Annotated in this window: 54 protein-coding genes and 1 pseudogene (1 of these 55 cut by a window edge); 28 read left to right on the plus strand and 27 right to left on the minus strand. The window is 41.1% G+C overall.

Annotated elements, in window-relative coordinates; translation table 11 throughout:
- Window positions 1–94 precede the first annotated feature (94 nt).
- Both TI10_RS06460 and TI10_RS06465 read left to right on the plus strand, forming a co-directional pair.
- Window positions 95–1,027, plus strand: a complete 933-nt coding sequence (locus TI10_RS06460; RefSeq protein ID WP_049582503.1) for a YopT-type cysteine protease domain-containing protein — start codon at window positions 95–97, stop codon at window positions 1,025–1,027.
- Window positions 1,027–1,419 carry a CesT family type III secretion system chaperone gene (locus tag TI10_RS06465; protein ID WP_049582504.1) on the plus strand — a complete coding sequence of 131 codons (393 nt, stop codon included), beginning with the start codon at window positions 1,027–1,029 and terminating at the stop codon, window positions 1,417–1,419. The genes TI10_RS06460 and TI10_RS06465 overlap by 1 nt, the downstream gene beginning before the upstream one ends.
- Before the next feature lie 165 nt (window positions 1,420–1,584).
- Here TI10_RS06465 and cspE read toward each other — a convergent pair whose 3' ends face one another.
- Together cspE and TI10_RS06475 are read right to left on the minus strand one after the other, a co-directional pair.
- On the minus strand, window positions 1,585–1,800 hold the full coding sequence (gene cspE / locus TI10_RS06470; RefSeq protein WP_021323801.1) for a transcription antiterminator/RNA stability regulator CspE: 216 nt from the start codon (window positions 1,798–1,800) through the stop codon (window positions 1,585–1,587).
- Window positions 1,801–2,236: 436 nt separating this feature from the next.
- Window positions 2,237–2,539 (minus strand): hypothetical protein, encoded by a 303-nt coding sequence (locus tag TI10_RS06475; RefSeq protein ID WP_074524827.1) that lies wholly within the window; start codon window positions 2,537–2,539, stop codon window positions 2,237–2,239.
- A 662-nt stretch (window positions 2,540–3,201) separates the two neighbouring features.
- On the opposite strand from TI10_RS06475, the gene TI10_RS06480 reads away from it, so the two are divergent.
- On the plus strand, window positions 3,202–4,251 hold the full coding sequence (locus TI10_RS06480) for a hypothetical protein (RefSeq protein ID WP_049582506.1): 1,050 nt from the start codon (window positions 3,202–3,204) through the stop codon (window positions 4,249–4,251).
- 337 nt (window positions 4,252–4,588) lie between these two features.
- Here the strand turns inward: TI10_RS06480 and TI10_RS06485 are convergent, their stop codons facing one another.
- Window positions 4,589–5,035: a hypothetical protein gene (locus TI10_RS06485; RefSeq protein WP_049582507.1), complete on the minus strand. Its 447-nt coding sequence runs from the start codon at window positions 5,033–5,035 to the stop codon at window positions 4,589–4,591.
- A gap of 742 nt (window positions 5,036–5,777) precedes the next feature.
- Window positions 5,778–6,182: a hypothetical protein gene (locus TI10_RS06490; RefSeq protein WP_049582508.1), complete on the minus strand. Its 405-nt coding sequence runs from the start codon at window positions 6,180–6,182 to the stop codon at window positions 5,778–5,780.
- 592 nt (window positions 6,183–6,774) lie between these two features.
- Between TI10_RS06490 and TI10_RS06495 the strand changes: the two genes are divergently transcribed.
- The 4 genes from TI10_RS06495 to TI10_RS06510 all read left to right on the plus strand — a co-directional run bounded on the left by TI10_RS06495 (window position 6,775) and on the right by TI10_RS06510 (window position 12,228).
- Complete coding sequence (locus TI10_RS06495) at window positions 6,775–7,839, plus strand: hypothetical protein (protein WP_049582509.1); 1,065 nt, start codon at window positions 6,775–6,777, stop codon at window positions 7,837–7,839.
- Window positions 7,840–8,552: 713 nt separating this feature from the next.
- On the plus strand, window positions 8,553–9,215 hold the full coding sequence (gene atoD, locus TI10_RS06500; RefSeq protein WP_049582510.1) for an acetate CoA-transferase subunit alpha: 663 nt from the start codon (window positions 8,553–8,555) through the stop codon (window positions 9,213–9,215).
- Entirely contained in the window at window positions 9,215–9,874 is a 660-nt protein-coding gene (locus TI10_RS06505) for a CoA transferase subunit B (protein ID WP_049582511.1), read from the plus strand. Before atoD ends, TI10_RS06505 begins: the two co-directional genes overlap by 1 nt.
- Window positions 9,875–10,374: 500 nt before the next feature.
- The gene (locus tag TI10_RS06510) at window positions 10,375–12,228 is read left to right on the plus strand and encodes a phage tail protein (RefSeq protein ID WP_049582512.1); all 1,854 of its coding nucleotides are present in this window, start codon (window positions 10,375–10,377) and stop codon (window positions 12,226–12,228) included.
- Window positions 12,229–12,311: 83 nt separating this feature from the next.
- Here the strand turns inward: TI10_RS06510 and TI10_RS06515 are convergent, their stop codons facing one another.
- The 4 genes and pseudogenes from TI10_RS06515 to cysS form a co-directional block, all read right to left on the minus strand.
- Window positions 12,312–12,728 (minus strand): type II toxin-antitoxin system HicB family antitoxin, encoded by a 417-nt coding sequence (locus tag TI10_RS06515; protein WP_049582513.1) that lies wholly within the window; start codon window positions 12,726–12,728, stop codon window positions 12,312–12,314.
- 58 nt (window positions 12,729–12,786) lie between these two features.
- On the minus strand, window positions 12,787–12,966 hold the full coding sequence (locus tag TI10_RS06520) for a type II toxin-antitoxin system HicA family toxin (protein ID WP_036805646.1): 180 nt from the start codon (window positions 12,964–12,966) through the stop codon (window positions 12,787–12,789).
- 83 nt (window positions 12,967–13,049) lie between these two features.
- Window positions 13,050–13,211 (minus strand): annotated as a pseudogene (locus TI10_RS25865) (hypothetical protein); the annotation flags it as partial.
- A 604-nt stretch (window positions 13,212–13,815) separates the two neighbouring features.
- Complete coding sequence (gene cysS, locus TI10_RS06525) at window positions 13,816–15,201, minus strand: cysteine--tRNA ligase (protein ID WP_049582514.1); 1,386 nt, start codon at window positions 15,199–15,201, stop codon at window positions 13,816–13,818.
- Window positions 15,202–15,468: 267 nt separating this feature from the next.
- Between cysS and ppiB the strand changes: the two genes are divergently transcribed.
- The 5 genes from ppiB to TI10_RS06550 all read left to right on the plus strand — a co-directional run bounded on the left by ppiB (window position 15,469) and on the right by TI10_RS06550 (window position 18,795).
- Window positions 15,469–15,963 carry a peptidylprolyl isomerase B gene (ppiB, locus tag TI10_RS06530; RefSeq protein WP_011147946.1) on the plus strand — a complete coding sequence of 165 codons (495 nt, stop codon included), beginning with the start codon at window positions 15,469–15,471 and terminating at the stop codon, window positions 15,961–15,963.
- Between the two features lie 10 nt (window positions 15,964–15,973).
- Window positions 15,974–16,696 carry a UDP-2,3-diacylglucosamine diphosphatase gene (gene lpxH, locus TI10_RS06535; RefSeq protein ID WP_049582515.1) on the plus strand — a complete coding sequence of 241 codons (723 nt, stop codon included), beginning with the start codon at window positions 15,974–15,976 and terminating at the stop codon, window positions 16,694–16,696.
- A 147-nt stretch (window positions 16,697–16,843) separates the two neighbouring features.
- Entirely contained in the window at window positions 16,844–17,374 is a 531-nt protein-coding gene (gene purE, locus TI10_RS06540) for a 5-(carboxyamino)imidazole ribonucleotide mutase (protein WP_049582516.1), read from the plus strand.
- Window positions 17,371–18,468 (plus strand): 5-(carboxyamino)imidazole ribonucleotide synthase, encoded by a 1,098-nt coding sequence (gene purK, locus TI10_RS06545; RefSeq protein ID WP_049582517.1) that lies wholly within the window; start codon window positions 17,371–17,373, stop codon window positions 18,466–18,468. Before purE ends, purK begins: the two co-directional genes overlap by 4 nt.
- A gap of 102 nt (window positions 18,469–18,570) precedes the next feature.
- Window positions 18,571–18,795 (plus strand): hypothetical protein, encoded by a 225-nt coding sequence (locus TI10_RS06550; RefSeq protein ID WP_049582518.1) that lies wholly within the window; start codon window positions 18,571–18,573, stop codon window positions 18,793–18,795.
- Between the two features lie 316 nt (window positions 18,796–19,111).
- Here TI10_RS06550 and TI10_RS06555 read toward each other — a convergent pair whose 3' ends face one another.
- Complete coding sequence (locus tag TI10_RS06555) at window positions 19,112–19,732, minus strand: riboflavin synthase subunit alpha (RefSeq protein WP_049582519.1); 621 nt, start codon at window positions 19,730–19,732, stop codon at window positions 19,112–19,114.
- Between the two features lie 824 nt (window positions 19,733–20,556).
- On the opposite strand from TI10_RS06555, the gene TI10_RS06560 reads away from it, so the two are divergent.
- From TI10_RS06560 to TI10_RS06570, 3 genes are all read left to right on the plus strand, one after another.
- Window positions 20,557–21,444 carry an outer membrane protein OmpK gene (locus TI10_RS06560; RefSeq protein WP_244161533.1) on the plus strand — a complete coding sequence of 296 codons (888 nt, stop codon included), beginning with the start codon at window positions 20,557–20,559 and terminating at the stop codon, window positions 21,442–21,444.
- A 55-nt stretch (window positions 21,445–21,499) separates the two neighbouring features.
- Window positions 21,500–22,774 carry an MFS transporter gene (locus tag TI10_RS06565; protein WP_049582520.1) on the plus strand — a complete coding sequence of 425 codons (1,275 nt, stop codon included), beginning with the start codon at window positions 21,500–21,502 and terminating at the stop codon, window positions 22,772–22,774.
- Between the two features lie 65 nt (window positions 22,775–22,839).
- On the plus strand, window positions 22,840–23,895 hold the full coding sequence (locus TI10_RS06570; protein ID WP_049582521.1) for an LLM class flavin-dependent oxidoreductase: 1,056 nt from the start codon (window positions 22,840–22,842) through the stop codon (window positions 23,893–23,895).
- 90 nt (window positions 23,896–23,985) lie between these two features.
- Here the strand turns inward: TI10_RS06570 and ybbP are convergent, their stop codons facing one another.
- Window positions 23,986–26,418 (minus strand): putative ABC transporter permease subunit YbbP, encoded by a 2,433-nt coding sequence (gene ybbP / locus TI10_RS06575; protein ID WP_049582522.1) that lies wholly within the window; start codon window positions 26,416–26,418, stop codon window positions 23,986–23,988.
- Window positions 26,415–27,101 (minus strand): putative ABC transporter ATP-binding protein YbbA, encoded by a 687-nt coding sequence (ybbA, locus tag TI10_RS06580; protein ID WP_049582523.1) that lies wholly within the window; start codon window positions 27,099–27,101, stop codon window positions 26,415–26,417. The genes ybbP and ybbA overlap by 4 nt, the downstream gene beginning before the upstream one ends.
- Here ybbA and tesA point away from each other — a divergent pair.
- The 5 genes from tesA to TI10_RS06605 all read left to right on the plus strand — a co-directional run bounded on the left by tesA (window position 27,072) and on the right by TI10_RS06605 (window position 30,869).
- Window positions 27,072–27,704 (plus strand): multifunctional acyl-CoA thioesterase I/protease I/lysophospholipase L1, encoded by a 633-nt coding sequence (gene tesA, locus TI10_RS06585; RefSeq protein WP_175445325.1) that lies wholly within the window; start codon window positions 27,072–27,074, stop codon window positions 27,702–27,704. The two genes, ybbA and tesA, sit on opposite strands and share 30 nt — an antisense overlap.
- 50 nt (window positions 27,705–27,754) lie before the next feature.
- Window positions 27,755–28,540: an SDR family oxidoreductase gene (locus tag TI10_RS06590; protein ID WP_049582524.1), complete on the plus strand. Its 786-nt coding sequence runs from the start codon at window positions 27,755–27,757 to the stop codon at window positions 28,538–28,540.
- 68 nt (window positions 28,541–28,608) lie between these two features.
- Window positions 28,609–29,466, plus strand: coding sequence for a co-chaperone YbbN (locus TI10_RS06595; protein ID WP_049582525.1), 858 nt, complete (start codon window positions 28,609–28,611; stop codon window positions 29,464–29,466).
- 24 nt (window positions 29,467–29,490) lie between these two features.
- A complete protein-coding gene (locus tag TI10_RS06600; RefSeq protein ID WP_036775200.1) occupies window positions 29,491–30,411 on the plus strand; it encodes an SPFH domain-containing protein in 921 nt (306 codons plus the stop codon).
- Between the two features lie 2 nt (window positions 30,412–30,413).
- Window positions 30,414–30,869 (plus strand): NfeD family protein, encoded by a 456-nt coding sequence (locus TI10_RS06605; protein WP_049582527.1) that lies wholly within the window; start codon window positions 30,414–30,416, stop codon window positions 30,867–30,869.
- Here the strand turns inward: TI10_RS06605 and cueR are convergent.
- The gene (gene cueR, locus TI10_RS06610; protein WP_049582528.1) at window positions 30,863–31,264 is read right to left on the minus strand and encodes a Cu(I)-responsive transcriptional regulator; all 402 of its coding nucleotides are present in this window, start codon (window positions 31,262–31,264) and stop codon (window positions 30,863–30,865) included. The two genes, TI10_RS06605 and cueR, sit on opposite strands and share 7 nt — an antisense overlap.
- Window positions 31,265–31,405: 141 nt before the next feature.
- On the opposite strand from cueR, the gene copA reads away from it, so the two are divergent.
- Window positions 31,406–34,141, plus strand: coding sequence for a copper-exporting P-type ATPase CopA (gene copA / locus TI10_RS06615; RefSeq protein ID WP_049582530.1), 2,736 nt, complete (start codon window positions 31,406–31,408; stop codon window positions 34,139–34,141).
- A gap of 90 nt (window positions 34,142–34,231) precedes the next feature.
- Here the strand turns inward: copA and TI10_RS06620 are convergent, their stop codons facing one another.
- A complete protein-coding gene (locus TI10_RS06620; protein WP_080985000.1) occupies window positions 34,232–34,399 on the minus strand; it encodes an AbrB/MazE/SpoVT family DNA-binding domain-containing protein in 168 nt (55 codons plus the stop codon).
- A gap of 110 nt (window positions 34,400–34,509) precedes the next feature.
- Between TI10_RS06620 and TI10_RS06625 the strand changes: the two genes are divergently transcribed.
- Complete coding sequence (locus tag TI10_RS06625; RefSeq protein WP_049582531.1) at window positions 34,510–35,322, plus strand: TraB/GumN family protein; 813 nt, start codon at window positions 34,510–34,512, stop codon at window positions 35,320–35,322.
- Window positions 35,323–35,526: 204 nt separating this feature from the next.
- Window positions 35,527–36,003, plus strand: coding sequence for a Cys-tRNA(Pro)/Cys-tRNA(Cys) deacylase YbaK (gene ybaK, locus TI10_RS06630; protein WP_049582532.1), 477 nt, complete (start codon window positions 35,527–35,529; stop codon window positions 36,001–36,003).
- A 61-nt stretch (window positions 36,004–36,064) separates the two neighbouring features.
- Here the strand turns inward: ybaK and ushA are convergent, their stop codons facing one another.
- Window positions 36,065–37,723, minus strand: coding sequence for a bifunctional UDP-sugar hydrolase/5'-nucleotidase UshA (gene ushA, locus TI10_RS06635; RefSeq protein ID WP_049582533.1), 1,659 nt, complete (start codon window positions 37,721–37,723; stop codon window positions 36,065–36,067).
- Between the two features lie 253 nt (window positions 37,724–37,976).
- Between ushA and TI10_RS06640 the strand changes: the two genes are divergently transcribed.
- Together TI10_RS06640 and ybaL are read left to right on the plus strand one after the other, a co-directional pair.
- Complete coding sequence (locus TI10_RS06640; protein ID WP_049582534.1) at window positions 37,977–39,194, plus strand: MFS transporter; 1,218 nt, start codon at window positions 37,977–37,979, stop codon at window positions 39,192–39,194.
- A 241-nt stretch (window positions 39,195–39,435) separates the two neighbouring features.
- The gene (gene ybaL, locus TI10_RS06645) at window positions 39,436–41,142 is read left to right on the plus strand and encodes a YbaL family putative K(+) efflux transporter (RefSeq protein ID WP_049582535.1); all 1,707 of its coding nucleotides are present in this window, start codon (window positions 39,436–39,438) and stop codon (window positions 41,140–41,142) included.
- 425 nt (window positions 41,143–41,567) lie between these two features.
- On the opposite strand, the gene TI10_RS06650 is transcribed toward ybaL, so the two are convergent.
- The 10 genes from TI10_RS06650 to apt form a co-directional block, all read right to left on the minus strand.
- A complete protein-coding gene (locus TI10_RS06650) occupies window positions 41,568–42,179 on the minus strand; it encodes a LysE family translocator (RefSeq protein WP_049582536.1) in 612 nt (203 codons plus the stop codon).
- Window positions 42,180–43,312: 1,133 nt separating this feature from the next.
- On the minus strand, window positions 43,313–44,623 hold the full coding sequence (locus TI10_RS06655; RefSeq protein WP_049582537.1) for an inosine/guanosine kinase: 1,311 nt from the start codon (window positions 44,621–44,623) through the stop codon (window positions 43,313–43,315).
- A 97-nt stretch (window positions 44,624–44,720) separates the two neighbouring features.
- On the minus strand, window positions 44,721–45,824 hold the full coding sequence (gene wzz(fepE) / locus TI10_RS06660) for an LPS O-antigen length regulator Wzz(fepE) (RefSeq protein ID WP_049582538.1): 1,104 nt from the start codon (window positions 45,822–45,824) through the stop codon (window positions 44,721–44,723).
- Window positions 45,825–46,003: 179 nt separating this feature from the next.
- Window positions 46,004–46,981 (minus strand): ferrochelatase, encoded by a 978-nt coding sequence (gene hemH, locus TI10_RS06665; protein ID WP_049582539.1) that lies wholly within the window; start codon window positions 46,979–46,981, stop codon window positions 46,004–46,006.
- Window positions 46,982–47,157: 176 nt separating this feature from the next.
- Window positions 47,158–47,802, minus strand: a complete 645-nt coding sequence (gene adk, locus TI10_RS06670) for an adenylate kinase (RefSeq protein ID WP_049582540.1) — start codon at window positions 47,800–47,802, stop codon at window positions 47,158–47,160.
- A gap of 298 nt (window positions 47,803–48,100) precedes the next feature.
- The gene (htpG, locus tag TI10_RS06675) at window positions 48,101–49,993 is read right to left on the minus strand and encodes a molecular chaperone HtpG (RefSeq protein ID WP_049582541.1); all 1,893 of its coding nucleotides are present in this window, start codon (window positions 49,991–49,993) and stop codon (window positions 48,101–48,103) included.
- Between the two features lie 279 nt (window positions 49,994–50,272).
- Window positions 50,273–50,878, minus strand: coding sequence for a recombination mediator RecR (recR, locus tag TI10_RS06680; RefSeq protein WP_049582542.1), 606 nt, complete (start codon window positions 50,876–50,878; stop codon window positions 50,273–50,275).
- On the minus strand, window positions 50,878–51,207 hold the full coding sequence (locus TI10_RS06685; RefSeq protein WP_049582543.1) for a YbaB/EbfC family nucleoid-associated protein: 330 nt from the start codon (window positions 51,205–51,207) through the stop codon (window positions 50,878–50,880). The genes recR and TI10_RS06685 overlap by 1 nt, the downstream gene beginning before the upstream one ends.
- Before the next feature lie 56 nt (window positions 51,208–51,263).
- Complete coding sequence (dnaX, locus tag TI10_RS06690; protein ID WP_049582544.1) at window positions 51,264–53,240, minus strand: DNA polymerase III subunit gamma/tau; 1,977 nt, start codon at window positions 53,238–53,240, stop codon at window positions 51,264–51,266.
- A gap of 96 nt (window positions 53,241–53,336) precedes the next feature.
- On the minus strand, window positions 53,337–53,888 hold the full coding sequence (gene apt / locus TI10_RS06695; RefSeq protein WP_049582545.1) for an adenine phosphoribosyltransferase: 552 nt from the start codon (window positions 53,886–53,888) through the stop codon (window positions 53,337–53,339).
- A 143-nt stretch (window positions 53,889–54,031) separates the two neighbouring features.
- On the opposite strand from apt, the gene priC reads away from it, so the two are divergent.
- Entirely contained in the window at window positions 54,032–54,574 is a 543-nt protein-coding gene (priC, locus tag TI10_RS06700; protein ID WP_049582546.1) for a primosomal replication protein PriC, read from the plus strand.
- Between the two features lie 22 nt (window positions 54,575–54,596).
- Window positions 54,597–54,764, plus strand: coding sequence for a pleiotropic regulatory protein RsmS (rsmS, locus tag TI10_RS23540; RefSeq protein ID WP_074524823.1), 168 nt, complete (start codon window positions 54,597–54,599; stop codon window positions 54,762–54,764).
- 127 nt (window positions 54,765–54,891) lie between these two features.
- Here rsmS and TI10_RS06705 read toward each other — a convergent pair whose 3' ends face one another.
- The gene (locus tag TI10_RS06705) at window positions 54,892–55,299 is read right to left on the minus strand and encodes a DUF1284 domain-containing protein (protein WP_244161535.1); all 408 of its coding nucleotides are present in this window, start codon (window positions 55,297–55,299) and stop codon (window positions 54,892–54,894) included.
- Between the two features lie 152 nt (window positions 55,300–55,451).
- On the opposite strand from TI10_RS06705, the gene TI10_RS06710 reads away from it, so the two are divergent.
- Window positions 55,452–56,216: a 2OG-Fe(II)-dependent halogenase WelO5 family protein gene (locus TI10_RS06710; RefSeq protein WP_049582548.1), complete on the plus strand. Its 765-nt coding sequence runs from the start codon at window positions 55,452–55,454 to the stop codon at window positions 56,214–56,216.
- 256 nt (window positions 56,217–56,472) lie between these two features.
- On the opposite strand, the gene TI10_RS06715 is transcribed toward TI10_RS06710, so the two are convergent.
- The gene (locus TI10_RS06715; protein ID WP_049582549.1) at window positions 56,473–57,021 is read right to left on the minus strand and encodes a biotin transporter BioY; all 549 of its coding nucleotides are present in this window, start codon (window positions 57,019–57,021) and stop codon (window positions 56,473–56,475) included.
- A 39-nt stretch (window positions 57,022–57,060) separates the two neighbouring features.
- On the minus strand, window positions 57,061–57,671 hold the 3' portion of the coding sequence (locus tag TI10_RS06720; protein ID WP_049582550.1) for an energy-coupling factor transporter transmembrane component T family protein. 19 nt of this gene lie beyond the right edge of the window; the window shows 611 of its 630 coding nt (coding positions 20–630); its start codon lies off the right edge, out of view — the gene reads right to left on this strand; its stop codon occupies window positions 57,061–57,063.

The raw sequence follows: 57,671 nt of genomic DNA on the forward strand, positions 1-57,671 counted from the left end.
TATTAATATTCTCTATTTCGACAAAACATTATAATTCACTCTATCTGATATCCAAGCGCATATTCCTTAAAAGAAACCACTAAAGGAGTGACCATTGTCTCCCATCTCAGGTATTAATCACCAAAGAATATTTCCTACCCAACAGCTCGATACCACAGCGGTTAATCAGCCACAGGGTGAACTGTCGGGCAAATCTCTGAAAGTCTCTTCACCAAGACCAGGGTTATTAGAGCGTCTTTCAGCGACAATTCAACGCAATCTACCGGGCCACTCCATGCTCGATCGTCAACTGACCACCGATGGCAAGAAGAATCAAGAAAGCCGCTTCTCGTTCAGCATGATCAAGGACAGAATTGTTCACTTTGCGGTGAGCACTAAGTTAGGGAGTGTTAGAGATTCTGCCAATAAGCACGGTGGAGAAGTGACTTTCAAGTTCGCCCAGACCAAAGGTACCTTTCTGGACCAAATCATGAAACATAGTGACACCTCCGGCGGGGTTTGTGAGTCCATATCCGCTCACTGGATAAGCGCTCATGCCAAGGATGAAAGTGTTTTCGATCAGCTCTATGTAGGCGGCCAGAAAGGACAATTCCATATCGATTCTCTGGTTTCCATTAAGCAGTTACAGATGGATGGCCTAGATCCCTATGCCGAGCAAAGCCAAATAACCGAATCCTGGCTCCGTGAGAACGGTATCCAACCACGAAGTCCACTTGAAGTAAGCGGCGAAACTGGCAGCAAAGGTACAAAAGATCTATTAAACGCCATCCTGGATACCGGTGATAAGGGATCAGGCTACAAGAAGATCAGCTTTGAAGGACAAATGGCCGGGCATACCGTAGCAGCCTATGTAGATGACCAGAAGGGTGTTACCTTCTTCGATCCTAACTTCGGCGAGTTCAACTTCCCGGATAAAACCTCATTCTCCAACTGGTTCTCTCAAGATTTCTGGTCTAAATCCATGTACAACAAGGAAATAGGTTTAGGTCAAAATTTCTACGTTTTCAACTTCGAGCCTAAAACATAATGACACACAACTATCACCAGCTTATAGAAACGCTGTTCTCTAAACTTGGCGTACCTGCATCTCCTACTGACGATGATATCTATACCTTAGAGGTCGATGGGCGTTTTCAGGTATTGATTGGCTGTTATCACGACAACTGGCTACAGTTGTTCTGCGAATTAGGGTCCGAAGTCAGCCGTGCCAACAACCTTTTTGGGCAACATTGGCCTGCTCATGTTCAAGGAGATTTGGATGGACAAGCCATTCTATGGTCGCAACGCCCCTTGACCGAAGTAGATGTAGCTGAACTACAAGCTTGGTTAGAACGCTTTATTGATGACATTGAGCAGCGCTTGACACCTGCCATAGCTCAACAACCTAAAGATCTGCCGCCTTCTTTGATGCGGGTTTGATTAGTAAAAATTAAATAAACCAAATGGAGAATCAAATAAAATACTACTCTGCCGCCATGCAAAAAACCCGCAACTAAGCGGGTTTTTACTTATTAACAACTTTAACTACTCAGAATATTATCTTCATCGCTATCGTAAAGTCGCTAATAGATTTAGGCAGTTAAATTAAGATAATACGATAACATTTACTGCGGATGGACCTTTAGCGCCATTCTCAATAGAGAATGAAACTTCCTGACCTTCTTCCAATGTTTTGAAATTATTACTCTGAATTGCAGAATAATGGACAAATACATCTTTGCTGCCATCTTTTGGAGAAATAAAGCCAAAACCTTTATCGTTATTAAACCATTTTACTGAGCCAGTCATTGCATTAGACATAGAATTTTCCTTTAATTTTATTAAGTTGCCATAAGGCGTTATGAGGTCTGTTTTTCAGTTTTACTTATGGGTACTAATTAGAAGGAATTCGCAATGAAGTGGTATCGGGGATAACGCTAAATGGTGAACTGCTTTAACTTTCTTTTCATAAATAGGTCTGTACTTCCAAACCAGTGGCGCTATTAAATCACATTGATTGGTCATTAGCAAATTTTAATTTCAATTATTTTTTTCTATTTAATGTTTACTTTTTCCTAAATTGCTGCTTTGTTCATATTGCATAGCTTTACCATAGCCATAACTGACTAAATTATAAAAAGTTTTTATCTAAAAACCCCCTGATTTTCAAAGTCATAGCAACTGATTTAAATTTACAATTTATCCCTAACAACCTAATCGGGCTACAATCCGTGGCCTGAGATTCATAAAAACAAGGTTAACATCCATCAGTCTTTAAATAACCATTGCAGTTCATGAGCTGTGATACCTTAAAAAACGGGAAAAACTGAGTACGGTTATCGATAACTTGTCCATTAACAGCACGACATAGTTCTGAAATAGAGCAAAAACTATCTCCGATTTTCGTGACGTATACATCACAAAACTGAGAAGCACTAGATATATCCCATTGCGCAATATAATCTTGATCAGTTAGTTCAATAGACTTATCGGCTCCACTGCCTGCATTTGCGGCAGACGCAATCCCGAGAAACAATGCTCCGAACATAAATTTCTTCATATTTATATATCCTTTAAGAATCATTCAATTATCTCATAATGGCATTAACTAATTGAAATTAATTTTCATAGCTATTTTAGGTATGTTAATGTTCTTCTTAAAGAATATTTAATTTCTGAATAAGATCATATAATCAATATTCTTTAGTGAATCGGAGAATTTCATATATCCACATTAAAAAAGTAGTCCATTCCCCATATGATTACAGTCAATTGGAATATAAGATGAAAAAAACCATATATTGATTTCAAATGGTTATCATTAGAATTATACTATTTTCCTTACAAAATTCTAATAACTAAATATGAAATTTCATTAAATTATTATTTATTAATTTGATAGTTCAATATGGATAAATGCCAATCAAATAGCACTAAAATTTAACTTTACAATACAGTAATGATACTATTTCCAGGCCTACTGTGAAATAAACATCTTGATATTACTGCTCGCATAAAATAATAACAAAATCACAATAAAATTTATTTATTGTAAAGAATAATTAACCTACATTACTCCGATTTAATTTATTTTTAATAAGATAAAAATGAGAAAATATAAAATAAGATCGTACAACGCCTTGAAATTCACATATTTTGAACTATATTTATTTTAACTATGTTTAATTATGAAAAAATATTCATTCCTATGAGGAGTTAAAAATGAGCAAAGGTTTTACTTGGAGCTCCGATATATCTCAGACATACACTAAAAGAGATGGAACCCAAACCATCAAACTACCACCATCTAATTCCTTTGATAAAGAGGATAACACTAATTTTACTATGGAAGCTCCAGATGAAATATTAACACTACAAAATAACTCTGATAAGACATCTATTTATTGGCCAGTATTTCATGGAAATATGGCTGATGATGGTAAAATATTCAACCTAGATATATCCGCCGGGACACTAAAAGTAGACTATACATCAGAGAATAGGGATCATACAGTTGCTTATTTGGGGTGTGCTGAAAATGCCAGCTTTAATCTTAAAGATTCTGGTATTTTAAAAATCACAAATCCAGGAACTGTATTTATGTTTATCGATTATATCACTTTAGACAAAAATAAATCACCTAAACTAACAATGTCAGGAAATAGTCAATTCGAAATAAAACAAATAAAAAAGATACAGTCAAATTCTCCCGCTTTTATTTTCTTAGCAAGTGATATTTATCTGCATGGGTCATCTCAGTTCACTCTTGAAAGTAGCGACCTTTACTTAGGCGATGGAAATTTTAATTATTGTAATATAAATATATATGATAATTCAATCGTGAATTTATCTAACAACGGTATAATGTTAAGATATGGTATAGACGAAGGAAAGACAAAATTTAATATCAGCGCTGGAAACCCCTTATTAAATATATCATCTTTTTCTGGAATCAATTTTCCGATTGATCTCGACAACGTAAAATATCCTGAGGGTTTATTCCATTTCATTACTACAGAAGGAGAAAATAAAGGAAAAGTAATGATTGATATCCCAAACCCAGACTCGAAGAATACTAATTTCGGGGATAAAATATTTAGTAAAAAACTCATAGCTCTTGATGATAAAATAGGAGTTCAAGAATATTTTAATGTTGGCTATGGAACTGCAATCCGCCAAGGCCATCAAGTTACAACTATAAAAATATCACTCAAACCAGAATATCAATCACCTCGGAAAGTAAATGTAAAATACGCAGCAAGTAAGAGTTAACTTTCTTCTTTATGGTACAATGCTGAATAAGGCACTGTACCACTCAACATCAATAATGCAAATTTGCAATATTCTATATTACTCCCCAAAAACCAGATCCCATTTCTACTATCCATCCTAAAAGAGCAATATCAGGAAGAATATATTCACGATGATAATCACCATTAGGTTAAATACAAATTAAAATGCCTGAGCCACATTAAATATATGACTCAGACTTTAATTGTCGCTTAGTTTAAATTTTCCAAGCGTTTGGCGTCAGTTAATGAAGCGTAACCTTGAACTAAAATTTAAAAACGACGGAATCATTCAAGAAAGTATATTTCTTGGCACACCATTATTTCTCATCATATATTGTCGGAACAATAGATGCTTTATCTGCTGGATCACTCAGCTTAAATACTAAAAGCTTACCTCCACCACCCCCATTAACGCCTCTCATTTCTTTCGCATGATCATAATGAAACTCTTTACCGACATAAAACTTAATAATATTTTGATCACTTTCTAGATCTTGGAATACCCAAACATTCTTAGAATCTTCTTCATCATCAGTTATAGTGCTGTATAGAAGTACATCTTTAGGGTCACTATGACGGTTTATCAATGGAATTGGTGTACTTCTAGACTGCATAGAGCCTGAATTTATAATCGGATATATCGTCATATCATTGACAGTCGCACGCAACCCATCTTCCAGGGTATTTTGAATCATTTTAACAGTTGTTACTTTTAACGAATCAAGGATTTTCTGAGCGTTAACAGCATCTAATTTTTCCATCATTTCATTCACCTATATAATTAATAAATTAAATAAAAATCATGATAAAGTTTTGAATAAAATTAATATTCACATAAAAATATAAAATATAAAATATTACATCTAATTTAATTAAGTTGATGAATTAATCTTTTCCCGCCTCCTTAAATTTAAATATGATTTTTAATGGTAAACTTCACTCTTTATTTCTAGAGTAAATTACTATTTTTATTCATCATGTTACATTAGTGATTAAATATAGTTGAAGCTCCATTCTTGTCCACTAAATTTTTAAATTATTTTAAACAATTAGATTGGACATTTTCATTACCAAAGCAAATCTCATAATATAAATAAGATACATTACCTCGAACTGATTATTATTTCATAACAAAACTGACAACCGTAAAAACTATAATCTTCAATAAACAGATGGACTTAGATTTAGTTTTTTAATGATTGTAGCATTACAACTCATTTCATAATTAAATTCCTCATTCTGTACACAATATCTTTAGATAATAATCCCTCTTAACGATAAAATACGAAATAATTAAAAACCTCCCCTTCTGTAATTTGATAAACTCACGAAACAACTGATTAGTCCAATCTGTCCCTCACTATCTATATTATTATCTGTATAAATCATCCATTCATTTTCGAAAATGAGCATCATTTAAGTTATTTCTAAAATAACAACACAGGTAATTTCAAACACCTGCTTCATACTATAAAAACTCTAACTTAAGAAGTTCACCATCCTATATTAATACATTGTCAGAACGATATCTGAATCTTCTTCATTAATTATCAAATATTTACTCATACCACCTACACTATTACCTCGAACTTCTTTTGCTTCCCTGTAGATAAAATCTTTACCGACATGATACATAATCACGTTTCCCTCCCTCCTTGAATCTTGAAACACCCAGATCTTCTGATTATTCTCTGGAAGGTCTGTCACAATAACGAACTTAAGTATATTTTTAGGATCTGTACCAGGACCAGCTAACCGAATTAGCGCACCTGCTGCTCGTGCAGAATTATCGGGTACAACTTCTGGCGGTTGAGCCGTGTTTCCAATACTTACTTTCAAATCATTTAGTAAGTTATTTTTCACCATTGTAATAAACGTGTATTCAATTCTATCAATAATTTTTTCTAACATTCCATTCACCTATTTTTTAATAAATTAAATAAAATTTAATGAAAAATTCCCAATTCAATTAATAAATAAATTTTTTATCACCTCCTTTTTCTATAAAACAGCTCAATCTAATCAATAAAATTAAAAAATATTTTTCCATGAATAATGTTTCATAATAAAAACAAGATAATATTACAATATACTAATTATGCTTGAATTCACAATAAAATCAACTCACCAGAAACATAATACAATATTAATAAACAAAATACATTTTAACCATATAATTTAATAACAATTTAAACAATAGATAATTCATTAAATAACCTTTATAAAAGATATAGAAAAATGCTAATATTCTATTATAATTTTAATCGGTAACAGAATAGAAACACAACATATCTTTCATGAAAGTTTATTAACGATATAAACTAAATATAGTTGCTCATATTAACTATATTTATCTTAAATCAAATCAAATCAAATCAAATCAAATCAAATCAAAAATAGTAAAATATTCTGAGAGCATCTTGAAACCCACTTATTTTAAACTATATTTATATTAATCTATGTTTAATTATGAAATAATATTAACTAAGTCAAAGGTAAAATAATGAACGAAAAATTTATTTGGCTCTCTGATGAAGATCAATCATACTGTCATGAACACGGCAGTCAAACGATTACTCCGTCAAGTTCTTTCGATAAAAATATTGGTTTCACTTTCAAAATGGATGCTGGAGAAAATACGTTAACACTGGATACTGATAAAAAAAATAGCATTAAAGTAAACGATATTCATTGGCCCAGGTCACCAATTGAGTTTAAAGAGGGATATGAGGCAGTACATAAAGCAGAAAATACAGATATAACTTTAGGCAAAACAATAAACATATCCTCAGGAAATCTTATAATATTAGGAAGTGAAGGAAAACCTGTTAATTTTTATCTTAATTCTGAAATATTCAATACGTATAGAATAAAATTACAAAACTCAAGTAGTTTTTCAATAAAAAACTTAAACATTGTAAGAATTAGTGGCCCGATAAATACAGCAATACCAACATTAGAAGAGTCAACAGTGGCTATGTCAGGAAAAAGCCGGCTTACTATAGAGACTGTAGAAAAGATAGAAAGTATTATTTCACTCAGTTGTCATTTTTCTATCACCGAATCCTCTCAAACTAGTCTTACAAGTCACCATGTTAACATCATCGATGGTAGCAATATTATCTTACAAAATAATGCACAGATGTTAATAAGCTCTCAAGTATTGAACATAAGAACTGATTTAGATGAAAAAGGTTACCCTTTATTCGACACAAACTTCACCCTAAAAGCCGGAGCGACTTTATTAAATCTCAATTCTCTGGATGGTATCCACTTTCCATTAGATATTCACAGAGAAGATTACCCTAAAGGTGTATTCAACTTCATAGCCGAAGGAGAAGAGAACACGGGAAAAGTCGTCATTGATGTCGCACCAAAAGATGCTAATGCCTATGGCCTTAATATCATGCTCCGTAAAAATTTTATAGCTATTAACGGAAAAGTAGTAGAAACCGGAGACCAGATGAAATATTTTGATTTTAGTTATGGAAAAGATATCCGCAACGGTAGTAAGCAGGTCGGAACGATAACTATCTCTCTTAGAAATCCTAACCTACAATTACCTTAGCAAATAGATTCAAGGCACAGCGTTAAATACAATGCCGTGCCTCTCGATATTAACAATTCATCCCTGCACCATACACCTATAAGGCTAAAGTGAACTAAACCCATTAGAAGCCCCTCACACTTATTCATTTTCCCCCTTGCCCTCATTTAGCAACGCTTTCTATACTCCCAATTATTGCGGCTTCTGTTACATAGTACCTGTTATCACTTAGGATCTAGTTTCTATGCCCTCTATTTTTATCACTTTCACACAATGGTTTTTATATGTCATTAATACACGATTAAATATTTTTGGCTAGTTTTTTACTTTCGATTGCTATTATAACGGCAAAAATTATAACTGATTTACTTATCAATAAAGGAGAAAAATAATCTCATGAATAATAATACAAACTTCAATTTTTATACGTGCACACCTCTTATTTATTGTTCGTATAAATCTGCATACATTTTTCTCGACCAGATAATTAGGATTAATTAAATTTCAGTTAATTATAAAATATCCTTATTTAAATTACGTGGTTGGCATATCTATTGCTAAACTTAAAGATAAGTGCCTATACCCAATGGATTTCAAGATGCATCGCGACGGCAAGGGAGCGAATCCCCGGGAGCATAGCTAACTATGTGACCGGGGTGAGTGAGTGCAGCCAACAAAGAGGTAACTTGAAAGATAACGGGTATATATCCATATATCATATATAGGGAATTAATATGAAAAATAAACTCATTAGCACACAACAATCTATAGCGCATTTTTATGATGGGATGACTATCATGGTAGGCGGTTTTATGGGCGTAGGCACACCTCCCCGCTTAATCACCACATTACTGAACTCCGGCGTCAAAGATTTGACAATCATTGCTAACGATACCGCAGATGTTGACGTTGGCATTGGCCCCCTTGTGGTTAATAACCGGGTGAAAAAAGTCATCACCTCACATATTGGCACTAATCCAGAAACCGGGCGCAAAATGCTCGCTGGAGAAATAGAAGTAGAATTGGTTCCTTTAGGTACGTTGATCGAACGTATTCGCTGCGGCGGAGCTGGTCTGGGTGGATTCCTGACCCCTACCGGAGTGGGCACTATTGTAGAAAACGGGAAACAAAAAATAACCGTCAATGGAACAGACTATTTGTTAGAACTCCCCTTACGTGCTGATTTGGCGCTAATTCAGGCCCATCTTGCCGATCATTATGGCAATCTCACCTACCAACTCACTGCCCGAAATTTTAACCCAGTCATCGCTCTGGCGGCGGATATTACACTTGCCGAGCCAGATGAACTGGTTGAAGTAGGTGAAATCACACCGGATTGCGTTATGACACCTGGCGCATTGATCGACTACATCATTTATCCAGAAGGAAACTCATAATGAACGCCAAACAACTTATTGCCTACCGTGTTGCACGTGAATTACAAGACGGCGATGTTGTTAATCTCGGCATCGGCATTCCCACGCAAGTCCCTAATTATCTGCCGGATAACATTCATATTACTCTCCAGTCAGAAAACGGCATTCTAGGCCTTGGTCCCATTACAAAAGTACATCCCAATCTGGTCAATGCTGGCGGAAAACCCTGCGGTATCCTGCCCGGCGCCGCCATATTTGACAGTGCCCTCTCTTTTTCCCTGATCCGAGGCGGTCACATAGATACCTGTGTTCTGGGTGGTTTACAAGTTGACCAGCACGCCAACCTAGCCAGTTGGATGATACCGGGGAAAATGGTGCTTGGTATGGGAGGAGCAATGGATCTTGTCACTGGCGCCCGCAAGGTCATCATTGCAATGGAACATTGCACCAAAGACGGTTCAGCAAAAATCCTCAAGCAATGTACTCTACCGCTTACCGCCATCAATAAAGTCAGCATGATTGTCACTGAATTAGGTGTCTTCTGCTTTGAACAGGACCAGTTAATCCTGAAAGAACATGCCCCAAATGTCACATTAGAGACTCTGCGGGAAAAAACCGCAGCAGAATTTAGTATCGCACATGATCTCAAAATCATGCCTGTATCGAAGGATAATGTATGATTAGCGATATCCTGACTGGTTTTATCGGCGCCATTTTATCACCTCACCAATTGCTGCTACGCATGAATGTTCACTGGTCGGATTATAAATAGCAAAGAGTCGAATAATAGTGAATAAATAATCCAAGTTCTCCTTCACATCTGCCAGTTCAATAGAGATATTTTCATGCAACTGCATAGTTTATAATAGTTTATATCGTTTCTTACTAGTCATATAACTAAAAACAAATTAATTTTTTATTTTATTAATGCATTTCACCTTATACTCAAGGAATAGCCCCACCTAAACATTCGATATTATTGGATATATTTCTGGTTACAAAATTTTTAATTATTTATTACTAGCAACCATACAAAAATAATTAACCTTATAAGATATAAGAATATTCCATTATTTTCGTTCCTAACTAGACTATGATCGATGTGAATTGCCGGGAATTATTTTCACAATAATTCAATATGTTAATTATAAAATAGTATTATTTAATTTGAGGAAAGTATATGAGTCCCAAGAATGATTTTAAAGCTTTTTCCATTAGTAATAATGCTAACGTAGTCAGCCAAGAAGGGTATGAAGCAAGCCCGGCTTTAAAGACTGGATTTCCATCAGAAAATATCACCACTCATTTACTCAATAAGGTATTACGTCAATCTTCAGCAATATCATCTGCAATAGCTAATTTTATCGTTACACAATATGGCGATGATGTTCTGGATGATGGGGATATAGCAAAACTCACCACCCAATTAAATAAAGCCTTAGAAAAAAAGATCACGACAGAAGTCCCAAGTGCTTCACTAACCCAGAAAGGAATAGTTCAACTCACAGATAAAACAGGCAACAGCAATGCACTTGCAGTCACTCAAAAACTTGTTTCTGATGTAAATGATAATGCTAACAACAGATTAGCAAAAAACCAAAATGGCGCAGACATTCTTGATAAAAACGCGTTTGTAAAAAACCTCGGCTTAACAGAAACCATCAACTTAGCTAAAAATGCGGTACCGAATAGTAGAAAAATTAATGGGAAAGCGTTAACCGGAGATATCAATCTGAATGCCGGGGATGTGGGGGCATTTAAGCTCGGATTAACAGAAAGATACACTGTTAGTAATCCAGTCCCCTGGAACGTAAACACCGGGTTATATGATTTGCTGAACCCTGGAATAGATTCTGCTCATATTGCTCATTTCAATAACGGAACTGGAAGTTGCCCTGCTTTTCAGTTGAAAGTACTGTACAAAAATGGCGGGATTGCTTATCGCTCTGCTCGTGACAATTATGGCTTTGAGGAAGATTGGGCTAATATTTATACGACAAAAAACAAACCGACGGCGGCGGATATTGGGGCAGTTAAGCTCGGATTAACAGAAAGATACACTGTTAATAATCCAGTCCCCTGGAACGCAAATACAGGGTTATATGATTTGCTGAACCCTGGAATAGATTCTTCGCATATTGCTCATTTCAATAACGGAGCTGGAAGCTGCCCAGCTTTTCAGTTGAAAGTGCTGTACAAAAATGGCGGGATTGCTTATCGCTCTGCCCGTGACAACTATGGCTTTGAAGAAGATTGGACTAATATTTATACAACAAAAAACAAACCGACTGCGGCGGATATTGGAGCATATACAAAATCCGAGGGATCTGAATTTATCCAACCAAAGTATATTAATTCAGCGAATCTAAGTGATCTTACCGCATGGATAAAATCATTGCCGCAGGGCGGTCATGCATTCAGATTTGCAGAGAATCATGGTGGCATTGGATATTCGTGGTCAGGCGGCTATATAACAAGAATGCATGACATATGGGCAGGATTTGTCGCAAATTATGACAATGCTGGCGGCATCAGCTTCATCCACGGAAATGATGGAGGTGGAAATACAAAAGTTAGCCGACTTTGGACAGATAAAAACGCCCGCTCCGATGCTAACGGCATTCTCAGAGTATCCAGCCCAGTTGTCGATATTCATCCAGACGGAACTTACGAGTTAACTAGCGAAGCTGACGGAGTGACTGTTAAGCGCGTAGATACAGGGAAATATCGTATCAGCGGCTGCAACGGTTTTGCCAAAGATGGTGCGTGGGGCATTCACGGTGGAACTATCATCCCGGCGGACAGCAACGGGTTAAATCTGATTTGGATTCGTGAATCGGTAGACACAGCCAGCGGCGATATAACAATCGAATGTTACCATCGTCAAAATAAAGACGCGCCAGAATTTGCTCAAAATAAGCGCGTAAAAAGCGTAACTGCAACAGGAGAAGTCATTTATTACAATGATGCTGAACCCTGCGATATTCCAGACGGAAGAGTCATTAATATTCGTGTGCAACTACCTGAAATGTAATCAGGAGCAGGCTCCCTAAAAGGGAGCCCCAGACCGCTGACAAAACTCCTTAAAAATATGAGGCTGATCAATCATAATTATTATTACTGAATACCGTTTTGCAATTCATGCAAAGCAGCCACTTGCAAAAAGTGGCTACGATTCTTGTACAAGTTTGGGCTTGCTTTAACTTGATCATCGATTTTCTTTGATAACAAATCAGGCAGAGTGACGTTGAATTTTGTCGATTTACCTAAATATGGTTCAACATCAATGTCAATTACAGCCCATGCCCACCCTGCGTATTCTTCATCTTTGATCCAGTAATCCAATGGCTTTGAGTCAGGGGGTAATTGGTTCATTTCGGCCAATAACTCTAAATGCCCAGTGATAGCTTCCTTGGAGTTTTTTATTGCATCCTCCATTGAATCACCCGCCGAGAAACAACCTGATATATCGGGCACAACCACGCCATAAGCGCAGTTCTCATCACCAATTTCAATCGCAATAGGATATAACACGTTATACTCCTCCAATAATTTTGAAAAATTTGATTAGTGCAGATGCAGATAAGGGGGCTTATAGCCCCACTTGCTTCTGTATTTTCCTGAGCAATCCCACTTTGATTTCCTGCTTGGGATGTGGAATTGTCAACAGGTCATTACGTTCAGGGTGCTTAAAATGATGATGGCTCCCGTTGATTCTTACCAGCACCCACCCTTTTTTCTCAACTTCTTTGATTAAATCTGCACTTCTCAAATCAACTCCATCTGTTTAACTTGGCAATTAAAATAACCCCAATAACTCCAATTGTCAATAAAAAATAACCTCAATAACCCTATTTAAATTAGAGCACGATTAGATGTAGCACAGGAAGGTTTTAGTTGGTTATTAAACAGTGTCTGAGTCTCAGCCGATTTGGTATTAAACGATTCGACCATGTTTTTCAACCGATAACCATGACGTGTTAACGTCGATTTGAGATCATTAATTTGCCTGGCCATAGGAATAAAGATAACCTAAATGAAACATCTAAGGGTGTTTAAGGATGGCATTTAGGGGGTACTGAAATGAGACGGTAGGGATACATAACGATAATTTCATTGCCACTTAAAGTGAGTATAAGGAGATGGATTGCAAGTATGACGATGTTTAAATGCAAGCAGCTACAGCTAGAGTTATTTTCCGTTCAGTTAGATTTGATGGAATTGAACAACTTGAAGAAGAGAATGACTTATCAAATAACTAACTATTAGTTGAATTCTTATTCAAAAGTCGTAATGCTTGAGGATTTTTTGTTCACTATCGGACAGCAACGGCATTGAGCCGTTACTGGATGGTTTTTGGGGACCAGCTCGTCAAGCGAGAGGGTTTCTGGCGGGAAAGTTTGGGGAGGCGGTGTTCTTAACATAGCGGCAAGCTCCGTCTGGTGAACGGAACTTCATTAAAACAAAGTGCCGGATAAAAAACCAGCACTTTGTCAATAATCTGCGAATCCCACTTAAAAAGTGGGATTCTGTTGATATCCGATGGCTAGACCTTTGTCATCAATCTGAGGTTCCCCAAGAAGGAAGCCTTAATTATCAAGGCAGTTGTACTCTATCAGGCTTACTTACGACGCCAGCTTGTCCCTTGCGGGCCATCTTCCAATTCAATACCCATCTCATTTAACTGATTACGAGCAGAATCTGCCAGCGCCCAATCTTTATTTTTTCGTGCATCATTACGCTGCTTAATCAGTGCTTCAATTTTAGCAATCTCTTCATCATCAGCCTGAACACCACGGTGCAAGAATTGTTCCGGCTCTTGTTGCAACAAACCTAAAATACCTGCCAACTTGCGTAATTCAGCCGCTAAACCATTCGCTGCGTCCATATCTTCTGATTTCAGACGGTTGATTTCACGTGCCATATCAAACAATACCGAATAAGCTTCCGGTGTATTGAAATCATCATTCATTGCTTCAATAAAACGCGCCTCAAATACTTCACCACCGGCCGGCTGTACAGAAGCATTTGTACTTCGCAGAGCAGTATAAAATCGTTCAAGTGCGGTACGAGCCTGCTTTAGGTTATCTTCTGTATAGTTAAGTTGACTGCGGTAATGACCTGACAACAAGAAATAACGCACTGTCTCGGCATCGTAATATTCCAGTACGTCACGGATAGTAAAGAAGTTGTTCAGCGATTTGGACATCTTCTCTTTATCTACCATTACCATCCCTGAATGCATCCAGTAATTCACATACGGGCCATCATGGGCACACGTAGATTGTGCGATTTCATTTTCATGATGCGGAAACATCAGATCAGCACCACCACCATGAATATCAAAATGATTACCTAGCTGTTTACTGTTCATGGCAGAACATTCAATATGCCAACCTGGACGGCCCGCTCCCCACGGCGATTCCCAGCTTGGTTCCCCAGGCTTGGACATTTTCCACAACACGAAATCCATCGGGTTACGCTTGACATCAGCCACTTCCACTCGCGCCCCTGCTTGTAACTGGCTGAGATCCTGACGGGAAAGCAATCCGTAATCCTGATCACTTTCGACGGAAAACATGACATCGCCATTATCTGCAACATAAGCGTGACCACGTTTTATCAACGATTCAGTCAGCTCAATAATCTCCGGGATATGCCGGGTCGCACGTGGTTCCAGATCAGGGCGTAAGATATTCAGCGCGTCAAAATCTTTGTACATTTCCGCCAGCATACGACCGGTCAGATCATCACAACTTTCACGATTTTCCGCCGCCCGCTTGATAATTTTGTCATCAACATCGGTCACATTACGTACATAAGTTAAATCGTATCCCAGATATCGTAGATAACGAGCAACCACATCAAAAGAAACAAAGGTTCTGCCGTGACCAATATGGCACAGGTCATAAATCGTGATACCACACACGTACATCCCTACTTTCCCTGGATGGATTGGCTTAAATTCTTCTTTCTGACGGCTGAGGGTATTGAAAATTTTTAGCATCGAGATTTTCCGTAAATTCACTGTACGTGTGTTAAAAATAACGAATTGATAATTCTGGATTTATGTCCTTATCTCATCAATAAATGCTCGATATGGCATAATCCAATAGGATATTGAAACCTGATATTCAGCGCTTTGCAAGGTTGGCGATCAAGATAGCTCACTGAAACTAATAGGTACTGACTCATTATGGTAGATGTGATATAAAAGCCGCCTGGTCCGAATGCCCTAACTGGGTTAATCAAAACTATTATTAGGATTTCAATTATGGTGACTTTCCATACCAATTTTGGCGATATCGTAATTAATACTTTCGCCGATAAAGCTCCTGTAACTGTTGAAAATTTCTTGAACTACTGCCGCAATAGCTTCTACGATAACACTATTTTCCACCGTGTTATTAACGGTTTCATGATTCAGGGTGGTGGATTCGAACCCGGTATGAAACAAAAGCCGACTGATGCAGCTATCAAAAACGAAGCCAATAACGGTCTGAAAAACAACCGTGGTACTTTGGCAATGGCCCGTACTAACGATCCACACTCAGCAACCGCGCAGTTTTTCATTAATGTTGTTGATAATGATTTCCTGAACTTCCGCTCTGAGCGCCCTGATGGTTGGGGTTACTGCGTCTTTGCCGAAGTGATCGAAGGTATGGATGTTGTTGATAAAATCAAAGGCGTTTCTACTGGTCGCAGCGGTATGCACCAAGATGTACCACTCGAAGATGTTATCATCGAAAAAGTGACTGTCAGCGAATAACTCACCGCGTATGTGTACACTTTTTATCGCAGATTTACATCTCAGCGAACATGAACCGGCAATCACTGCCGGTTTTCTACGTTTCTTGCGTGAGGATGCCATTCAGGCAGATAGCCTCTATATTCTCGGCGATCTGTTCGACTATTGGATTGGCGATGATGATGACAATCCTCTCCACCATGAAATTGCTAGCGCATTAAAAACAGTGCAACAACAAGGTGTTACCTGTTACTTTATTCATGGCAACCGCGATTTTCTACTCGGTTCGCGCTTTGCGAAAGAGAGTGGCATTATCTTGCTCCCACAGGAAAAAGTACTGGAACTGTACGGTAAGCGAGTGCTTATTCTGCACGGCGATACCTTATGTACTGACGACGAAGGCTATCAACGATATCGGAAGCGGGTTCATACCCCGTGGGTCCAACGTCTGTTTCTACTACTACCTCTGTCTATCCGTCAAAAAATCGCCGTCAAAATGCGCGCAAACAGCCAATCGGTCAACAGCAGAAAATCCGAAGCCATTATGGATGTAAACCAGCAAGCTGTTATTGATACTTTTGAGCGGTATCAAGCTGACTGGATGATTCATGGACACACCCACCGCCCTTTTGTACATGAAGTTCCTCTGCACGATAAAACCGTTTACCGTGGCGTACTTGGCGCATGGCACCAGCAGGGATCAATGTTCAAAATAACGGATAAATCAATCGATTTGATCTCTTTCCCATTCTGATCAACCAAGAACACCTACATTCAGGTATCACAATACAAGTATAAAGTAACGCAATCGTTTTCCTTAGCCTACGAGCATGATATGATCCGCGGCCTTACAGCGCTATTTTCGTTCTGGTGGACGTTAAAACACAGGAGCATTTGATTTATGACTGCCCGGCCTGATTCAGCAGGAACAACTCAACACAACGCCAAAATCGCCATCGTTATGGGTTCTAAAAGCGACTGGGCTACCATGCAACATGCAGCGGATATCCTGACTTCTCTTAATGTGCCTTTCCACGTTGAAATTGTTTCTGCCCATCGTACGCCCGATAAACTCTTTAGTTTTGCCCAACAAGCAGAACAAAACGGTTTTGATGTCATTATCGCTGGCGCCGGTGGCGCCGCCCATTTACCCGGCATGTTGGCAGCCAAAACGCTGGTCCCGGTTCTCGGCGTACCCGTACAAAGCGCCGCACTGAATGGCGTAGACAGCCTCTACTCTATCGTACAGATGCCAAAAGGAATTCCTGTCGGCACACTTGCGATTGGGAAAGCCGGCGCGGCAAACGCAGCCTTACTGGCCGCACAGATTCTGGCTCGTCATGATAAAGATTTGCTGCAACGCCTCAGCCATTGGCGTGAAAAACAGACTCAGGATGTACTCGATAATCCCGATCCGCGGGAGGAAGCATGAAGCCAGTTTGTGTATTAGGTAATGGTCAGCTCGGCCGCATGTTACGTCAGGCAGGCGAACCTTTAGGCATCACGGTTTATCCTGTTGGTCTGGATGCAGAACCCGAAGCGGTTCCTTATCAGAATAGTGTTATTACCGCTGAAATCGAGCGCTGGCCGGAAACGGCCCTTACCCAAGAACTTGCCCGCCATAAGGCTTTCGCGAATCGAGATATTTTTCCCCGTCTGGCCGATCGTCTGCCACAAAAACAGTTAATGGATAGCCTCGGGCTAGCAACTGCGCCGTGGCAATTACTCTCTGATACCAACCAATGGCCGCAATTATTCTCTGAACTCGGTAATTTCGTTATCGTTAAGCGTCGCGTTGGTGGTTACGATGGGCGTGGGCAATGGCGTATCCGCCCCGGAGATGAAACAGAATTACCCGCCGATATTTATGGTGAATGTATTGCTGAGCAAGCAATTCCTTTCTCTGGCGAAGTTTCACTGGTAGGAGCCCGCAATAAAAGTGGCGATTGTGTATTCTACCCTTTAGCGCACAATTTGCATCAAGATGGTATTCTCCGTACCAGTGTTGTCTCTCCTCAGGAAAATGGCCCTTTACAACATTACCATTTACAGCGTTACCATTTACAACAACAGGCCGAGAGTATGTTGTCAGCTATTATGCACGAGTTGAAATATGTCGGCGTGATGGCAATGGAATGTTTTATTGTCGGTGATAATTTACTGATCAACGAACTCGCGCCACGAGTTCACAACAGTGGTCATTGGACTCAAAACGGCGCATCTATCAGCCAGTTTGAATTACATCTCCGTGCTATTCTGGATTTGCCCATGCCTCGACCAGAAGTCACTGCGCCGTCAGTTATGATCAATTTGATTGGTACAGATATCAATACACAATGGCTTAGTTTGCCCTTGGTACATTTACATTGGTATGAGAAAGAAGTTCGCCCCGCACGTAAAGTGGGTCACCTTAATCTTTCTCACTTTGATAAAAATGAATTAAAAAATACATTGCAGAAACTTATCCCCATGTTGCCATCTGAATATCAGAGCGGCCTTGAATGGGCGCAGGAAAAATTAATGTAACTAACGTCTGATACTGGCATTGTTTATTGATCTGATTATCTTGATTTGTGTCCACAATAGTCCTAAATAAGGACACAAATAGTAAAAGACAAAGAGGCACACATGAATACAGCCACGTTAAAAGTTGGTGTTTCTGAAGAGCTGATAAATGCGGTAGAACAAACTACCCGGAATAATATGTCTAGCTTTGTCCGCTTATTAACTAGAGCGATAGAAGAACACCATGTTCCTAATGCTACAACGCAGGCAGCAATTCATGAGCTGGACAGTGGTAGCGGTACAAGTGTAGATACCATAGATGAGTTTTGGGACAAAATTTTCCAATAAAATATGCTCAGAATTCACTATTTTAAGCAAAACTCAGGTTAACTATTTATCATGAAATATATAACACACGGACATCAAAATAATCAGGCGTTTGTCATTTAATGGCCTGGGATTAATTGTGGAAGCGGAAGTAAAGTGACTTACCGCTTCACACCTCAACTCATTCCAACCTATACCCTTCATCTTTCAAGCTGCTGCTTTGTTGGCTGCTTTCACTCACCCCAGTCACATAGTTATCTATGCTCCTGGGGATTCGTTCACTTGCCGCCGCGCTGCAACTCGAAATCTATTAGGTATATTTATATTTCTTCAATTATTATATTGACCTACTAGCATTAATCGATCTGGATATAGTATCTACAATCGTTCTCGTTGTTTGATCTATTTCATAATTAAGTAAATCACCAACTTTAATATTACCCAGATTAGTCATCCTTAACGTTTCTGGAATTAAATTTAACTCTATAGTCTTATCTTCTTCATTTATGCCATTGATTGTTAAGCTACAACCATGCAGCCCAATAAAACCTTTATGGAAAAAATATCTTATATTATCGCCAGGAATATTAATCACTAATCGATAAGTTTCACCCGCTTTAATAAAATTAACGACTTTTGCTACACCTTCAATATGTCCATATAAGCTATGACCACCATTTTCTTTATTCATTTGATGTGATCTTTCAATATTAACTTCATCTCCTACATTTAAAAACTTTAATGTGGTCACATCAGCCGTAAAATCTGATATATCAAACCAGACGATATCGTTGTTAAATTGGGTGACAGTCAAGCATGTACCATTAATCGCAACACTGGCCCCCACAGAAACATCATCAAAGAAATGGTTATTATTACTGACGGTCAATGTACTAAATCCGTCTCTTTTCTCAAGAGATAATACACTTTCTTTTCCTTGCACAATTCCAGTATACATAATCACCCTCTTTTATTAAGTAGAAATACCCTTATTACATAAGAAAATCTATTTTTCCCATGAATATATTTATGATAAAAAGTTATTAAATTCGTTAACAAGTCTTTCTTAATCTATGAATGAAATATTTATCATATATACCCTTCATCTTTCAAGCTGCTGCTTTGTTGGCTGCTTTCACTCACCCCAGTCACATAGTTATCTATGCTCCTGGGGATTCATTCACTTGCCGCCGCGCTGCAACTCGAAATCTATTAGGTATAATTGACCTTATTGAAAATTCAAGTGATAAATCAAGATATAACGAACTTCTCTGCCCGATGATTTCCAATTATATCAGATTTTTTATGGAGTTGATGATTTTTTACCATTAAATTGATAATCATCGAATATAGCTAAATTTGTAATCCAAAGCTATTTTTTTAGTCTATTAGAATACTTCATCTTTCCTCTATCTCACTTAACTAAAAGTACATGATAATCAAAAATTCAACCAAATGATTATAAGACAAAATATTTTATTTACCATCTCCTTTTTATTATGAATAAATCACATGGATAATATAATAATAAGATTAACTTATCATTATAAACTCAAATTAATTAACAATATGCCTTCAAATCCACAACATAAAATTAAAGCAAAGATCTATTGCTAATTAAACAATCAATATCTTAATAACATGGAAAAATGACTTAAGGTTAAAACAATTTTATTTTTCTATTCCTTTATCAATAAAACCAAATCTCCCTTTGACAAAACTACCTTATTAGATCAATGTTAGCTACCATCAGCCTGATACTGTATGAGAAGGGGAACCTTCGTGTTACTTGCCTTAAAAACCCGCAACACAAAAAGTTGTCCACCGAATTTTGTCACTTCCAAGCGCTCTTTTCCATTTTCTTGTGCTACTTATCTGGCAATAGTCCGACATTGGTTCGATACCAGATTGAAGAAAAACGGATTACCGGCAATGCTATTATCGCTGCTGGCAATCAATCAAGCTCAAGCCAGCAATTTTGTTAATTTTCAATCTATTGATACCAGCCTGTATATGCAATTTGAAAATCAGGTCGATCCTCAAAAAACGATTTCACCAATTTTAGAGGCTTTCGGCGACTACAGTATCGGCGATATGTACGTCTATAGTATTTGGCAAAACTCGCTGCAAAGTGATTATCAAGGTGATAAGAGTACCTACTATTATAAATTTGTCCCCAGAGTAAGCTTGAGTAAAGTCACTGGTAATGACCTCTCTTTTGGGCCAGTAAAAGATATTTTATTCGCTCAATGGGTTGCCAAAACTAAGGGGATAGATTACGACTATTTCCCCGGTATCAGTATTGACTGGCAAGCTAGCTGGATTAGCTGGTTACGGACAATTTTTTATTTTGAGAATAATGCCAAAGGAAGCTGGAATGATCAGCGAATCCATATCGACTACGGAATTCCCTTCAATAACCGTTTAGGTGATTTCCGGGTTGTCGGCACTTTTGATTATACATTAGGTTTACACGGACAGCCTGAAACTATCGATTTCAAACCAGAATTGCACTATGATTTAGGAAAATCCCTTGGTCATCAACCCGGTCATTTATGGATTGGCATTGTTCTGAATCCCATAAAAAATAAATATAAAATAAGGGATACACCTTATTACCGAACCGATCAATTTAGCTACGGGATCTCTATTCGGTACAGTTTTTTCTGATATCTGAATAAAATATCAGAAATTTTTTAATCGCCTTTATCCTGATGGAGTCAAGATGCCCACTCAACATGACCAGTTCGGACGTACCTATCAGTGGCTCCTACTGATACTTTTGGGTTTAATTTACTTTCTGATCACCGCAACCACATTTACCTCGTTAGGCGTTGTGTTGCCTAGCATGATCAAAGAATTACATTGGAGTTGGACTGATGCCGGTTTGGGCTTCACTTTACTCGGCTTGTCATGTGGGCTGTCCAGTTATCTTCCAGCGATATTTATTCGTCGTACCGGTGTCCGTGCCACTTTATTGATCGGTATGCTCACCTTTATCACCAGTTTTTATATCCTCTACAACACCCACAGTATCGCGGCCTATTTTACCGGTACCACATTATTAGGCATCGGCTTTAGTCTTATGGCTACGGTTCCCGGCACTTATGTCATTAGCCGACTTTTTAAAAAACAATCGCTGGCCTTTGGTATCTATTTCACCATCGGTGGATTAGGGGGCGTGGTCGGTCCGTGGATCTATTTCCTGGCAACAGTATTCTGGGAAAACTGGCGTATGCACTGGGCAATTTCCGGGATATCACTCACCCTGATTAGTTTATTAACCATTTTGTTTATGCGCGAAGGTAAAAAGGAAAACGCCCACGCGGAAAGAATTAGCAAAAATCAACAAGATCAACTCCCTTCCAGTATCTATCGTACCAAGGAAATATGGAATGTCCGGCAAGCGCTGCACACCTGGCAATTTTATGCCATTGCAGCCGCTTATACCTCTTTTTTACTGTGCGGGATAACCGTTAATAGTTTTGCCGTCGCTCATATTACTGAAAATGGATTCAGTGAATCTGTCGCTGCTTCCTCGCTCAGTATTTTGGCTTTTATCAACGCATTCTCACGATTTGCCGGAGGCGCTGTTGGTGAATGGCTCGATCCCAAAAAACTGCTTATCGGCAGCCTGTCGATAATTATCTGCGGCCTTATCGCACTCAGCGTCGCCGCCTCATGGACATTTTTAATCCTGTTCACTTTGTGTATCGGTATCGGTTATGGCATGACCTTTCTGGCATCCAGCATATTGCTGTTCAATTATTTTGGCCGCACGCCCTACTTGGAATTGTTCTCAGTGATGAATTTGATCTCCACTATCGCATGTTTCGCACCTTTCCTGGTGGGAGCCATTAAGGATTACTCAGGTAGCTTTACACCGGCATTTCTCATTATTGCCGTACCGGTGTTTACCATTCTGATCGTCACATTTATGATGCAACCACCACTACAAATAGTGCAGAAACATTCTGACAACAACACTTTGCTTAACTAAATTTAAAAATAAAATAGCCTAAAAAGGCATTCCTTATACTTATAACAGGCAAACAAGGAATTAATATGGCAAAGAAAGAATTCGGTGTATTTCTACCCATAGCAAAAGGTGGATGGATTATTTCTAAAAATACCCCCCCACTCGATGCTTCCTATCAGCAAAACCGTGAAGCGGCTATTCTGGCTGATCAAATTGGCTTGGATTTCATTATGTCCATGAGCAAATGGCGAGGTTTTGGCGGCGAAACGGAACATTGGGGCTGTTCGCTGGAATCGGTTACGATGATGGCTGGCATTGCCGAAGTCACTCATCATGCCCGACTTATCGCAACCATGCATGCCGGGCTGCATAATCCCGCCGTGACAGCCAAAATGATCGCGACACTGGACCAAATTAGTCATGGACGCGCCGGGCTGAATATTGTCTCTGGCTCCTTCAAAGACGAATTTGAACAGATGGGGGAATGGGATAGCAATTTAGATCACGATCAACGTTACGCAATGACCGAAGAGTGGACCCAATTGATCAAACGGCTTTGGAGTGAGAAGCAGGTTAATCATCAAGGAGATTACTTTAATTTCAAGAATTGTGTTTCTGAACCTAAACCTGTTTCCGTTCCGCGCCCTTATTTGGTTTGTGCCGGTCAATCAGAATGTGGGCTGCGTTTTAGTGTGCGTAACACCGATGTATGTTTCATTGGTGGTAAAGATGAAGAAGAAACGCGCCAAATCAGTCTGATGGCTAAACGTCTGGCAGCCGAATACGGTACAACCACCAAAACCTTTTGTATGTGTACGATTATCTGCGCCGAAACAGATGAAGAAGCTGAAACGCTGGCTGAGTTCTATCGTGATGGCCTAGATATAGACGCCGTTAAAAGCATGATGCACAGTTTTGGCGTTGATGTTGGCGAAAAAAGCAATGCGATGGTTGAAAGATCCCAAAATGCCTTTATGACCCACACAGCTATTGGCAACCCGGAAACGTGCCGCAAACAATTGTCAGATTTATTGCGTGAATGCGAACTGGATGGGGTTATGTTGATCTTCCCTGATTATGTTAAGGGGTTAACCACTTTCGGTGAGAAAATCTTGCCGCAACTTAGGGCAGAATTTACCTAAACAACAATAATAGGCCAATAAGCCTGGGAATGGGTTCACCACATCTTGACGAGCTTACCCATTCCCTGAATGTCTGCAAATATTACCCTTTTAACCCTGAACCCGTCGGTGTAATCCCGTACCCCGTAATAACCAGATCCCCAACCAACTCCCACACAATGAAAGTAACAAGCTACTGATTATTGGTAGTAACAGCCACATCTGCCATTCTGGCTGCCACGGAAAATCAAATACCTTGGTCTGCAACAACCAAAGAGCAACTTCAGCGCCAAGCGCCGCAGTAAAACCCGCCATTAGTCCAAGCAAAGCAAATTCATACCAAAGTGTACGACGTAGTAACTGCTTACTGGCTCCCAAAGTACGGTAAACCACCAGTTCAAGTTGCCGTTGATACATCCCCACCTGAACCTGTGCCAATAACAGTAATGCGCCACAGACCATGACCAACCCCACCATGACCTCCAATGCCTTACTTACCTGTTGCAAAATACCCTGAATTTGCTTAATCATCGCGCCAGTATCAAGCAAGCTCAAAGTTGGAAACTGACGATTGAGATCCGTCAGAAGGTGCCCCTCGCCCTCATAATGGAAACTGGTCAGCCAGGTTTGCTGCTGATTTTCCAATGCTTGTTTCGGGAAAATAAACAAGAAATTTGGCCGCAAACTTTCCCAATCCACCCGTCGAATACTGCTAACTATGGCGCTGAATTGCTGCGTATCGCCACTAAATGTTAGCTTATCGCCGATTTTGATCGCCAGACGCTCAGCAAGCCCCTGCTCAATAGAAACCTCATCTGCTTTTGGCGGCCAATGGCCCTCCATCAGGGTATTAAATGGGGGTAATTCCTCTTTCCATGTCAGATTCAATTCCCGCTGTACCGTGTTGCTATCCGATTCTCTGGCTTCTGCCCACGCAATAGCTGACTGACCATTAATTTCCGTCAAGCGGGCCAATACCACGGGGTAGAATGCCGAAGGTTTGACCTGATATTGAGCCAGCAAATGTTCTACTGGTGGAATTTGCTGTCCAGTCATATTAATCAGAAAATAGTTTGGGCTATCCGGCGGCAATTGCTGCTGCCAACGATCAAGCAAGTCCCCCCTGACCACCAGCAATAAAGCAAATAACATAAATGATAAAGAGAAAGCCGCCAATTGAGCTACTGTCTGAAACGGCTGCCGCAATAGTCGATTAACCGCTAAACGAAAACTAAGTTGGCGGAGTTTCAGATGGCGTAATAACCATAATCCTCCCCAACCAAACACCGCCAGTAATAGCGCAACCATCACCATGCCAGCCAGTAACGCCCATAACATAGGCTTGGTTCCAACCAACAGACTCAGCCCGCCAATGACTACCAATACCGCTAACGGCAGGTAATAGCGCAACGGCCAAACAGGCGCAATAACATCATCACGCAACACCCGCGATGGTTGGGTCGCCATTAACTGCTTGTACGGCCGGATTCCCACCAGTAAGGCGATAATAGATAACGCGCCTAACGCCCAGATCCACGGCCAAAATCCTGCTACCGGTAACGTCTTCGGCAACATAGGCGCCAAAATCTGCACGAGCAGATGTTCAAACATCAATCCCAGAAGTGTCCCCACCAGCGCCGCTGCAATAAGTATCACTAGCCATTGCCCAATCACCCATTTACGCAACGTCCAACGCCCTGCGCCAAGTGTTTTAAGCACAGCAATCAAATCATGGCGGCTACGGCAGTAGTGAGTCATTGATACCGCTACCGCGGCGACAGCGAGTAATAATGTCAGCAAAGCCGATAACAACAAGAATTGCTGCGCCCTTTCAATAGATTTTGCCAGCGCTCCACTATCCTGTTTCAAGGTATACCAACGCTGATCCGCTTTAAGTTGGGGATCAATGAGCTGTTGATACTGATAAACCGCTTCTTTATCACCAGAAAACATATAACGATAAGTTAGACGACTACCGGGCTGAATCGCCCCGGTAGATTGCGCATCATCAAGATTAATCAAAATCCTTGGCGCAATCTGAAAGGGATTGAAACCACTGTCAGGTTCCTGAATTAATTCTCCGCTCACCTTAAGTGTGGCATCACCCACATCGAGATTATCCCCCACTTTGATTTTCAACAATTCCAGCAAACGAGGCGCGACCAGCACGGTGCCTTTTTCCGCTTTCAAACCCGGCGGATGGGTTTCCAACTCCCCATACAATGGATAGTCATGGTCCGCCGCTTTTACATTAGCAAGTTGCGGAATATCCCCAGCATAAGTCATGGTGGTGAAAGAGAGCTGGCGACTCAATTTTAATCCCAGTTTTTTCGCCTGCTGTAACCACGCATCATCTACCGGATAAGCAGCACGCAGGACTAAATCCCCCGCCAAAAAATCCCGACTTTGGTAATGCACACTTTGATCAATGCGATCGCTTATCCTTCCCAAAGCCAGCACACAAGCTACCGCCAAGGTAAGAGATATCCAGACGATCAGTAAAGCAGGAGTACGCCATTCGCGCCAAAACCAACGCCAAATCATTTTTCTTCCCTCAATTTACCATCAACCAACCGCAAACAACGTTGACAACAGGCAGCAAGCTGGCTGTCATGAGTGACCAAAATTAACGTTGTGGCATAATCACGATTCAGAGAAAACAGTAAATCAGCAATACGATCACCGGTTTGCCGATCCAGATTACCTGTCGGCTCATCAGCAAACAAAATTTTGGGTTGGCTGCTAAATGCCCGCGCCAATGCCACTCTCTGTTGCTCACCGCCAGAAAGTTGCGCCGGCATATGTTTCAAACGCTTCCCCAATCCCAGTTGTTCAAGCAATTCAACCGCCTGTTTCTTGCTATTATTTTCAGACTCGCCACGTAATAAAGCAGGAAGTTGGACATTCTCCAATGCATTTAACGTCGGAATTAACATAAATGACTGAAAGACAAAGCCGACATTTTCAGCCCGTAGTTGCGCTCGCTGCTCTTCATTCATCTGGCTTAAATTATGCCCCAGCAGCCGCACTTCGCCGTCACTGCCATCATCTAACCCGGCAATAATGCCAAGCAATGTGGATTTACCCGAACCCGATTCTCCCACCAAAGCGATAGTCTGTGCAGGCTCGACAACCAACTCGACTCCCTGCAATATAGTGATCTTATTTTCTCCCTGACCAACGTACTTACTAAGATGCTGAACTTCAAGAATACTCCCCGTTACCATTTACTTTTCCTTTTATTAGTGATGCTATTTGGCGCCAGAGCGACTGCGGCTGATACCCTTCTGATTCTCGGTGATAGCCTTAGTGCCGGTTACCATTTGCCTATTGAGCAGTCATGGCCTGCTTTGATGGAAAAAAAGTGGCGGAAATCCGGTAATAAAATCACGGTCATCAACGGTAGCATTAGCGGTAACACCGCCGCTCAGGGCCTTGAGCGGCTACCTGAATTACTTAAACAACATAAACCCCGTTGGGTACTGATAGAACTGGGCGCCAACGATGGACTACGCGGTTTTCCCCCACAACAAACAGAACAAGATCTGCAACAGATCATTACTTTAGTGAAACAAGCCAATATTCAGCCTTTATTGATGCAAATCCGTCTGCCGCCAAATTATGGACGCCGTTATACGGAATCTTTTGCCAAGATTTACCCCAAACTGGCAGAACATAACCAAATTCCCCTGCTGCCGTTTTATATGGAGCAAGTCGCTATTAAACCGGAGTGGGTGCAACAAGATGGATTACATCCTAATCTGGCAGCCCAACCATTTATCGCCGATTGGATGTCTGACACACTATCAGCACATCTTAATTATTCTTAAGTAGTAAACTAGTAGTTTCAACAAATTGATGTCTATAAGCAGGTAAAGTTATGCAAAAGTCAGTTCTTATCACAGGCTGTTCCAGTGGAATTGGTCTGGTGGCGGCCAAAACACTACATCAGCGGGGCTACCGAGTATTAGCAGCCTGCCGGAAACCCGCAGATTTACAGCATATGCGCGAGTTAGGACTGGAACCTATCGAATTGGATCTTGATGACAAAATGAGTGTCGAGCGCGCCGCCGCCGAGGTCATCAGGCTAACCAATGGCCGTCTTTACGGACTGTTTAATAATGGCGGATTTGGTATTTATGGCCCGCTGAATACTATCAGTCGTGAACAACTGGAACGACAATTCTCTACCAATCTATTTGGTACACATCAACTTACCTGCTTATTACTTCCTGCAATGCAACTTCATGGCGAAGGCCGTATTATCCAAACCAGTTCAGTGATGGGATTGATTTCAACCCCAGGCCGCGGTGCTTACTCTGCCAGTAAATATGCCTTGGAAGCATGGTCAGATGCGTTGAGAATGGAATTAGCCGGAACAGGAATTAAAGCTTGTCTGATTGTCCCTGGCCCGATAAAAACACGTTTTACAGAAAACGTGAATCAAACGCAAAGCGATAAACCGGTCAGAAACCCTAGGATCGCCCGCCATTTTACCCTAACCCCCGAAGCCGTTGTGCGCAAACTGATTCATGCTCTGGAAAGCCCGAACCCCAAATTACGTTATCCAGTAACTTGGATAACCCACGCAGTCACGATTATGCGCCGGATTTTGCCAGGAAGAGTAATGGATAAAATACTGAGTAAACAGAGTGGTACAACTTGAAAGTTAAGAAAATAACCTCAATCTATTTAATCATACCCTGCGACAACCAAATTTAAGAGACTAATTATATGTTACCAACTTCTATTGGAATTAATGTTAACGAAAGCAACCTGCATCAAACCGTTGAGCAGTCTATGACTGTGCCTGTTTTATTTTATTTTTGGTCTGAACGTAGCCCTCATTGTCAGGAATTAGGCATAACGCTGGATAAACTGGCCGCCGAATATGCAAATCAATTTATATTGGCAAAAGTGGATTGCGATAAAGAGCAAATGGTCGCTGCACAGTTTGGCTTACGCGCCATTCCTACGGTTTATATTATGCAACAAGGTCAACCCGTAGATGGTTTTCAAGGGCCACAACCTGAAAACGTTATTAGAGAGATGCTTGCTCGTGTATTACCGAAACCGGAAGAGTTGAAAGCCGCTCAGGCTGAGGAGCTTATCGCCGAAGGAAAACATCAGGAAGCGCTACCGCTATTGAAGGAAGCCTGGCAATTAGCGCCCAAAAACAGTGGAATTGCACTTATGTTGACCGAAGTGCAAATTATGCTCAATAATATAGCAGAAGCCCAGGAAATTCTGAGTCTTATTCCATTACAGGATCAAGATACCCATTATCATAGTTTACTGGCTCAAATTGAGTTACAAAAGCAAGCGGCGGATACACCAGAGATCCAACAATTGCAACAAGAGTTCGCCATTCAACCGGAAAATGCAGAGCTGGCTGTTAAGCTCGCGCTAAAACTGCACGAAGTTAGCCGTAATGAAGAAGCTCTGGAATTATTACTCAGCTTCCTGAAAAAGGACCTTTCTGCTGCCAACGGCGCAGTACGGAAAACTATGATGGATATTATGTCTGCAATGGGGACCAGTAATACTCTGGCTTCGAAATACCGTCGCCAGGTTTATTCGCTGCTTTACTGATTTATTTAATTGTAAGGAATTGTTATGGATTTATTCGCTTTTGGTGCCGTACCTATTCTGATCTTCATTGCCGTGGTTATTGTCTTTACTTGCGTAAAAACAGTGCCGCAAGGCTATCAATGGACGGTAGAACGTTTCGGCCGTTATACCCGAACTTTATTACCGGGTTTGCATATTATCGTCCCTTTTATCGATCGCATTGGCCGTAAAATTAATATGATGGAACAAGTGTTGGATATTCCTTCACAGGAGGTAATTTCCCGCGATAACGCCAATGTTACCATTGATGCAGTCTGCTTCATTCAGGTTGTCGATCCTGTTCGGGCTGCTTATGAAGTCAGCAACCTTGAACTCTCCATCATCAATCTGACAATGACCAACTTCCGTACCGTTTTGGGTTCAATGGAACTGGATGAAATGCTGTCACAGCGTGATTCTATCAACAGTCGTCTATTGCATATTGTTGATGAAGCCACTAACCCGTGGGGGGTGAAAATTACCCGTATTGAAATCCGTGATGTGCGTCCACCAAAAGAGTTGATCTCTGCCATGAACGCCCAGATGAAAGCAGAACGTACAAAACGTGCTGATATTCTGGAAGCGGAAGGTATCCGTCAAGCGGCTATTCTGAAAGCAGAAGGCGAAAAGCAGTCTCAAATTCTGAAAGCGGAAGGGGAACGTCAATCGGCATTTCTCCAGGCAGAAGCACGTGAACGTGCCGCCGAAGCGGAAGCTCGCGCAACTAAAATGGTGTCCGATGCGATTGCTGACGGCAACATGCAGGCAATTAACTACTTTGTTGCCCAGAAATATACGGATGCACTGACCAGTATCGGCGCCTCCGATAACAGCAAAGTCATTATGATGCCTCTGGAAGCGAGCAATCTGATGGGTGCGATTGGCGGTATTACTGAATTGATTGGCGAAAGCAAAAAAGGTAAATAACCATGATTGCACAGATTGCGGCTCAAACACCCTGGCTCTGGTTCTCTTTTGGCGGCTTACTGTTAATTGCAGAGCTTCTGGGAACTGGCGGCTATCTGTTATGGACGGGGATAGCCGCTATCGTTGTTGCGTTTATCACCTGGCTGTTACCAGGAATAGATTGGGAATGGCAAGGCGTTTTGTTTGCCACTCTGACGCTGCTTTCTGCAATGCTATGGCGCTACTGGTTACGTCGCCGCCCGTCAAAAGGCAGCGATGCTCTAAACCAGAAAGATCACCAACTCATCGGTATTCGGGCCAAGCTGATTACTGATACCGAAAATGGCTACAGCCGGGTCAAACTGGCTGATGGAAGCTGGCGGGTTCACTGTGATAGTGAACTACCCGCCAATACCGAAGTAGAAGTGATCGCTGTTGATGGCATCACCCTGAAAGTAAAGCCAGTCAGTTCTCAGTGATGAGAGCAACAACCTGATAAATGATCGATGATGGGGCATGCAGCCCCATCATCTCCAGGGCACTCTTCCGCTAAAGATAACAATTTACTTCTCATTTTCTGCAACTCTTCAATCGCCTTTTCTATTTCAGCCGCTTTATGTAATGTCGCCGCTTTTACATCAGCGCTGTGACGATTGGGGTTGCGAAATAGCACTAAGAATTCACGGCACTCATCAAGCGTAAAACCGACCTGTTTCGCCTGACGCAACAGCGTTAATTCCTCAATATGTTTCTGCTGATAATAACGGTAGCCGTTATCCCCCCTTTCCGGCGGTGTAATCAGATCCTTTTCTTCATAAAACCGGATAGCTTTGCTGGTAAGACCGGTTTTTTGGGCAACCTCACTGATGTTCATTTTTTCCCCTTGACCTTACCCTTGCAGGAAGGTTTAACCTTCGCAACAAGTCAGAAACTCACTTGAACTGTGTAGATATTCATCACTAATTATCACACAGGTGTGAAGAATAATTACATCACTATGTGTTAGGAGTTTTTTATGTCATACACAACTATTTTAGCCTTGCAGGGTCTCTCCTGTATGCACTGTGTGAATCGTGTGAAAAAAGCGCTAGGCGATCGTACAGATGTGGAACAGGCAGATATTACGATTGATTATGCCAAAATAACCGGCGAAGCCTCTGCTGAATCATTAATTGAAACAATTAAAGCTGCCGGTTACGACGCGATAATCGCCAACCGACCTGATGTTGAACTGACACTCTCCGGCCTGAGTTGCATGCATTGCGCAGGTACGACACGTAAAGCGCTGGAAGCCGTAGATGGCGTTATCGCCGCAGATGTGAATACTGAAACGGCTAAAGTTTATGGTAAAGCCAATGTTGATACGTTGATTGCCGCCGTTGAACAGGCGGGGTATCACGCAAAACTGAGTTCCAGTCAAAATTGCCCAAAATCTGAGCCGCTGACATTATCTGCCTCAAACAGACCGGAACCTTTGGCAGCGGCAACCTCCTCTGTTCCGGTCGAAAAAACTGACGTCTCCGTTGTGAGTGATAGCGATGAGAGCATCCAGTTGCTGTTGGACGGCATGACTTGTGCCAGTTGCGTGAATAAAGTTCAGAAAGCATTACAAGGTGTTGCTGGCGTGGAAAATGCCAGAGTGAATCTTGCTGAACGCAGCGCTTTAATTACCGGCAGTGCTTCACCAGAGGCACTGATTAAAGCGGTAGAAAAAGCAGGGTATGGCGCAGAACTGATTCAGGACGAAACTGAGCGGCGTGAACGCCAGCAACAAGTTTCTGACGCTAATATGCGTCGTTTTCGTTGGCAGTCAGCATTAGCATTGGTCGTCGGTATTCCCGTGATGGTGTGGGGCATGATCGGCGATAATATGATGCTCACACCTGAAAACCATACTATCTGGTTGACTATCGGCGTTATCACGCTGGCTGTGATGATTTTTGCCGGTGGTCACTTCTATCGCAGTGCGTGGCAAAGCCTGAAAAACGGCAGTGCCACAATGGACACATTAGTGGCATTGGGAACAGGCGCAGCATGGCTTTACTCCATCAGTGTCAACCTATGGCCGGATGCGTTTCCACCACCAGCCCGACATCTCTATTATGAAGCCAGCGCGATGATTATTGGTCTGATCAACCTGGGTCATGCTCTAGAACAGCGTGCCCGTCAGCGTTCTTCAAAAGCACTGGAGCGTTTGCTAGATCTGACACCACCGACTGCCCGTGTGGTGACAGAAGATGGCGAAAAAGAGATGCGACTGGCGGATGTCAAACCCGGCATGACGTTACGTCTGACAACCGGTGATCGTATCCCCGTTGATGGTGAAATTATTCAAGGTGAAATTTGGGTAGATGAGGCAATGCTCACCGGTGAGCCAATTCCACAGCAAAAATCCAAAGGCGATAACATTCATGCCGGTACGACGGTGCAAGACGGTACAGTGCTGTTTACTGCTGCCGCAGTTGGCAGTCAGACAACATTAGCTCGAATTATTAAACTGGTCCGTCAGGCACAAAGTAGTAAGCCCGAAATTGGTCAATTAGCAGATAAAATCTCCGCCGTATTTGTTCCCGTTGTTGTCGCCATTGCCCTGATTGCCGGTGCTATCTGGTATTTAGTGGGGCCAGCGCCACAAATCATGTATTCATTGGTCATTATTACTACCGTATTGATTATTGCCTGTCCCTGCGCCCTTGGGTTGGCAACCCCGATGTCAATTATCTCTGGTGTCGGCCGAGCGGCAGAATTTGGGGTACTGGTTCGGGACGCTGATGCACTGCAACAAGCTAGCGCATTGGATACCATTGTTTTCGATAAAACCGGTACGCTGACGGAAGGTATGCCTCAAGTGACTGATATCCATACTTTCAATGGGTATAGTGAACAAGAGGCTTTACGTTGGGCTGGCGCACTGGAACAAGGTTCTAACCATCCATTGGCTAAAGCCATTCTTGCCAAAACCGCAGGACTGACGTTGCCACAAGTTGAACAATTCCGCACTCTAGCTGGACTCGGTATTAGTGGTGAAGTGAATGGCACAACACTGTTGCTAGGTAATCAAGCATGGCTAGAACAAAATCAAGTTGATACGCAGGAATTAAAACCACTGATTGCGCAACAAGCAGAACAAGGCATCACACCAGTTATTCTGGCCGCAGGAGGGAAAGTTGCGGCAGTGCTATCAATTCGTGACCCACTACGTGAAGATACGATTACTGCATTGAAACGATTACATCACCAAGGTTACCGTTTAGTGATGCTAACCGGTGACAACCCGGTGACTGCCAATGCGATTGCAAAAGAAGCAGGTATTGATCAAGTGATTGCGGGTGTATTGCCTGATGGTAAAGCTGAGGCGATTCAAAAACTACAGGCAGCAGGTCGCAAGGTTGCTATGGTGGGGGATGGTATTAACGATGCCCCTGCTCTAGCACAAGCTGATGTGGGCATTGCAATGGGAGGTGGTAGTGATATCGCCATTGAAACCGCCGCAATAACACTGATGCGCCACAGTCTACACGGTGTGGCCGATGCGGTTGAACTGTCCAAAGGCACTCTACGCAATATGAAACAGAACCTATTGGGCGCATTTATCTACAACTCGTTGGGGATTCCCATTGCAGCCGGTGTGCTCTATCCCTTTACCGGAACCCTGTTAGATCCGGTGGTAGCAGGTGCAGCAATGGCGCTCTCTTCAATTACGGTAGTGAGTAATGCTAATCGATTACTGAGGTTTAAGCCTAAATCCTAAACCTCAAGAAATGAATCTGCTTTGGCGCTGTTGGGGGGATTGTAAAAATGCGGTATTGATCATCGCACTCTACATTTCCCCCATTCTAATTCACAAATTAACGGCCAAAGCGCTTAACAACTTGACGTTAACATTACCATTACGCAACTCAAAGGCCAGCTTACTACCTGTATCAATGCCTAATGCCTGGCGGATAGACCTAGGTATCGTTATCTGACCTTTGGAATTCAATGTTGCAAGTTCATAGATAGATGCCACTGCAAATCTCCAATTCTATGGAAATAAATAAAGGTACAGCAGAAGTACAGCTATAATATTAGCCTGAAGTATAGTCACTTTAAAAATACAAATGCTAAACCGGAGCACCAATGGGACGACTGATTAAACACCTTACTAATATATTGGGAATCAATTCTTTCCACCATTATCCCTATCCCGCTCACGATATTACACTGGCAGGCGATAGACATTTGCATCTGGTAGGCAGTATTCATATGGGGACGCAGAATATGTTCCCACTTTCGGAAATATTGCTAGAACAGCTTAATCAGTCCGATACCCTAATCGTGGAAGCAGATATTACTCAGGCAGACTCCCCATTTCATGATGAATTTCAATCATATCACCGTATCGAACAACGTTTATCTCCTGAAATGTATCAGAATTTTCAGGACTGCTGCCATGAAATCCAGCAACAGGAAGAATTCCTCAATCTATTACCCTCATGGCAAATCGCTTTAATTTTACAAGCTGGACAAGCACAAAACCTTGGATTGCATCCCCACTACGGTATCGACTATCAGCTCCTGAATGCAGCCAAAGCTCAAGGGAAAACGATTATTGAACTAGAAGGTACTGAATCACAAATTAATTTACTTAATCAAATTCCCAATAACGGCTTGCCGCTACTGGAAGATACATTAACCCACTGGCATGCTAATGCCCGCGCTTTACAAACAATGATCAGTTGGTGGATGGATTACCAACCTGAACAACAAGAACATGCTTTACCAACCACTTTCAGTAAAGAGATATACCAACTATTGATGACTGAACGTAATAAACAATGGAATAAGCGCTTACAGGAATTACCTGCCGGTCGATACCTCGTTGCTGTTGGCGTTTTGCATCTGTACGGTGAAGGGAATTTGCCCCAGATGCTGGCAAAAGGACGGCATTAAAAAAAGGCCAATACTACATATACTGCTATAATAATATTGGCCAGTCAAAGAGGAATAACCTGTCATTCTCGTTATTCTTATTGTTTATTGTTCGGGATATTACCTGTTTGTATACAAGCAACAGAGCCGTAGTCAGAATATCAATTCCATCATTCTATTTCATCCGTTATCCTTAATTATAAAATTATTCTATGTAATGAAATTATGACACCTGCGATCATTTTGTTAGAGAAACAGAAGGTTAGCTTTACTCTTCACTCCTATGAACACGACACAAATGAGCATAACTTTGGTGATGAAGCAGTGAAAAAATTAAGACTCAATGCCAAGCAAGTATTCAAAACTTTGCTGGTTGCACTTAATGGTGAGGCTAAAAATTTGGTGGTAGCCGTCACTCCTGTTTCAGGTGAACTGGATTTGAAAAAGGTCGCCAAAGTTTTTAAAGTCAAAAAAGCAGATATGGCTGATCCTAAGATAGCCCAGAAAATAACAGGGTATCTCATCGGCGGGATCAGTCCATTAGGGCAGAAAAAACTCTTGCCAACGGTTATTGATAATCAAGCGCAACAGTTCCCAACTATATTTGTCTCTGGCGGTAAACGAGGGTTAGATATTGAATTGACGGCGTCTGATCTCTGTAGGTTAGTGAAAGGCAATTTCGCTGATATTGCAAGAGCTTAAATTATCACTAAAAAAGGGCTGCCAAAATTGCAGCCCTTTCGATTTATCCTTCCATCAGGGATTATTGATAAATAATTTCCCCTTTTGGCTCATAATCAGCCGCTTTCAGTGGTGAATGCTTCTCGATATAATCCTTTAAAACTTCTGCATCAACAAAACCGGTATTCACATAAGTTGGATAATTATCAACACGTGGATAACCATCACCACCGATAGCGTTAAAATCAAGCATTGCCATACGGTAAGTTTTATTTGGCTCTAGTGGTTTTCCACCGATTTTTACCTCTTTAACACCTTTACCATCAGCAATCAGGCTAACATTCACAAACTGTGCATAAGCACCAGAGTCCACTTTCATATTAGCTATCACCGCCAGATACTGTTCAATTTCGCTGCCTTTCATATCAACGTAAACCAGTGAGTTGGCAAATGGATGCACTTTCAATACATCTTTATAAGTGATATCGCCTGATTCAATTGAATCACGAATGCCGCCGCCACTCATAACCGCGAAATCAGCGCCAGTACGTTCCATCATGGCAGAAAGGACAACATGGGCCATATTCGTCTGAACAAAACGAACTTTGCTGCGATCCCCTTCCAATTTACCCTCAATAGAACCCACTTTTACATTAAGCTGTTTATCGCCTTTATCCTGATATGGCGTCAATAACCGCATCATTTCCGGGTCTTGGGCAATTCCGTGAGTATAGTAAACGCGCTCAGTAGAACCATCTCCCTTTTGTACTTTCTTTTTGAGGTTAATAGGGATCAACTGATAGTGAGTCAACTTCAATTCACCATTACGAAATTGAAAATCAGCACGACCAACATATTTCCCCCACTCATGGGCCTGAACAATCCAGGTACCGTTCTGACGATCCGGCGAACATGGCGTTCCCGGTACATAATCGATCTGCTTATAATTTTTATTTTCCGCAGACATACAGACCGGATCTTGTGAATGACCACCGACAATCATATCCAGATAGCCCGCAGGCAAACTGCGAGCCATTTCAACATCACCCGGCGCATTAGAACCATGATTACCATCGTCATAGTGCCCCATATGGGTTGCGGCAATAATCACATCTGGCTTTTCATCTCTCTTAAGTTCTTCAACCACCATTTTGGCTTCTGTCGCAGGAACACGAAATTCAACATCAGGAAAATTAGCCGGGTTACCAATTTTCGCCGTATCATCAGTCGTCAGGCCAATAACCGCAATTTTCACTCCTTGTTCATCGAAAATAGTATAAGGCTTGAACAAACGTTTGCCGGTGCTGGTCTGGTAAATATTGGCCGCCAGAAATGGAAAATTCGCCCATTTTTCTTGTTGACGCAGTATTGATAGAGGATTATCAAACTCATGGTTACCCAATGCCATTGCATCATAACCCACCAAATTCATGCCCTTAAAATCAGGTTCGGCATTTTGCAAATCAGATTCTGGCACACCGGTATTAATATCTCCGCCGGAAAGCAGTAACACACTGCCGCCTTTTTTCACGACCTCTTGACGGATTTCATCAACTACCGTTTTTTGCGCAGCTAAACCATACTCACCATAATCGTTATGCCAAAAATGACCATGATGGTCATTAGTGTGCAAAATGGTAATGTCATAGGTTTTGTCTTTCTCCCATGCATTTGCGATTGCTGGAAGTAATGCTATAGATACAACCAAAGCACAAGCTGAGGTCTTGAACGAGAGTTTCATGGTATATCTCCATGCTTTTTTTAGTGAATTGCCATGCAAAAACAGCTTTAAAAGCCAACAAGGCGGGATAAATTGATCATTTCTTGAGATAGGGTATGCAGTTATTAGATATCGAACATGTTTTTCGTGTTTACAAGTGTACTATAAAACTATATCCAAGATAGTAAAAAATCAACTCTCTGACTAATATGTATTAAAATTCAACGAATAACCAATATATTGGCGATATGATTAAGATAAGTTGGCTGCGAATATGAGTGAACAGAGCAATACTACTACAGTCCCATCTCACACAAGAAAAACCAGGAATACCGTTTTTACTATTCTTGGCGCAATCAGTATTTCACACTTATTGAACGATATGATCCAATCGCTGATTCTGGCGATTTATCCTTTACTACAATTAGAATTCAATCTCAGTTTCGTGCAAATCGGTATGATCACGCTAACCTATCAGATTACCGCCTCTTTATTACAACCACTAATAGGTCTCTACACTGATAAACATCCACAGCCCTATTCATTACCTATTGGAATGAGTTTCACTTTGTCCGGTCTATTACTGCTGGCCTATGCCAACAATTTCCCATTAATTCTATTAGCATCTGCATTAATTGGAACAGGTTCTTCGGTATTCCACCCGGAATCTTCGCGCGTAGCACGTATGGCATCCGGCGGCCGCCACGGATTAGCCCAATCGCTTTTTCAAGTCGGCGGTAATTTTGGCAGCTCCCTTGGGCCTTTGCTAGCGGCTGTGCTTATTGCTCCCTATGGCAGAGGCAACGTTGGCTGGTTCTCTCTAGCAGCATTACTCGGTATCATCGTGCTGCTACAGATCAGTAAATGGTATAAGGCTCAGAATTACATTAAGAAAAATCAAGCTAAAACTGACCTTGCTGTCAAAGTTTTATCAAGAAAAGCCGTGATAAGTTCCTTGGTTATTTTGCTAATCTTAATATTTTCCAAATATTTTTATCTCACCAGTATCAGTAGCTATTATACTTTTTACTTAATACACAAATTTGGCATTTCCGTACAAAGCGCCCAGTTTCATCTGTTTATTTTTTTATTCGCAGTGGCGGCAGGAACCATTATTGGTGGACCGCTTGGAGATAGGATCGGCAGAAAGTATGTTATCTGGATATCTATCCTCGGCGTTGCGCCTTTTACATTAGTTCTGCCTTACGCTTCTCTGTACTGGACAAGTATTCTATCAGTGATTATTGGTGTGATTCTGGCATCTGCGTTCTCTGCAATCCTGGTATACGCTCAGGAACTTATTCCAGGTAAAACCGGGATGGTATCCGGCCTGTTTTTCGGGCTGGCTTTTGGTATGGGAGGTATTGGCGCAGCGATACTTGGTGACATTGCAGACAGAACAAGTATTGAACTGGTTTATCAGATTTGTGCTTTTCTGCCGTTACTTGGCATATTTACCGCTTTATTACCTAATATAGAAGATAAGAACTAGAAAAATCACCATGCAACCCCACATAGAAGTTAATTTTTATGTGGGAGTAGTGCTTGTTTACCTCATAAATATTCAAATAGAGCAGCGAAAATACCTGTTACGAGTAATTTAATCCTTTCAACCCATATTTTTTGATGTTTTACTCATTTTTTTAGCGAATTTACCTCGAATTATCTATAAAATACCGTTACACCTACCTCTTCACTCTGCTATTTAATAGCCTCAGCAAGAAGGAGTTTCAATGGAGCACTCGACACCACTTATCACCACTATCGTTGGCGGGTTCTTTATCGCTTATCTGCTTGGTATGCTGGCACAACGCCTGAAAATCTCACCGTTGGTTGGTTATCTTACTGCGGGAGTACTCGCTGGTCCTTTTACTCCTGGTTTTGTCGCTGATGCATCACTGGCCCCCGAACTGGCAGAAATTGGTGTCATCTTATTGATGTTTGGTGTCGGACTGCATTTTTCACTCAAAGATCTGCTAGCAGTAAAATCCATTGCTATCCCCGGCGCGATTGCGCAAATACTGGTCGCGACCCTACTCGGAGTAGGGCTATCAACAATACTGGGTTGGGAATTATTTAGCGGTATCGTCTTTGGCCTCTGTCTCTCAACCGCCAGTACCGTTGTTCTGTTACGAGCGTTAGAAGAGCGTCAACTGATCGATAGCCAACGAGGTCAAATAGCTATCGGCTGGCTGATTGTCGAAGATCTGGCGATGGTGCTGACGCTGGTATTACTGCCCGCGGCTGCCGGTATGCTTGGTAATAAAGAAGCCAATATCGGGCAGTTAATTATGGAACTCGCCATGACTGTCGGCAAAGTTATCGCTTTTATCCTGCTGATGATCGTTGTTGGCCGCCGTCTAATCCCGTGGGTATTGGCAAAAACCGCGAGTACCGGCTCCAGGGAACTATTTACCCTTGCCGTGCTGGTAATCGCCTTAGGTATCGCTTATGGCGCCGTTGCTCTGTTTGATGCCTCATTCGCACTAGGGGCGTTCTTCGCCGGTATGGTATTAAACGAATCAGAACTCAGCCACCGTGCCGCCCAAGATACGCTGCCTCTCAGAGATGCTTTCGCCGTATTGTTCTTCGTTTCTGTCGGCATGCTATTCGACCCAATGGTCCTCATTCAACAGCCGCTATCGATACTGGCAACGTTGGCAATCATTATTATTGGTAAGTCCGCTGCTGCAATGCTGCTCGTAAAGATGTTCGGCCACTCACGCCGGACCGCGTTGACGATTTCAGTCAGCCTGGCGCAAATTGGTGAATTTGCCTTTATTCTGGCCGGTCTTGGCGTTGCACTTGGCCTGCTTGATGCTAATGCCCGTAACCTTGTTCTGGCTGGCGCGATTGTTTCTATCATGCTAAACCCAGTTCTATTTAGCCTGTTGGATCGCTATCTGGAAAAAACAGAAACTATTGAGGAACAGTTACTGGAAGAAACGCTGGAGGAAGAGACGCAAATTCCTGTCGATATCTGCGGCCACACCATCGTTGTCGGCTACGGGCGGATCGGCAGCTTGCTATGCCAGCGCTTGCAGGAAAAAGAGATCCCTCTGGTTGTTATTGAAAACACCAGAGCAAAATTTGAAGAACTTGGTGAACAAGGCATCAGCGCCGTCATGGGTAACGCCGCCAGCAAAGATATTATGTCGCTGGCGCGCTTGGATTGCGCCTGCTCCCTCCTACTGACTATTCCTAATGGCTATGAAGCAGGTGAGATTGTCGCTAGTGCAAGAGAAGCGCGCCCAGATATTAATATCATTGTCCGAGCTGACTATGACGATGAAGTTACCTATATCACGGAACGTGGAGCTAGCCACGTCATTATTGGCGAGCGTGAAATTGCCAAAACAATGGCAAGTGTATTAGCCAACAGTGAACAAGGCTATCCGACTGAGCCTCCCCCTGCGTCGCCCTTTTCGCCATTACTTTGAGAAAATGCGACTGTTGATGGAATAATTCCCTATTCATTACCGAGTAGGGCTTTCCCTACTATTTTACAGTGAACCACTGAACCGTTCTTATCACTTTAAGTGCCAGTGATAAGGGCGGTTCAGTGGGGAAAAACTTTCAGCTAAAGTATCGGTCTACTCAATTCTGTACAATAAAAATCTATCAGATTATCAATTAATCCCTAGCCCATTCAAAACAAGATTCAATAACTCATTGAGGTAAATGTTTTTATTAATTAGGGAGGGTAAATACCATGCATTGAATTTTTTGCATTGCTTAACATGATCATGGTATTTACCCAGCTAAAATAGAGACACTCTACACAATTTCCGCTACCTTCAACCACCATTAGTCTAATGAAAAAGCCAATCAATCAGAAAGTCTCAATATCAAACATCTCATTACGTCAAAGATATAAAACACCTCTCATTGACGTGTAAAACATCGAAACTGAGAAAACACATAACACTAAAGAAGCAAGACGATAAAACAAATCAGGTTTTAATCCCCCTCTTCCCAATTTTCCTATATATAACATTTTCCCAACTCCCACCCAAATCAGGGAAATGGGTAATAATGCACAAGCAAAAACTGTCATGCATGGAATGTATTCTGACCACAAAGTAAATGCAGTAAGAGGAAATGCATATGTAGCAAACACAAAAGCCTTAGGATTCAACAGAGTGGTAAATAATACCGTGACAAAATGAACTTTCGCTTCGTTTTTATCTAATGAGAAATGCCACACTTTAAAGGCAAGATAAGCAATATATGTCGAAGCGCAAACTTTTAAGGCGACTAGTAACCACACAAAAGTTTGCGAGGCTGTAGATAAAAATAATCCCCACAAACTAATTGCTGCTATATAACCAAATGCCTCAGCTAATATCAGCCTGAGTGTACTAATAAAACCATGTGAATATCCAGATGATACCAAAAGAGTATTTGTTGGTCCTGGCATAATTAAGACCATACTCACCATACTGGCAATTCTTATATAATCGTAGTAACTATTCATAGTATCCTCAATGGCTGTTATGTATAATAATTAATTATTTGAAATATAATAGGAAATTTTCAGCAAAAAATTTCATCACACTCCTCCTTTCTTTAAATTGACAATAATAAGTCATGGTTATTAAATACCATTACTTTCACTTAATAGATATTAGCTTCGTTTTTTCTCTAAATGTTAGTAATCTCAATATACCCGTTATCTTTCAAGTTGCCTCTTTGTTGGCTGCACTCACTCACCCCGGTCACATAGTTCTCTATGCTCCCGGGGATTCGTTCCCTTGCCGTCGCGATGCATCTTGAAATCCATAGGGTATAACTCCAATTTAGTAATAAAAGATACAAAAAATCCTTCCTAATATAGACAACAAAATAAAATAATTACAGAAAACAAAAAGTATTTCGCTAAATGATCCTTCTGAGTTATCAATTATCGCTAACGTTTAATTATCTAAATGAGTATCATAAAACACTAATCTACATATCAATACTATACAAGAATATGAAATTCCGTATCTGTCTGGAGAGTATTTCTAAAATATAGCAGCTAAAATCCATATATAACTAATATCATTTCTATATATAATCAACATCATTTCAATATATAAAGAATATCATTTCAATAAACAACCAATATCATTGCAATATATTACTAATGAAGAAATATTTTCTAGCCAATCATCTTGATTATAATTAGTAGAATCAACAATTGAAAAATCAGATCCAAAATTTTTAAAAATTGTGATTTTAGTTAAAATTCACCCTTTATCTTCTCCCTCCTAGAATAAATAGAAAAATTAGAGAAATAATTAAATCAGCATGGCGTTGATTGGTAAATTTAACGACACCTAGTTATATTATCAATGCGCCACCATGTGAAATTTATATATATAAAACAAAAAGATAATTGCAATATAAATGATATAAATATGCTACTCAAGAATATTTATATATATTATGTGAATTTATTTAAACAGATATATAAACAATCACGAAATACTTTAGCTCTTATAAATTCAACGAAAAACAATTATTTTTAACAAGATTAACCCAAACTACCATTTACAATCTTAATCAATGATCTTATATCTAAATTTCAAGCACCGTATTAATTTATACGGCACCAAAATTTTAGAATTATCGTTCCCAGTAAGATTCTTCCAAACTATCTTCCTTTTCAGGCAAACCACGGCTTAATCGTGGGGAATGCTGACTCAATACCTGATAGCTAACTCTGTTAGCATATTTACACACTTGAGCAAGTGATGAATATGTCAGATATGTACGGATGTGTTTACTGGAATTAGGCACATTCATTCTATGGTGATTGTTGGCCGTTATATCATGCAATAAAGCAGATAAAGCACCATCACCTGCCCCATTGGTATTCATGATTTTTTCTGGCCCCCCCATATAAGGTTCAATATGGGAATAAACTTTCATTGGGATTTGGCAATCAGATTTACGCATAGCGCGGCTGAACTCATAACGGTTAAATTCAGCGATAGCCCCCGGTAACAATGGATGAGTTGTCTGACGCGTGTAATCTTTTTCCGTATAACCTGCCATATATAATCCAGCCGGACCAGCAGTACACAAAACTAAATCGACCCAATCCAGTGCCATATTCGAAGCCAATAGGGGATCACTGAAACCAGTAAGCTCATAAGCTTCATCTTCATTCATTGCCAAAACAGAAATATTCTCAACTAGAAAATCACGCCACCATTGTGGATCATCGGCAATAACATATTTTGTCCCCAATGTCAGAACGACAGGTACACTATGCTTTTTCGCATATTCGATGGCTTTCATAGTTGCTTCCGGCATAGGTTCCCCCGGTTCGCAACGAATCAAGTAAGCGGTCAAGACCAAAGCGGAAGCTTCAGCAATAATCTTCTCAGGAATACTTTCCGGTTTAAGCTGATTCATTTGCCCAGGACTGATGGCAAAAGTACGCTCGCCATTTTCCGTTACTAACGTAAAGCAGCGACCAATTGCCCCATTCACACCTTGTAAATAGTTCAAATCAGTACGGCTAGATGTGTTACATAAGTAGCGGTAAGCATAGCTGCCAATCTGAATATTACTACACATAGTACCCAGTAAGACAGAACGATCATCGGCAAGAACCGAGTAATTGTGTAAAGTATTACCAATAGTGCCGCCAGCAAATTCGTGGCTAATAAGATTATTATCAGTAAGTTCTTTATACAGGGTTTCAGCCACATCATCTTCAATAACTAATGAATGCCCTTGGCTGAGGTTATAGCGCTGGATAAAATCCTCATCTACTTTCGCCTCAATATCCACTAATATCTGATCGATACCAACGATATAAGCTCGGTTATTTTCACCATCCATCATCTCTTTAATTGGTTGGAGTAAAGGATCACGCAGACTGACGGGAAAGTAGTGTTTTGATTTACGTTTACCAGGGAATTTCATTTTTGATTGATGCTATGACGCCAAAAGATGCAGCATATTAGCACAATAAAAACTGACAGGCAGCAAATGTCACCACGACATTTACTGCCAGGGAAAACTAAGCTGCTTGCTGACGACTACGCACCATGTGACGAATCAAAACAAACACCACAGCCAAAATTAGCCCAGCGAAAGCACTACCTATTAAGATAAGTAGACGCTTCGGTGAATCCTTAGCTGTCGGCTCATAAGGAGCTTGCATATACTTGAATGGTTGGAAGTTAACTTTATCTACTTTAAGTGCTTTCAGCTCTTCTATATAGAACAAACGGTTACGTAAGTCAGCATCAATCAAAGTAGGATCTTTTATCTCCTCTGTAATTTGCAACTTACGCTGTAATGCATCAGCCCCCAAAGCAATGGAATAATCTGGATCGTCTTTAATCATTGCTCCTTCACTGGAAATAGGTTTTTTAATTCCTGCCGAATTAGCGATAGATAATGCATGTTTCAATCGTTCAACATTAGCTTCTTGTATGTTGTTCACACGGTTTAAATCAATTTTATACAAACCATCAGAGTAATTAAGCTTTTGTTTTACCATATCACTTAATTCACTCTTCACCTGTTCATGGACAACAGACGATGCATAGTCAATATAGCCATTTAACAGATTATATGCATCTTCTGCGGTCCCAGCACTGAAAATCAATTTAGTTTCACCACTTTCATCATCTTTTTCCGCTTTTGAAGAAGATGAAATATTATCATTCACAATCTTTTCAATAAGTTTTCTTTCTGTAAGTGGTGAATGGTCACCTGATTTAGTCACCAGATTTTTAAAATATTCTGTACTAACCAGATATTCTTCACGTAAAACCCGTGAATTAAAATTATTTAAAAAACTATTATACAGTGACGATGAAGTTACTGATGGTTGTAGATTTAAAACCTCGAACTTAGTCAAGAGATCTTTAAGTGGCTGTATCTCCTCAAGTTGAGGTTTAACAATAGAAGCTGAACTGCTCCACTTTTGTGGCATCAAAGATGCTGCTGCAAAGCCAATAACAGCAAAAAGAATAGTAACAGCAATAATCAATAACTTTGATTGAAATAAAACAGAGAATAACTCAAACAAATCAATTTCATCATCTTGTTTTGAATTGTAATAATTAAAATATTCTTCACTGAAATTAGTGCCTTTAATCGGTTTATTACTCATCATTTATATCCAAATTCAAATATGCTGTTACTAATTGATATACAAAACATCATCCCACTAGCCTATAGATTAATTCCCATTTACTCTGCAAATAAGCATGGCAGCTCTACTAGGCTGGCATCCGTGTAGCAATATACCTTAAAAAGCCAATGAACCCTAATGATAGATTAATCCTATCACTATTGATTTCTGTTTCTGACAAACCCGTTGACCAACTCTTCAAGTAGTAAGATATGACTAGTATTGTCGTTAAGAGCCGGAATATATTCAAATTTTTCCCCACCAGCATTAAGAAATATCTCTTTATTCAGTTGTTTTATCTCTTCCAGCGTTTCCAGACAATCAGACGAAAAACCAGGGCAAAGTACCTGAATATGTTTTATTCCCTGAGCAGGTAGAGATTTCACCGTTTGATCTACATATGGCGTCAACCATTGCTCGCGACCAAAACGTGATTGATAAGCCATCATTACCTGCTCTGCCGGATAATTAATCGCTTGCTTTAGCAATCGTGTTGTTAACTTACACTGTTCAGCATAAATATCACCCGTATCAACAAAACGCTGCGGAATGCCATGATAGGAAAGCAATAATCTGTCTGGTTGACCATGCTTATCGAAGCTCTGCTCAATAGTTTCTTTCAGTGCAGAAATATAAGCAGGATGATCAGCATAATTACGAATAAAGTGAATCCCAGGAATAGTGCGGTATTTCTTCAGTACCAAACTGACACCATCAAATACAGCCGCAGATGAGGAGCTGGAATATTGGGGATAAAGCGGCAAAACAATCAACTGTTCAACATTCTGCTTAAGTAAGTTGTCAATCGCTTGCTCAAGAGACGGAGAACCGTAATTCATTCCTAGTTCAACAGGGATGTCAGCAAGTTTTTCTGCTAGTAATTTCTGTTGCCGACGGCTATATACTAACAGCGGAGAACCTTCATCAGTCCAAATTTTCTGATATAACTTTGCTACACGTGAAGAACGTAAAGGCAAAACAAAACCATATAATATTGGCTTCCAGATAAATCGAGATAAGTCTACGACTCTTTTATCGCTAAGAAACTCGGCTAAATAACGTCTTATAGCCGCAGTTGTCGGCTTATCAGGAGTACCAAGATTAACTAATAAAACACCATATTTACCGTTGTTCATTATGTCGATCCTTAATTGTTTCGCTGGTGAAAACCCTAGCATAATAAAGTACAGATGAAAATCATGTTTATATACGAAAACAATGAGGAAAAACCGATTAATTTACCTGATACAGTAAATAAATAATATAAGATAAGGCGACTTATTAGCCGCCTTCCAAGAATCATTCAGGTTGATTAATCCAAAATTTCAGATAATTCTTCACTAATCTCAGATACCTTGCGAGTACCGTCAATTCTAAAATATTTGGTATAATCTGCCTCTGCTTCTTTTTGATAGTAGGATACTAAAGGTGCTGTCTGTTGATGATATTCAACTAAGCGTTTACGCACGATATCTTCGTGATCGTCTTTACGAACGGTCAACTCTTCACCCGTAACATCATCCTTGTTCTCCACTGCCGGCGGATTGAATTTGATGTGATAAACACGGCCAGATGGCGCATGTATACGGCGCCCTATGATACGTTCAATAATCAGTTCATCGGGAACATCGAATTCCAGGACATAATCAACGTTAATCCCCGCTTCTTTCATTGCATCAGCTTGGGGAATAGTACGGGGGAACCCATCCAACAAGAAACCATTGCGGCAGTCATCTTGTTTGATGCGCTCTTTGACCAAAGCAATAACCAGTTCATCAGTAACCAGCTTACCATGATCCATCAGCTCTTTCGCTTTTAAACCCAATTCTGTGCCAGCCTTAACCGCAGTACGCAACATATCGCCAGTAGAAATTTGAGGGACCCCATATTTCTCCACGATGAATTGCGCCTGAGTCCCTTTACCGGCGCCCGGAGCGCCCAGCAGAATAATACGCATTGCGTAAATCCCCTTGCTAGTTAGTTTTTATATTTTAAGAAAACGAATCACCATACCATCTAGCATGGGGTTCGCTCAAGGAAACAGGTAAACGATTTCGTGATATTTTTCTGTAAAAATAAACCACGCCCCATCTTTTTATTAGAGGCGTGGTATAAAGAAGCATATACCCGTCATCTTTCAAGTTGCCTCTTTGTTGGCTGCATTCACTCACCCCGGTCACATAGTTATCTATGCTCCCGGGGATTCGCTCCCTTGCCGTCGCGATGCACCTTGAAATCCATAGGGTATAGTTAAATCAAGCTTTTTCAGACAATAGCAACTGATTCATACGGCGAATAAACTGATTTGGGTCTTCCAATGTGCCGCGCTCAGCAAACAATGCCTGATCAAGCAACAGTTCAATCCAATCTGCGAATTGAGTTTCATCACTGATATCAGCAGCCAGTTTTACCAACTGATGATCAGGATTCAATTCAAAATTGTATTTTACGTCCGGCACCTGTTGACCAGCCGCAGCAAACAGTTTCGCCATCTGCGTGCTCATTTCATCCGCATTTGTTGTCACAATTGCCGGAGTATCCGTCAGACGGTGAGTTAATTTAACCTCTTTTACGCGATCGCCAAGCAATGTTTTCACACGCTCAACAAACGGCTCCAACTGCTTTTCAATTTCTTCCTGCTCGGCTTTGTTTTCATCTGCCAATTTATCCAGCGATTCATCGGCTTTACTGACTGACTGGAATTTTTTACCATCAAAATCAGTGAGGTATCCCATCATCCATTCATCAATGCGATCTGACAGCAACAGAACCTCAATACCTTTCTTACGGAACAGCTCCAGATGAGGACTGTTTTTCGCCGCCGCATAACTGTCTGCGGTGATGTAGTAGATCTTATCCTGACCTTCGGCCATCCTACTCACATACTCTTCCAAAGAAACTGTCTGTGCCGAATCGTCATTATGAGTAGAAGTAAAACGTAGCAATTTAGCGATAGCTTCTTTGTTAGTACTATCCTCTGCCGGACCTTCTTTCATTACCAGACCAAACTGTTGCCAGAATTGCTGGTACTTTTCTGCATCATCTTTCGCCAGTTTATCCAGCATCTGTAATGCACGTTTGGTCAATGCATTACGTAAATTACGGGTAATAGAGTTATCTTGCAAAATTTCACGGGAAACGTTCAGCGGCAAGTCGTTGGAGTCAATCAGGCCACGGACAAAGCGTAAATAGTTCGGCATAAACTGTTCCGCATCATCCATAATAAACACACGCTGGACATATAATTTCAGCCCGTGCTTATGCTCACGGTTCCACATATCCCACGGAGCCTGAGATGGAATATAAAGCATGCTGGTATATTCCTGTTTACCTTCTACGCGGTTATGGCTCCAGATCAGCGGATCAGAAAAATCATGAGAAATATGTTTGTAGAACTCTTTGTACTCTTCATCTGTAATTTCAGATTTACCACGAGTCCACAAAGCTTGAGCTTTATTAATCTTCTCCCAAGTTACTGTATCCTCTTCACCCTCTTCTTCGCTCTTATTTTTGGTTTCAATTTCAACCGGCAAAGCAATATGGTCAGAGTATTTACTGATAACAGAACGCAAACGCCAGTCATTCAGGAATTCATCTTCTCCTTCACGTAAATGAAGGGTGATCTCTGTACCACGCGTCTCTTTTTCAATATCAGCAACCGTGTAATCGCCTTCTCCGGCAGATTCCCAGAATACGCCCTGATCAATTGAAGCGCCAGCAGCACGAGTACGTACAGTGACTTTATCAGACACAATAAATGCAGAGTAAAACCCAACACCAAACTGACCAATTAACTGGCTGTCTTTAGCCTGATCTGAACCAATAGATTCCAGAAAAGCTTTTGTTCCTGATTTAGCAATCGTTCCAAGATTATCGATAACTTCATCACGAGTCATACCAATGCCATTATCACTAATGGTGATGCTTCTCTTTTCTTTATCAAAAGAAAGGCGAACGCGTAGTTCACCATCATTTTCATAAAGTTTTGGAGCAGATAATGCGCGGAAACGTAATTTGTCAGCAGCATCGGAAGCGTTTGAGATTAGCTCACGAAGGAAAATCTCTTTATTGGAATAGAGTGAATGGATCATTAATTGCAGAAGTTGTTTTACTTCAGACTGAAATCCACGGGTTTCCTGACCTTTCATACTCATTTATTACCTCAATCTAAATCCAGTTCAGACAGACAAAATCAGACGATGATATGCAGATGGGGATAAATAAGTTGAATTTCAAGTTTGATTATCGAAAAGAATATGAAGTAATTTTGATCATAGCAAAATGAACTAAAAGGCATGCGCCACATATAATGTAGCGCCTCAAAACCTTTACGATTTGCTCTAACCAAGCTACAGAACTATTCAAGCACGTAATTCAAGCACGTATTCAATCACGACTCGATAAAACTGTAAGGCATTAACAGAAAATCAATAAGTAATCTTCTGCCGCCCGGCAATTGAATGGGACAATGTTGTACCATCTACCATCTCAAGTTCACCACCAACTGGTACACCATGAGCAATACGACTGGCTGTCACACCATATTGAACGCATATCTCTGCGATATAATTGGCAGTGGCCTCTCCCTCCACTGTCGGGTTAGTCGCCAGAATCACCTCTGAAATCTCTTCAGTGGCGAGACGATCCTCAAGACGATCTAAACCAATATCCATTGGACCAATGCCATCTAATGGAGATAAATGCCCCATCAATACAAAATAACGCCCGGCAAACTGCCCGGTTTGCTCAATAGCATGAATATCCGCAGGGCTTTCAACCACACAGATTCGACCATTTTGTTGACGGCGCGGATTAGCACAAATCGTGCACTGTTCCTGTTCAGTAAAAGTCCGGCAATATTTGCAGTGTCCAATTTCTGACATCGCTCTGGTCAATGCCTGAGCCAAACGCATTCCACCACTGCGATCACGCTGTAGCAGATGAAAAGCCATCCGCTGTGCAGACTTAGGGCCAACCCCTGGTAAACAGCGTAATGCTTCCATCAAGGATTCAAGGAGAGGACTGGTTTGCATCAGAATGGCATCTTAAAGCCTGGCGGCAATTGCATCCCACTGGAAATGCCAGCCATTTTCTCTTTCTGAGTCTCTTCAATACGACGGGCTGCGTCATTGAATGCAGCAGCAATCAGGTCTTCCAACATCTCTTTGTCATCTTCCATCAGGCTTGGATCGATCTCAACACGACGACAATTATGAGCGCCATTGATAGTCACTTTAACCAGACCTGCACCCGATTCACCCGTCACTTCCAGATTGGCGATCTCTTCTTGCATTTTCTGCATTTTGTCTTGCATTTGCTGGGCCTGTTTCATCAAATTGCCCAAACCACCTTTACCAAACATAGATTTCTCTCTTCGCTATGGCTACATCGTACAACAAGGTACAGATTGCAGCATGGTTAAACCGGTCGGATACTCTCTTCATCCAATTCAGCATCAAATACCTGCCGCAATGTTTGAATAGTTTTATCCGCAATAATTGATTGGCGAGCTTGTGCCAATTTCTCTTCATAAATGGCTTGTCGCCACTCCAGCGGAGTTTTCTCCGCAGGATTATCATCTTCAATAATGCTGAATTCAACCGTTGCGCCGTATAATTCGCTCAAAGCTCCCGCTAATGACTTTTGTGCAAAAGCGGAATTAAGGTGACGCTGGCTCGAACGTAGATGTAAACGGATATTATTTGCACTAATCTGCTCTTTGAACGCATTTAATGCCAATTGCTGCACCAGTTTAGGAATTTTAAGTTTACCAACTTCTGCGGCCCATGCATCTCTCTGTTTGGATTCTTCCGCTAATTTATCTGCCAGTTCTGGTGTTTTCTCATGTTCTAAAGCTGTCCTTAAAGCCTTTGGCGTCGCCACATGAGTTTCTGTTTTCTCCTCAATATTCTTGGCACGCCAACGGTAAGCTTCTTTTTTCTCAGGTTTATTTTCCTGTTTTTTATCTATTGATGACTGAGATCGCTGTCCTGACACTGCGGCAAGCCGCTCTAAGGCTGAAGTTGCTGACTTCATCTTAACAGGCGTTGCCGATTCAGGCTTTTTTGTTGGCGTTTGCTCTTGCTGTCGGGATAACACATTCCTTGCTTTCAGCAACTGCGCGGTTGGGCTTGATGCAAGCGCCTGAGGTATCTGAGGCTCCGACTGAGAAATTCTATCCAATTGTGCTGGTTCATTAATATAATTAGCCGGCGGCACATCCCCCTGATCACTCTGTTTTGGCTGTGTTGTAACTGATGGTATCACCGCAGGATTTACCACCGGTGCAGCAACCTCTTCAATCACTGTTTTTGGGTGAAATGCCAAAGCTCTGAACAGAGCCATTTCAACACCCATCCTGCGCTCCGGCGCATACGGCAAATCCCTACGACCAATCAGCAAAGTTTGATAATAAAGTTGCAAATCTTCCGGTGAAATCGCTTTTGCCAATATCCGCAAACGGCCTTCAATTGATGAAGAAGCACTCTCTGGTTGAGAAGGTAACAATTGAAGCATTGCAATACGATGTAGCAATGAAAGAATCTCTACCAACAACTCTTCCCAGTCAGCCCCCCGCGAAGCGACTTGTTCTACCAATGCCATAACCTGCTGACCGTCAGCTCGAATCAATGCTTCAATAATTGATAACGGTTGTTCATCATCCAACGTTCCTAGCATCAAGCTAACTATTTCGGCTGTTATCTGGCCCTGCCCGATAGCAATAGCTTGATCCGTCAGACTCAAAGCGTCACGCATGCTGCCATCAGCAGCACGAGCCAATAGCTGGCGAGCGCGACTGTCATTCTCTATATGTTCAGCTTTAAGAATGCGCTCAAGCTGATCGCTTATCTGACCAATATCCAGCGATTTGAGATGAAACTGCAAGCAACGGGAAAGAATGGTCACAGGCAATTTTTGTGGATCAGTCGTTGCCAGTAGAAATTTCACATGCTCAGGCGGCTCTTCCAACGTTTTTAATAATGCATTGAAACTGTGGCGGGACAGCATATGCACTTCATCAATCAGGTAGACTTTAAAACGCCCACGAGCCGGAGCATATTGCACGTTATCCAGCAATTCACGCGTATCTTCAACTTTAGTACGGGAAGCCGCATCAATTTCAATTAAATCGACAAATCGCCCCTGTTCAATTTCAAGGCAATTAACACATTTACCACAAGGCTTATCAGTAATACCTATTTCACAATTTAGCCCCTTAGCAAACAAACGGGCGATCGTTGTTTTCCCGACACCTCTCGTGCCAGAAAATAAATAGGCGTGATGAAGCCGGCCGTGGGCAAGACCATTAGCTAACGCAGCCAAGACATATTCCTGACCAATTACATCAGAAAATATTTGTGGACGCCACTTACGGGCAAGTACCTGATAGCTCATTGATACCGGGAAAATCGAATACAGTTGGCTACCATGCTAACACAGCCTCACTACAGACAGCGAGGCCGATATGTTAGTAATACGAAAATAAGCAGATTAATGATCTGGGAATTCAAGTAGAGTAAAACTACTTATACCTTGTCTTTGCAGGCGCTCAGCACCGCCTAAACCAAGCAAACCAATAATAAAGGCTGCTTCAGAAACCTCACCGCCTAAGCGACGGATTAAACGGACGGTGGCTTCAACCGTTCCCCCCGTTGCCAGCAAATCATCAATAACCAACACTTTATCGTTTTCTTTTACGCTATCCTTATGCATTTCCAACGTATCAGTGCCATACTCTAGATCGTATGTCTCACTCAATGTTTCCCGAGGTAGTTTGCCCGCTTTACGAACAGGAACAAAACCAACACCAAGACGTAACGCAACCGGAGCGCCAAACAGAAAGCCGCGAGCTTCGGTACCAACAATTTTTGTAATGCCTTTATCCCGATATCGCTCTACCAGAAGATCAATTGTTATTTGGTAGGCAAGAGGGTTATCCAATAAAGTGGTAATATCACGAAAAAGAATCCCTGGTTTCGGATAATCAGGAACCGTTTCAATGCTGTCTTTAATAAATTGCAGTTGCTGCGCGTTTGCGGTCATAATCGGTGCCAATGAGTAGAACACGGAGGTTCTAAAATCTATGTAAACTGATAGAAAAAAGCAACTGATGAACACGCATCAGCCTACTTTTTGTTGTTCCAGATTAATTCTGCTTCACAAGACATAACCATTTTAGGGTATAAATGAATACGCAGCCGTTACTAAATTTACTCGAAAAACAGGTCGATATATTGGCGGAAGAGATAGCGCCATTAGCAGACACCCCATTCTCTACTGCCCGGTTTGATCAGGCTTTATTTAACCGACACAGCGATAAACTCCGTGGTTATCTACATGAAGTCAGGCACAACATGGAACAACTCAAAGAGTGTGTTCAAGATCACCGAACCGCACAAGTCGCATTTCTGACTGAACGCCTGATTGCCCAAATAGAGGCATTAAAGCGTGAATTGTCCACCCAGTCATTGAGAAAAAAAGAGAGCCGATTTGAACATAAACAACAAGCTACTGATCTGTATCACAAACTGGCTGAACATCAGGATTATGAACGCCGTCTGCTCGCAATGATCAATGATAGAGAGCTAAAATTGAATCAACAAACTACACTTAGTCATCAACAAAAAATACAGAAAGAAATCGCGGCATTAGCCGGAAGATTAGCACGTTGCCGTCAATCTTTGACGCGAATTGAAAAATCAATTGAATACAAAGAGAACATGGACTAACGATTCAAATGAGGAATACTTTATGTCCGTCGAACACGCACCACCTGAAGTTCAACTTGCTGTTGATCTGATCTATTTACTGGAATGCAATGAAATCGCCCCTGAAATTGCACTCGCTGCACTAGAAATCGTCAAACACGATTACCAGGCAAAATTAGCTAAGCAGTCACAGTCAACGAAGGAATATTAAACGATTTACTTCAAACATCTTAATAGATACCTTGATCGATACTAAAAGATTCACGTTTATCTTAAGTATGTGATCACACATTCATATCAATATTAGCCTTTGCAAAATTTCAAACGGCTTTATATCGTCACTCGCCCTTTCCACTATTTCGTTTAAGAAACGTTGAAGAATAATCATCCTCAGCAATTCGTGTGCAAAGCAACTCCCATTCACAGCCTACACAAGCCGATCTTATGATCCCACGATTGAAAGCCCATCGCGCCTGTTTAAAATAGGTCTCATCAAGCCTCAATGTATGACCTATCTCAATTGGTCGGCCCATAAGAGCACTCACGGCTTCCAAAGCTCGTCTATCCCGGACAATAACACTCTCGCCAAAACAATGAGGTTTGCCTTCTCCAAGCAAAGGGATACATATGTCATCCGGCCCTGCCACAATCAGGATATCTTCGTCCCGAATTCGAGGAATAATCCTATTGTAATTTTCAACAAAATCAGGGGAATATCCGTTACCTGCGTAGGTAAGAATACACAAAAGGTGATGACCTCTTAGAAATATTGTCATTATTGCGCTCCCAAACGTGATTAAGTGTTGCATTTTTATACAATTAATGCTATACGATCGATATTAACCATCAATAGATCAATTTTTCTAATATAAAGAAAATCGGCTAGGAATCGACTATTATGTCGTCACGGTGGATATCAAACAAGCTTGTCAAATTATCATCAGAAAGCTTGCAGGCAATCATAGATAACAAGATTCCAGCAGCGATAATAGATGATTTTGCAACTAAAGAAGAAGCAGAACAGCTTTCGTCTGCAATACTGAACATGAAGGCAAAGCCATATGAATTTGGAAAACCAGGGTTTTATTTGGGAAACCCACTCGCTCATTACCGCAATCGACCAAAAGAGCAATATTTCGCTCAAGTTAGCGTAGCTGAGCAAGACTTCACCCAAATTATCAATCAAGCTTTTGATCCAATTACTCGGTTCATACGATATATCAATCACGATACAAATTTCAGCGTTTCGGTCGCAAAAGAACCGGGGTTTGGCCCCTATTTTGCCGGTATCGTCCGGATTATCTCCGGTGGCTCGGATCTACATGTGGACTATGCACCCACTTTTGCGAAAGGAAATTTAGTCGTCGGAGATATATCGACTCAGCTTGCCTGGAATCTCTATATTTTATCTCCCTCTCAGGGAGGAGAAACCGTGATCTATAATCAACCATTCAAAAGTACTGCGGTTGATAAAACATACAAACCGTATGACAGCGCTCTATTAGCTGATTGCGAATCTTTCACTTTCCGACCCCAAGTCGGCTCCGTCGTCATTTTTAACACCAGCAACCCTCATATTATCCTGCCTGCAAACAGCAACCGAATTGCCACAGGCTCCTTCATTGGTGTATTAAATGAGAAGAAGCTGATTTTATGGTCGTAATGCCTTTCAGTAAGATATCTGGAATCTGAACATTAAGATCACTTTTTCTTATTCTACCGCCATTTTATATGTTGTAACAATTATCACGCGGGAAACGTCATGATATGCAGAAAAACTACAATTAATTGATATTATATCTTTAAGTTACCGTTGAGAGCTATCGTCCAGTCATCCAAGCCATAATCGGCATAATAATGGTGACACTTAGCGACAACTATTGGGTAATCACAAGCAAATATCCCCCCGCTATAAAAATTTAAGAACGCGGTTCAAGAGTGGGATAAGCCCGACGAACCGTTTTCGCAATCAAAATAACCAGTATGATTTTAATAATATCTCCCGGTATGAATCCAATCGAACCTACGGTTGATTGCCAAATACTGATATTGGCAAATGCGGCAATCCACGGGATACCGATCGCATAAACAACCATAATTCCACCAAAGACAAGGAATACAGCTTCCTTAAAGGTATTTAGGTTTGCAAGATTTTTCTCATATAAATAGCCGATAACAAAAGCAGCAATCGGCCATGCCAAAATAAAGCCGCCACTTGGACTGAGAAATACACTCAATCCTCCCCTTCCTCCAGACATTACCGGTAATCCAACGGTAACAAGCACACAAAAGAGCAATAATGCTAATCCACCCCGTTTCGCGCCAATAATGGCGCCAGCAAGCATTGCTCCCATTGACTGCGCTGTTATCGGAACGCCTACAACGGGAAGTGTCAGTGGCGGAAATAAACCCAGCGCTACGGTTAGAGAGGCAAATAGTGCTATATAAACAACATCTCTTGTAGACATTTAATCCCCTTTCTTTTCGATAAAGCCACAACCGCTGCTTCACTTGCTACTTGATTTATTTCTGTCAAATCCGGGATCATAGGACCTAGCTTCAATAGCAGCGGAAATATCGTCTGCCATTTTGAGCATTCGCACAATAACAGGAACTGCAATTGCAATGATACTCTTATCGAGGCCTCTTGCTTTCTGCGCTTCTCGTACTTCTTCTGTAATTGACCCCAGAACAGGGATAAACCGCAAAGTAAGCGATAGAGCCAAGCTTACTTTTCCAGGATTGATGCCAAGATAATACAACCACCCAAGCCCCTTTTCCAATGCGCCGATCATATCAGAAGAGCGCGTAGTGAGAGTAACAAGCGAGGCCAGCAGCAAAAGAGAGGCAAGACGAACCACCACAAGTACACCTGCGGTCCAGTGGTGTAAAAGCAATTGGACTATAAAAATAAGTACGAGTATCCATAGCGCCGACCGTAACTGCATCCAAGCAGTTTTTAATGAGATTTTGGCTAACAAGTATAAAAGTACGATGCCTGTCAACGCCGCAACAGAAAGATCGATACGAGGAACAACGAAAAGCAATGTTCCCAGAATGACCAAAGAAATAATTTTAAGCCCAGGGCTAACTCGATGCACAAATGATGAACCAGGAT

The organism is Photorhabdus luminescens subsp. luminescens (assembly GCF_001083805.1).
Taxonomy (GTDB): Bacteria; Pseudomonadota; Gammaproteobacteria; order Enterobacterales; family Enterobacteriaceae; genus Photorhabdus; species Photorhabdus luminescens.

Coding starts and splice junctions, on each gene's coding strand:
- TI10_RS06555 (WP_049582519.1), bottom strand. CDS start 19,732: ATGTATACTGGAATTGTGCAAGGAAAAGAAAGTGTATTATCTCTTGAG.
- TI10_RS06490 (WP_049582508.1), bottom strand. CDS start 6,182: ATGTTAGAAAAAATTATTGATAGAATTGAATACACGTTTATTACAATG.
- TI10_RS06590 (WP_049582524.1), top strand. CDS start 27,755: ATGCAAAAGTCAGTTCTTATCACAGGCTGTTCCAGTGGAATTGGTCTG.
- atoD (WP_049582510.1), top strand. CDS start 8,553: ATGAAAAATAAACTCATTAGCACACAACAATCTATAGCGCATTTTTAT.
- ybaK (WP_049582532.1), top strand. CDS start 35,527: ATGACACCTGCGATCATTTTGTTAGAGAAACAGAAGGTTAGCTTTACT.
- TI10_RS06715 (WP_049582549.1), bottom strand. CDS start 57,021: ATGTCTACAAGAGATGTTGTTTATATAGCACTATTTGCCTCTCTAACC.
- ybbA (WP_049582523.1), bottom strand. CDS start 27,101: ATGGTAACGGGGAGTATTCTTGAAGTTCAGCATCTTAGTAAGTACGTT.
- recR (WP_049582542.1), bottom strand. CDS start 50,878: ATGCAAACCAGTCCTCTCCTTGAATCCTTGATGGAAGCATTACGCTGT.
- TI10_RS06710 (WP_049582548.1), top strand. CDS start 55,452: ATGTCGTCACGGTGGATATCAAACAAGCTTGTCAAATTATCATCAGAA.
- TI10_RS06650 (WP_049582536.1), bottom strand. CDS start 42,179: ATGAATAGTTACTACGATTATATAAGAATTGCCAGTATGGTGAGTATG.
- TI10_RS06505 (WP_049582511.1), top strand. CDS start 9,215: ATGAACGCCAAACAACTTATTGCCTACCGTGTTGCACGTGAATTACAA.
- TI10_RS06480 (WP_049582506.1), top strand. CDS start 3,202: ATGAGCAAAGGTTTTACTTGGAGCTCCGATATATCTCAGACATACACT.
- TI10_RS06550 (WP_049582518.1), top strand. CDS start 18,571: ATGAATACAGCCACGTTAAAAGTTGGTGTTTCTGAAGAGCTGATAAAT.
- TI10_RS06465 (WP_049582504.1), top strand. CDS start 1,027: ATGACACACAACTATCACCAGCTTATAGAAACGCTGTTCTCTAAACTT.
- TI10_RS06600 (WP_036775200.1), top strand. CDS start 29,491: ATGGATTTATTCGCTTTTGGTGCCGTACCTATTCTGATCTTCATTGCC.
- cueR (WP_049582528.1), bottom strand. CDS start 31,264: ATGAACATCAGTGAGGTTGCCCAAAAAACCGGTCTTACCAGCAAAGCT.
- TI10_RS06605 (WP_049582527.1), top strand. CDS start 30,414: ATGATTGCACAGATTGCGGCTCAAACACCCTGGCTCTGGTTCTCTTTT.
- purE (WP_049582516.1), top strand. CDS start 16,844: ATGACTGCCCGGCCTGATTCAGCAGGAACAACTCAACACAACGCCAAA.
- TI10_RS06640 (WP_049582534.1), top strand. CDS start 37,977: ATGAGTGAACAGAGCAATACTACTACAGTCCCATCTCACACAAGAAAA.
- TI10_RS06595 (WP_049582525.1), top strand. CDS start 28,609: ATGTTACCAACTTCTATTGGAATTAATGTTAACGAAAGCAACCTGCAT.
- htpG (WP_049582541.1), bottom strand. CDS start 49,993: ATGAAAGGTCAGGAAACCCGTGGATTTCAGTCTGAAGTAAAACAACTT.
- dnaX (WP_049582544.1), bottom strand. CDS start 53,240: ATGAGCTATCAGGTACTTGCCCGTAAGTGGCGTCCACAAATATTTTCT.
- TI10_RS06570 (WP_049582521.1), top strand. CDS start 22,840: ATGGCAAAGAAAGAATTCGGTGTATTTCTACCCATAGCAAAAGGTGGA.
- TI10_RS06685 (WP_049582543.1), bottom strand. CDS start 51,207: ATGTTTGGTAAAGGTGGTTTGGGCAATTTGATGAAACAGGCCCAGCAA.
- TI10_RS06485 (WP_049582507.1), bottom strand. CDS start 5,035: ATGATGGAAAAATTAGATGCTGTTAACGCTCAGAAAATCCTTGATTCG.
- cspE (WP_021323801.1), bottom strand. CDS start 1,800: ATGTCTAATGCAATGACTGGCTCAGTAAAATGGTTTAATAACGATAAA.
- TI10_RS06625 (WP_049582531.1), top strand. CDS start 34,510: ATGGGACGACTGATTAAACACCTTACTAATATATTGGGAATCAATTCT.
- TI10_RS06510 (WP_049582512.1), top strand. CDS start 10,375: ATGAGTCCCAAGAATGATTTTAAAGCTTTTTCCATTAGTAATAATGCT.
- TI10_RS06475 (WP_074524827.1), bottom strand. CDS start 2,539: ATGAAGAAATTTATGTTCGGAGCATTGTTTCTCGGGATTGCGTCTGCC.
- ybaL (WP_049582535.1), top strand. CDS start 39,436: ATGGAGCACTCGACACCACTTATCACCACTATCGTTGGCGGGTTCTTT.
- TI10_RS06565 (WP_049582520.1), top strand. CDS start 21,500: ATGCCCACTCAACATGACCAGTTCGGACGTACCTATCAGTGGCTCCTA.
- ushA (WP_049582533.1), bottom strand. CDS start 37,723: ATGAAACTCTCGTTCAAGACCTCAGCTTGTGCTTTGGTTGTATCTATA.
- hemH (WP_049582539.1), bottom strand. CDS start 46,981: ATGAACAACGGTAAATATGGTGTTTTATTAGTTAATCTTGGTACTCCT.
- TI10_RS06655 (WP_049582537.1), bottom strand. CDS start 44,623: ATGAAATTCCCTGGTAAACGTAAATCAAAACACTACTTTCCCGTCAGT.
- cysS (WP_049582514.1), bottom strand. CDS start 15,201: ATGCTAAAAATTTTCAATACCCTCAGCCGTCAGAAAGAAGAATTTAAG.
- lpxH (WP_049582515.1), top strand. CDS start 15,974: ATGTGTACACTTTTTATCGCAGATTTACATCTCAGCGAACATGAACCG.
- purK (WP_049582517.1), top strand. CDS start 17,371: ATGAAGCCAGTTTGTGTATTAGGTAATGGTCAGCTCGGCCGCATGTTA.
- rsmS (WP_074524823.1), top strand. CDS start 54,597: ATGTCCGTCGAACACGCACCACCTGAAGTTCAACTTGCTGTTGATCTG.
- adk (WP_049582540.1), bottom strand. CDS start 47,802: ATGCGTATTATTCTGCTGGGCGCTCCGGGCGCCGGTAAAGGGACTCAG.
- ppiB (WP_011147946.1), top strand. CDS start 15,469: ATGGTGACTTTCCATACCAATTTTGGCGATATCGTAATTAATACTTTC.
- ybbP (WP_049582522.1), bottom strand. CDS start 26,418: ATGATTTGGCGTTGGTTTTGGCGCGAATGGCGTACTCCTGCTTTACTG.
- TI10_RS06495 (WP_049582509.1), top strand. CDS start 6,775: ATGAACGAAAAATTTATTTGGCTCTCTGATGAAGATCAATCATACTGT.
- priC (WP_049582546.1), top strand. CDS start 54,032: ATGAATACGCAGCCGTTACTAAATTTACTCGAAAAACAGGTCGATATA.
- apt (WP_049582545.1), bottom strand. CDS start 53,888: ATGACCGCAAACGCGCAGCAACTGCAATTTATTAAAGACAGCATTGAA.
- copA (WP_049582530.1), top strand. CDS start 31,406: ATGTCATACACAACTATTTTAGCCTTGCAGGGTCTCTCCTGTATGCAC.